At 64.0% G+C, this 56,562-nt stretch carries 57 protein-coding genes and 1 pseudogene (2 of these 58 only partly in view); 31 read left to right on the plus strand and 27 right to left on the minus strand.

From position 1 onward, the window contains the following. The 4 genes and pseudogenes from ACE37B_RS06715 to ACE37B_RS06730 all read left to right on the plus strand — a co-directional run. Positions 1-38: the end of a M23 family metallopeptidase gene (locus ACE37B_RS06715; protein ID WP_409922504.1), read on the plus strand. The gene continues 544 nt to the left of window position 1, outside the view; the window shows 38 of its 582 coding nt (coding positions 545-582); its start codon lies off the left edge, out of view; its stop codon occupies positions 36-38. Positions 39-750: 712 nt separating this feature from the next. Beyond that, a complete protein-coding gene (locus ACE37B_RS06720) occupies positions 751-1,380 on the plus strand; it encodes a L,D-transpeptidase family protein (RefSeq protein ID WP_409922505.1) in 630 nt (209 codons plus the stop codon). 37 nt (positions 1,381-1,417) lie between these two features. Beyond that, positions 1,418-2,047 (plus strand): annotated as a pseudogene (locus ACE37B_RS06725) (FAD:protein FMN transferase); the annotation flags it as partial. Positions 2,048-2,106: 59 nt separating this feature from the next. Continuing rightward, positions 2,107-2,400 (plus strand): FAD:protein FMN transferase, encoded by a 294-nt coding sequence (locus ACE37B_RS06730; protein WP_409922506.1) that lies wholly within the window; start codon positions 2,107-2,109, stop codon positions 2,398-2,400. Between the two features lie 199 nt (positions 2,401-2,599). Here ACE37B_RS06730 and ACE37B_RS06735 read toward each other — a convergent pair whose 3' ends face one another. Both ACE37B_RS06735 and ACE37B_RS06740 read right to left on the minus strand, forming a co-directional pair. Further along, on the minus strand, positions 2,600-3,508 hold the full coding sequence (locus tag ACE37B_RS06735; protein ID WP_409922507.1) for an alpha/beta fold hydrolase: 909 nt from the start codon (positions 3,506-3,508) through the stop codon (positions 2,600-2,602). Positions 3,509-3,550: 42 nt separating this feature from the next. Further along, entirely contained in the window at positions 3,551-5,194 is a 1,644-nt protein-coding gene (locus ACE37B_RS06740) for a copper resistance CopC/CopD family protein (protein WP_409922508.1), read from the minus strand. Between the two features lie 231 nt (positions 5,195-5,425). Here ACE37B_RS06740 and ACE37B_RS06745 point away from each other — a divergent pair, with 231 nt between their 5' ends. Further along, entirely contained in the window at positions 5,426-5,698 is a 273-nt protein-coding gene (locus ACE37B_RS06745; protein ID WP_409922509.1) for a rhodanese-like domain-containing protein, read from the plus strand. A 164-nt stretch (positions 5,699-5,862) separates the two neighbouring features. Next, complete coding sequence (locus tag ACE37B_RS06750; RefSeq protein WP_409922510.1) at positions 5,863-7,179, plus strand: sortase; 1,317 nt, start codon at positions 5,863-5,865, stop codon at positions 7,177-7,179. A gap of 55 nt (positions 7,180-7,234) precedes the next feature. Here ACE37B_RS06750 and ACE37B_RS06755 read toward each other — a convergent pair whose 3' ends face one another. The 5 genes from ACE37B_RS06755 to ACE37B_RS06775 are packed head-to-tail and all read right to left on the minus strand — an operon-like array spanning position 7,235 to position 11,095. Next, complete coding sequence (locus tag ACE37B_RS06755; RefSeq protein WP_409922511.1) at positions 7,235-7,435, minus strand: hypothetical protein; 201 nt, start codon at positions 7,433-7,435, stop codon at positions 7,235-7,237. Between the two features lie 41 nt (positions 7,436-7,476). Then, complete coding sequence (locus tag ACE37B_RS06760) at positions 7,477-7,986, minus strand: cytochrome c-type biogenesis protein CcmH (protein ID WP_409922512.1); 510 nt, start codon at positions 7,984-7,986, stop codon at positions 7,477-7,479. Position 7,987: 1 nt separating this feature from the next. Then, a complete protein-coding gene (locus ACE37B_RS06765; protein ID WP_409922513.1) occupies positions 7,988-8,581 on the minus strand; it encodes a TlpA family protein disulfide reductase in 594 nt (197 codons plus the stop codon). Further along, positions 8,578-10,629: a heme lyase CcmF/NrfE family subunit gene (locus ACE37B_RS06770; RefSeq protein WP_409922514.1), complete on the minus strand. Its 2,052-nt coding sequence runs from the start codon at positions 10,627-10,629 to the stop codon at positions 8,578-8,580. Before ACE37B_RS06770 ends, ACE37B_RS06765 begins: the two co-directional genes overlap by 4 nt. 34 nt (positions 10,630-10,663) lie before the next feature. Then, complete coding sequence (locus tag ACE37B_RS06775) at positions 10,664-11,095, minus strand: c-type cytochrome (RefSeq protein ID WP_409922515.1); 432 nt, start codon at positions 11,093-11,095, stop codon at positions 10,664-10,666. 168 nt (positions 11,096-11,263) lie between these two features. Between ACE37B_RS06775 and ACE37B_RS06780 the strand changes: the two genes are divergently transcribed. The 4 genes from ACE37B_RS06780 to ACE37B_RS06795 are packed head-to-tail and all read left to right on the plus strand — an operon-like array spanning position 11,264 to position 14,033. Next, positions 11,264-12,151 (plus strand): cytochrome c biogenesis CcdA family protein, encoded by an 888-nt coding sequence (locus ACE37B_RS06780; RefSeq protein ID WP_409922516.1) that lies wholly within the window; start codon positions 11,264-11,266, stop codon positions 12,149-12,151. A gap of 41 nt (positions 12,152-12,192) precedes the next feature. After that, positions 12,193-12,546, plus strand: coding sequence for a BlaI/MecI/CopY family transcriptional regulator (locus ACE37B_RS06785; RefSeq protein ID WP_409922517.1), 354 nt, complete (start codon positions 12,193-12,195; stop codon positions 12,544-12,546). Continuing rightward, positions 12,543-13,412, plus strand: a complete 870-nt coding sequence (locus tag ACE37B_RS06790) for a M56 family metallopeptidase (protein WP_409922518.1) — start codon at positions 12,543-12,545, stop codon at positions 13,410-13,412. Before ACE37B_RS06785 ends, ACE37B_RS06790 begins: the two co-directional genes overlap by 4 nt. 36 nt (positions 13,413-13,448) lie before the next feature. After that, complete coding sequence (locus ACE37B_RS06795; RefSeq protein ID WP_409922519.1) at positions 13,449-14,033, plus strand: hypothetical protein; 585 nt, start codon at positions 13,449-13,451, stop codon at positions 14,031-14,033. Here ACE37B_RS06795 and ACE37B_RS06800 read toward each other — a convergent pair. Both ACE37B_RS06800 and lgt read right to left on the minus strand, forming a co-directional pair. Beyond that, positions 14,025-14,567 (minus strand): DUF305 domain-containing protein, encoded by a 543-nt coding sequence (locus tag ACE37B_RS06800; RefSeq protein ID WP_409922520.1) that lies wholly within the window; start codon positions 14,565-14,567, stop codon positions 14,025-14,027. The two genes, ACE37B_RS06795 and ACE37B_RS06800, sit on opposite strands and share 9 nt — an antisense overlap. Continuing rightward, entirely contained in the window at positions 14,528-15,403 is an 876-nt protein-coding gene (gene lgt, locus ACE37B_RS06805) for a prolipoprotein diacylglyceryl transferase (protein ID WP_409922521.1), read from the minus strand. Before lgt ends, ACE37B_RS06800 begins: the two co-directional genes overlap by 40 nt. 96 nt (positions 15,404-15,499) lie before the next feature. Here lgt and ACE37B_RS06810 point away from each other — a divergent pair, with 96 nt between their 5' ends. Continuing rightward, positions 15,500-16,762: a M23 family metallopeptidase gene (locus tag ACE37B_RS06810; RefSeq protein WP_409922522.1), complete on the plus strand. Its 1,263-nt coding sequence runs from the start codon at positions 15,500-15,502 to the stop codon at positions 16,760-16,762. Continuing rightward, positions 16,762-17,961: a L,D-transpeptidase gene (locus ACE37B_RS06815; RefSeq protein WP_409922523.1), complete on the plus strand. Its 1,200-nt coding sequence runs from the start codon at positions 16,762-16,764 to the stop codon at positions 17,959-17,961. Before ACE37B_RS06810 ends, ACE37B_RS06815 begins: the two co-directional genes overlap by 1 nt. A gap of 35 nt (positions 17,962-17,996) precedes the next feature. Here ACE37B_RS06815 and ACE37B_RS06820 read toward each other — a convergent pair whose 3' ends face one another. Then, positions 17,997-18,224 carry a hypothetical protein gene (locus ACE37B_RS06820; RefSeq protein WP_409922524.1) on the minus strand — a complete coding sequence of 76 codons (228 nt, stop codon included), beginning with the start codon at positions 18,222-18,224 and terminating at the stop codon, positions 17,997-17,999. A 75-nt stretch (positions 18,225-18,299) separates the two neighbouring features. Then, positions 18,300-18,545: a hypothetical protein gene (locus tag ACE37B_RS06825; RefSeq protein ID WP_409922525.1), complete on the minus strand. Its 246-nt coding sequence runs from the start codon at positions 18,543-18,545 to the stop codon at positions 18,300-18,302. A gap of 66 nt (positions 18,546-18,611) precedes the next feature. Here ACE37B_RS06825 and ACE37B_RS06830 point away from each other — a divergent pair, with 66 nt between their 5' ends. The 3 genes from ACE37B_RS06830 (at position 18,612) to ACE37B_RS06840 (ending at position 21,399) form a co-directional block, all read left to right on the plus strand. Then, positions 18,612-19,781: a L,D-transpeptidase family protein gene (locus ACE37B_RS06830; RefSeq protein ID WP_409922526.1), complete on the plus strand. Its 1,170-nt coding sequence runs from the start codon at positions 18,612-18,614 to the stop codon at positions 19,779-19,781. Positions 19,782-19,888: 107 nt separating this feature from the next. Continuing rightward, entirely contained in the window at positions 19,889-20,656 is a 768-nt protein-coding gene (locus ACE37B_RS06835; protein WP_409922527.1) for a glutaredoxin, read from the plus strand. A gap of 218 nt (positions 20,657-20,874) precedes the next feature. Then, the gene (locus ACE37B_RS06840; RefSeq protein WP_409922903.1) at positions 20,875-21,399 is read left to right on the plus strand and encodes a DUF305 domain-containing protein; all 525 of its coding nucleotides are present in this window, start codon (positions 20,875-20,877) and stop codon (positions 21,397-21,399) included. Between the two features lie 23 nt (positions 21,400-21,422). Here the strand turns inward: ACE37B_RS06840 and ACE37B_RS06845 are convergent, their stop codons facing one another. Beyond that, the gene (locus ACE37B_RS06845; RefSeq protein ID WP_409922528.1) at positions 21,423-22,883 is read right to left on the minus strand and encodes a multicopper oxidase family protein; all 1,461 of its coding nucleotides are present in this window, start codon (positions 22,881-22,883) and stop codon (positions 21,423-21,425) included. A 105-nt stretch (positions 22,884-22,988) separates the two neighbouring features. On the opposite strand from ACE37B_RS06845, the gene ACE37B_RS06850 reads away from it, so the two are divergent. Both ACE37B_RS06850 and ACE37B_RS06855 read left to right on the plus strand, forming a co-directional pair. Then, positions 22,989-23,123, plus strand: coding sequence for a multicopper oxidase domain-containing protein (locus ACE37B_RS06850; protein WP_409922529.1), 135 nt, complete (start codon positions 22,989-22,991; stop codon positions 23,121-23,123). A gap of 50 nt (positions 23,124-23,173) precedes the next feature. Beyond that, positions 23,174-24,946 (plus strand): copper resistance CopC/CopD family protein, encoded by a 1,773-nt coding sequence (locus ACE37B_RS06855; RefSeq protein WP_409922530.1) that lies wholly within the window; start codon positions 23,174-23,176, stop codon positions 24,944-24,946. 253 nt (positions 24,947-25,199) lie between these two features. Here the strand turns inward: ACE37B_RS06855 and ACE37B_RS06860 are convergent, their stop codons facing one another. Both ACE37B_RS06860 and ACE37B_RS06865 read right to left on the minus strand, forming a co-directional pair. Next, the gene (locus tag ACE37B_RS06860; RefSeq protein ID WP_409922531.1) at positions 25,200-25,475 is read right to left on the minus strand and encodes an SHOCT domain-containing protein; all 276 of its coding nucleotides are present in this window, start codon (positions 25,473-25,475) and stop codon (positions 25,200-25,202) included. A gap of 171 nt (positions 25,476-25,646) precedes the next feature. Then, the gene (locus ACE37B_RS06865) at positions 25,647-25,808 is read right to left on the minus strand and encodes a MerR family transcriptional regulator (RefSeq protein WP_409922532.1); all 162 of its coding nucleotides are present in this window, start codon (positions 25,806-25,808) and stop codon (positions 25,647-25,649) included. Between the two features lie 134 nt (positions 25,809-25,942). Here ACE37B_RS06865 and ACE37B_RS06870 point away from each other — a divergent pair, with 134 nt between their 5' ends. Then, entirely contained in the window at positions 25,943-27,985 is a 2,043-nt protein-coding gene (locus tag ACE37B_RS06870; protein ID WP_409922533.1) for a copper-translocating P-type ATPase, read from the plus strand. Continuing rightward, on the plus strand, positions 27,975-28,391 hold the full coding sequence (locus ACE37B_RS06875) for a hypothetical protein (protein WP_409922534.1): 417 nt from the start codon (positions 27,975-27,977) through the stop codon (positions 28,389-28,391). The genes ACE37B_RS06870 and ACE37B_RS06875 overlap by 11 nt, the downstream gene beginning before the upstream one ends. An 87-nt stretch (positions 28,392-28,478) precedes the next feature. Here ACE37B_RS06875 and ACE37B_RS06880 read toward each other — a convergent pair whose 3' ends face one another. Continuing rightward, positions 28,479-29,696: a hypothetical protein gene (locus tag ACE37B_RS06880; RefSeq protein ID WP_409922535.1), complete on the minus strand. Its 1,218-nt coding sequence runs from the start codon at positions 29,694-29,696 to the stop codon at positions 28,479-28,481. Between the two features lie 243 nt (positions 29,697-29,939). On the opposite strand from ACE37B_RS06880, the gene ACE37B_RS06885 reads away from it, so the two are divergent. Continuing rightward, a complete protein-coding gene (locus ACE37B_RS06885) occupies positions 29,940-31,100 on the plus strand; it encodes a DUF4238 domain-containing protein (RefSeq protein ID WP_409922536.1) in 1,161 nt (386 codons plus the stop codon). 253 nt (positions 31,101-31,353) lie between these two features. On the opposite strand, the gene ACE37B_RS06890 is transcribed toward ACE37B_RS06885, so the two are convergent. After that, on the minus strand, positions 31,354-31,551 hold the full coding sequence (locus ACE37B_RS06890) for a hypothetical protein (RefSeq protein ID WP_409922537.1): 198 nt from the start codon (positions 31,549-31,551) through the stop codon (positions 31,354-31,356). Between the two features lie 639 nt (positions 31,552-32,190). Between ACE37B_RS06890 and mobF the strand changes: the two genes are divergently transcribed. From mobF to ACE37B_RS06915, 5 genes are all read left to right on the plus strand, one after another. Then, entirely contained in the window at positions 32,191-36,489 is a 4,299-nt protein-coding gene (gene mobF, locus ACE37B_RS06895; protein WP_409922538.1) for a MobF family relaxase, read from the plus strand. 174 nt (positions 36,490-36,663) lie between these two features. Then, positions 36,664-36,918, plus strand: coding sequence for a type II toxin-antitoxin system Phd/YefM family antitoxin (locus ACE37B_RS06900; RefSeq protein ID WP_409922539.1), 255 nt, complete (start codon positions 36,664-36,666; stop codon positions 36,916-36,918). Then, complete coding sequence (locus ACE37B_RS06905; RefSeq protein WP_409922540.1) at positions 36,911-37,321, plus strand: type II toxin-antitoxin system VapC family toxin; 411 nt, start codon at positions 36,911-36,913, stop codon at positions 37,319-37,321. Before ACE37B_RS06900 ends, ACE37B_RS06905 begins: the two co-directional genes overlap by 8 nt. Continuing rightward, a complete protein-coding gene (locus tag ACE37B_RS06910; RefSeq protein WP_409922541.1) occupies positions 37,275-37,703 on the plus strand; it encodes a hypothetical protein in 429 nt (142 codons plus the stop codon). The genes ACE37B_RS06905 and ACE37B_RS06910 overlap by 47 nt, the downstream gene beginning before the upstream one ends. Positions 37,704-37,865: 162 nt before the next feature. Beyond that, positions 37,866-38,561, plus strand: coding sequence for a DUF2293 domain-containing protein (locus ACE37B_RS06915; protein WP_409922542.1), 696 nt, complete (start codon positions 37,866-37,868; stop codon positions 38,559-38,561). A gap of 866 nt (positions 38,562-39,427) precedes the next feature. On the opposite strand, the gene ACE37B_RS06920 is transcribed toward ACE37B_RS06915, so the two are convergent. The 6 genes from ACE37B_RS06920 to ACE37B_RS06945 all read right to left on the minus strand — a co-directional run bounded on the left by ACE37B_RS06920 (position 39,428) and on the right by ACE37B_RS06945 (position 45,125). Continuing rightward, positions 39,428-40,309 carry a PIN domain-containing protein gene (locus ACE37B_RS06920; protein ID WP_409922543.1) on the minus strand — a complete coding sequence of 294 codons (882 nt, stop codon included), beginning with the start codon at positions 40,307-40,309 and terminating at the stop codon, positions 39,428-39,430. 316 nt (positions 40,310-40,625) lie between these two features. Then, entirely contained in the window at positions 40,626-41,720 is a 1,095-nt protein-coding gene (locus ACE37B_RS06925) for an IS5 family transposase (protein ID WP_409922866.1), read from the minus strand. 108 nt (positions 41,721-41,828) lie between these two features. Further along, entirely contained in the window at positions 41,829-42,095 is a 267-nt protein-coding gene (locus ACE37B_RS06930) for a hypothetical protein (RefSeq protein WP_409922544.1), read from the minus strand. A gap of 141 nt (positions 42,096-42,236) precedes the next feature. Continuing rightward, complete coding sequence (locus tag ACE37B_RS06935; RefSeq protein WP_409922545.1) at positions 42,237-42,914, minus strand: hypothetical protein; 678 nt, start codon at positions 42,912-42,914, stop codon at positions 42,237-42,239. A 229-nt stretch (positions 42,915-43,143) separates the two neighbouring features. Then, positions 43,144-43,914 carry a helix-turn-helix domain-containing protein gene (locus tag ACE37B_RS06940; RefSeq protein ID WP_409922546.1) on the minus strand — a complete coding sequence of 257 codons (771 nt, stop codon included), beginning with the start codon at positions 43,912-43,914 and terminating at the stop codon, positions 43,144-43,146. Between the two features lie 116 nt (positions 43,915-44,030). Further along, on the minus strand, positions 44,031-45,125 hold the full coding sequence (locus tag ACE37B_RS06945; protein WP_409922866.1) for an IS5 family transposase: 1,095 nt from the start codon (positions 45,123-45,125) through the stop codon (positions 44,031-44,033). 313 nt (positions 45,126-45,438) lie between these two features. Here ACE37B_RS06945 and ACE37B_RS06950 point away from each other — a divergent pair, with 313 nt between their 5' ends. Then, entirely contained in the window at positions 45,439-46,092 is a 654-nt protein-coding gene (locus ACE37B_RS06950) for a TIGR03086 family metal-binding protein (protein ID WP_409922547.1), read from the plus strand. A 167-nt stretch (positions 46,093-46,259) separates the two neighbouring features. Here ACE37B_RS06950 and ACE37B_RS06955 read toward each other — a convergent pair whose 3' ends face one another. From ACE37B_RS06955 to ACE37B_RS06970, 4 genes are all read right to left on the minus strand, one after another. Next, positions 46,260-47,561 (minus strand): tyrosine-type recombinase/integrase, encoded by a 1,302-nt coding sequence (locus ACE37B_RS06955; RefSeq protein WP_409922548.1) that lies wholly within the window; start codon positions 47,559-47,561, stop codon positions 46,260-46,262. Next, complete coding sequence (locus ACE37B_RS06960) at positions 47,561-48,601, minus strand: tyrosine-type recombinase/integrase (RefSeq protein ID WP_409922549.1); 1,041 nt, start codon at positions 48,599-48,601, stop codon at positions 47,561-47,563. The genes ACE37B_RS06955 and ACE37B_RS06960 overlap by 1 nt, the downstream gene beginning before the upstream one ends. Before the next feature lie 109 nt (positions 48,602-48,710). Next, the gene (locus ACE37B_RS06965) at positions 48,711-49,985 is read right to left on the minus strand and encodes an ISL3 family transposase (RefSeq protein WP_409922550.1); all 1,275 of its coding nucleotides are present in this window, start codon (positions 49,983-49,985) and stop codon (positions 48,711-48,713) included. 620 nt (positions 49,986-50,605) lie between these two features. Further along, positions 50,606-51,514 carry an alpha/beta fold hydrolase gene (locus ACE37B_RS06970; protein WP_409922551.1) on the minus strand — a complete coding sequence of 303 codons (909 nt, stop codon included), beginning with the start codon at positions 51,512-51,514 and terminating at the stop codon, positions 50,606-50,608. A gap of 105 nt (positions 51,515-51,619) precedes the next feature. On the opposite strand from ACE37B_RS06970, the gene sigJ reads away from it, so the two are divergent. Genes sigJ through ACE37B_RS06990 form a run of 4 tightly spaced genes read left to right on the plus strand, consistent with a single transcriptional unit; the run spans position 51,620 to position 54,987 of the window. Then, positions 51,620-52,570: an RNA polymerase sigma factor SigJ gene (gene sigJ, locus ACE37B_RS06975; RefSeq protein WP_409922552.1), complete on the plus strand. Its 951-nt coding sequence runs from the start codon at positions 51,620-51,622 to the stop codon at positions 52,568-52,570. 52 nt (positions 52,571-52,622) lie between these two features. After that, positions 52,623-53,321: a helix-turn-helix domain-containing protein gene (locus tag ACE37B_RS06980; protein ID WP_409922553.1), complete on the plus strand. Its 699-nt coding sequence runs from the start codon at positions 52,623-52,625 to the stop codon at positions 53,319-53,321. After that, positions 53,318-53,980: a class I SAM-dependent methyltransferase gene (locus ACE37B_RS06985; protein WP_409922554.1), complete on the plus strand. Its 663-nt coding sequence runs from the start codon at positions 53,318-53,320 to the stop codon at positions 53,978-53,980. The genes ACE37B_RS06980 and ACE37B_RS06985 overlap by 4 nt, the downstream gene beginning before the upstream one ends. Next, positions 53,977-54,987, plus strand: coding sequence for a phosphotransferase family protein (locus ACE37B_RS06990; protein WP_409922555.1), 1,011 nt, complete (start codon positions 53,977-53,979; stop codon positions 54,985-54,987). Before ACE37B_RS06985 ends, ACE37B_RS06990 begins: the two co-directional genes overlap by 4 nt. A gap of 37 nt (positions 54,988-55,024) precedes the next feature. On the opposite strand, the gene ACE37B_RS06995 is transcribed toward ACE37B_RS06990, so the two are convergent. Continuing rightward, positions 55,025-55,696, minus strand: a complete 672-nt coding sequence (locus ACE37B_RS06995; protein ID WP_409922556.1) for an ArsR/SmtB family transcription factor — start codon at positions 55,694-55,696, stop codon at positions 55,025-55,027. A 94-nt stretch (positions 55,697-55,790) separates the two neighbouring features. Here ACE37B_RS06995 and ACE37B_RS07000 point away from each other — a divergent pair, with 94 nt between their 5' ends. Further along, positions 55,791-56,562 carry the 5' portion of an MBL fold metallo-hydrolase gene (locus tag ACE37B_RS07000; RefSeq protein WP_409922557.1) on the plus strand. 572 nt of this gene lie beyond the right edge of the window, so the window shows 772 of its 1,344 coding nt (coding positions 1-772); it begins with the start codon at positions 55,791-55,793; the stop codon falls past the right edge of the window.

Genomic DNA, 56,562 nt, shown 5'->3' on the forward strand with positions numbered 1-56,562 from the left:
GCACGACGCCACCGCAGGCGTGGGCACGTCGGTTGTGAAACACTCCACACCGAACGCAACTCAATGAATGGACGGCCGGCAGGACCTCAGGCCGCCAGGTAATGCTCGAATCGGCAAGCGAACCAATTCTCGCACAGCCGCCACCGAACTTCGACTGGATCCGGATGCCGTTCTCGCTCGCCGGTTTCGGCGTCCTCGCGTTGCATGCCCTCGCCTTCGCTCTGCACAGGCCGAGCTCGTGCGCCGTGAACCCGATCGGCTTGCAATAGGGACGATCCCGAGCCCTTCTGGCGGAACCGCGATCACCTGATGGAAATCTGCCGGACCGACACGTCGACTACTACACAACGTCGTAGTATTGCGGAGATGAGCTCCAGTCGTATCTCCGCCCTGGACCGGCACGTGCGGCGCAGCGCTTCCCTCCTCGCCTTCGGAGTGCTCGGTCTCAGCGCCTGCGCGACGACGATGCCGTCCAATGCCGTCGGCACATCCGAACGCGATGCGACCTCGTCCGTCCGTGCGGATGTGGAGATGTCCTCGCAGCCAACTGAATCGGCCCCACCAGTCGACGATGATGCCGCGCCCCCGACGACCACAGGCGCGCCCGCTTCATCGACATCCACGACGATCGCCGCTGCACCGACGAGTCCACCCGAGCCGGCCGAACCAATCGCCGCGACGCCAGTGGCGTTGACATACGTTCCACCAACGCCTGTCTCGGTTCCGGCGCTCGAAACCCCGCTCGTCGCCGTGAACACATCGGACGGCGTCGAGACGGCTCGCGTCCAAGAGCGGCTTCTCGAACTCGGCTTCTGGCTCCAACGCAGCGACGGGGACTACGGCCTCACCACCACGCAGGCCGTCATGGCCTTCCAGAAGTACCACGGGCTGGCAACCTCTGCGTCGGTCGACGAAGCGACCGCAGCGCTGCTGTCCGCCGAAGGGACACGAGCAACTGGATTGGCCGACGCCGGGACGCTCGTCGAGATCGACAAGTCGCGTCAACTGGTCATCATCGTCCAGGACGGTCTTGCCGCGTGGGTCCTCAACGGATCGACGGGCTCGGAGATCCCATACGAGGCGGTCAATGACAAGGACCCGACGAAGATCGAGCGCGGCGATGCAGTGACCCCGGTGGGCCTCTACCACACCGAACGGGAACGTCCCGATGGATGGTGGGCAGGGGACCTCGGCGAGATCTACCGTCCCAAGTACTTCGTCGGTGGAATCGCCGTCCACGGATCGAACAGCATCCCCAACTACCCCGCCTCCCACGGATGTGTGCGAGTCAGCGTGCCCGCCATGGACTTCATCTGGGAATCCGACCTCATGCCACTGGGCATCAACGTCTGGGTGCACGGCGAGATCCCCTCGGCCTGAATGCCGCCGACACGCAGAGTGGAATGAGAACAGCCCGGTGATCCGTTCCAAACACGCGCACGCTCGCATCGCCGATCTTCACGACCGGGCTGATCCCCCCACGAGCGCTGACGAGCAGCCAGGAGGCGATGGTGTCGCATTCCGCGTCGACGCTGCCGCCGACAATCTGGCCGACGCGCGTCGAGCCGAGACAATCGTAAACGACGAGATCGTTCGCCTCGGTGCGATCTTCGATCGCGAGAACGAGACGAGTCTGTTGAATCGCTGGATTGCCGGCGATACAGCGACGACGACGGGCGAGTTCGACGAACTGCTGTGGACAGCGCTGGAGTGGCAACGCTGCAGCCACGGTGTCTTCAACGTCAGCATGAGAAGACTTCAGCGCTTGTGGCACCGAGCTGCCCTCGACGGGTGCCAACCCAGCCTCGGCGAACTCCACGACATCGCAAACGACATCGCTGCCGCTCCGTATCGCTTCGACGGACACCTCCTGCGCCAGACCCAGAGCTGTCACGATCTCGATCTCGCCGCCATCGTCGATGGGTTCATCGTGGACCTGGCCACCGAGACGGCCTGGCGCACGTGTGACCTCCGCAGCCTGATCGTCAGTGCACACGGCAAGGTCGTACACCGCGGTGACGGTGACTTCGATGTCGCGATCGACTGGACGTGTGATCTGGCGGAAACGACTCCGGCAGCGACCTTGCGCAATACGGCCCTCGCAACATGGCGACCGGATGGGCAGAACCGCCGGCCGATCGGTCGCTCGACCCGCGCACAGGTCAGCGCCTCGACACCCGGTTCTCCGTCACCGTCGTTGCACCGAACGCCACCACCGCAGATGCCGTCGCGACGATTGTCAGCGTCATGACTCCCGATCAGGGACTCGCGTTCGTTCAGGCCCTCAATACGCCGAGCCCGGTCTTGCATCCCGCTGAATCGTTCACGGGAATCGTCAACGGTTCGATCGAATGCTGGATCTTCGACAGCGTCAGCGAGGCCCGCCATACCGGGCCATGACAGAAGGAATTCGCCGTGATCGCTGCCTGCGGAGCGCAGTCTTGGCAACTGCCGTCGTGGCGGTCCCAAAGTGCTCGGCGCGGTCGCCGGGGTCAGTCGACTGTGCCGCGAGACAATCGTGGATGCTCCACGAGACACCTGCTCGGAGCTTGCTGCATTGCGGCGACTTGGAATCTAGATAGATGTTTTTGAAACTCGATCAATGATGTGGCCGGTCATCTGCGTCGAGCGCATCGAAGAGAAGCCCAGGTTGCTCGAGCGCGACATGATGGTCAGCGCCGGGCACGTTGACGACCACCGCTCCCCCGGCAACCTTCGCGATGTATGCAGGATCGCCAATGCCGTCATGTGTGCCGCGAAAGATCGTGACGGGGACGCTCGCTGGCAGCACGCCTGCCCAGTCGAAGTCGAGAATCAGCGAGCGCAACGACCCGTGATACGCCTCCCAAGTGTGACGGCTCGCAGCGCTGCTGATCGCTGCTGGCCAGCGGGGTGCGACAAGTGCCATCATGCGCCCGCTGAGTTGTCGGTGCGCGCAGTTGATGCGGCAGGCTCGCTCTGCCCATTTCGTGTTGAGCGCGAAGAGCCGGCCCATCAGTCCGTACTCCTTGCCGATGGCCCGTTCGGCGGCGTCGACGGGGTAGATCGGCGGTGCCCAGAGGAAGACCTTGCGGGTTCGATGCCGGTTGCGATCAGCCCATGTCAGTGCGACTGCCGACGACATCGAGTGTGCAGCGACGACGACGTTCGATTCGTGCAGCGCGAGTGCTTCGAGTGCGTGATCGATGGCATCCACGTGGGCGTCGACGCCGAAGTCGTTTCTGTGTTCATCGAGCGAGTGTCCGAATCCGAGGAGGTCGAAGATCAACACTCGACGCCGGCGACTGAGTCCGTCGTAGAAGGCTCCGAAGTAGTCGCCTGTGGCGGCGAGGCCGTGGAGCAGTATGACGACTTCTTCGTTTGGCCGACCGGTGGGCCCGCTGTCGCGAATGCTGAGCGAACCTGCGGTGTGGCGCGGGAACGACGAGGGACTCCAGCGTCGAACGAGCGTCGACGTGCGGTGCGCGAACTGCCAGAGCGCGACAGACGCAACCATGAGAGCCGCCATCGACAGGACCATGGATTGCGATGCTCGAGGGAGTCCAGTGGGTCAGGACGCTGCTGCGACGAGCCAGGCCGTCACGCAGACGACGAAGACGAGCATGATTGCTTCAGCAGTCACCGTCGAGCGCAGTTCAGCAAGCAGTTCGGGCGATTCCGGATCCGCTTCGAGGGCGGGAAGGAGGCGGAAGTGGTTGTATGCGCCACCGAGCATCGCCAGCCCGACCGCCGCGGTCTTGAGCAGGAGGATCTTCCCCCAGGGCGTGCCGGTCAACTCCCCGAGGTTGTCGAGGACGAGGAAGGCCATCACGCCGCCGGCGACCACGACAGATGCGAGCGCGATCGTTGCGATCTTCGAGAAGCGGACGACGAGCTCGACGACTCGCATCGGCTGGCCCGATCGGTAGCGAGACCAGATGATGGCGGCCATCATGACGACTCCCCCGACCCAGACAGCACCGGCTACAACGTGGATGCTGTTGGCGAGATCGTGAAGTGGACGAAAGCCCTTGCTGACCGTGTGCCCGTCGAACCAGAACGACACGATGATCAGTACCACCCCGGTGAGCGCAGGCCACGATCGTGCGTCTGGTGTCCAACGCACGATCGGGCCGTCGTCAAGGGTGGGAGCTGCCGGCGTGATGATGTCGTCGAGGACTGCCGATGACAGCGATCGAGCAACGGATGGGCGCCGGATGAGCCGTTGCACCTGACCACGCAAGATCGCTCCAGCGAGTCCAGCAGCGAGCCCGATGCCACCGACGAAGCGCAGCACCGTGGCGAGTCCGGGGTTGGTCGACCAACCCGAAGCCAAGGAACCGGCGGCAATCCGAGTGACCCCGACGTACTCAATCGCAGCGCCGACAGCGATCACAGCACCGAGAACACGCACGGCCGTCAGTGCCTGGCGGACCTCCTCGCGCCGTCCGCGAAGAGCGGTGGCGACGAATGCGAATGCACCGAGGCCGAGCGCAACGCCGAGAAAGCCGATCACCCGACCGACCGTCGCCGTGGTCTCACCCGGCGTCGATACATCGACGGCGAGGAACTCGTCGAGCGACTGCGCCGCTGGCGCAGCTGCGGCGCCGGCATCCACGCCGTCGGCATCGGTAGCCGTTGCGTCGGCTTGCTCAGCCGAGGGCGCGGCTTCCTCGACGGGCGCTGCAGTGACGGTGCCAGCCGACGCTGCCGATGTTGCTTCGGCTGCGGTCTGTTCGACTGCGGGTGCCACGGTCGCCGCGGGCGCTGTTGTCGCAGGTGCTGCGGTCGTCGGAACGGGTGCGTCGACAGTGAAGGCGAACGCCCCCTCGATGGGGTGAGCATCGGCAGCTTGCACGTTCCAGCGGATTCCTACCTGCCCGCCGGCGAGCGGTGGGTCGAACCGCATCGAGAAGACCTTGTCGTCGATGGACTCAACATTGATCGGGGCCTGCAGAACACCGGCAGGCGTCAGTGCAATGAATTCCTCACCGACTGGAGTTGCTGCGCCGGTGAATACGATTGTCACCAGGTCGACCGGTTCGCTGATCGCCGCCCCCTCACCGGGCGTCGACGACTCGAACCCGGTGTGGGCGCTCGCTGTTGCGGGGTTGATGACGGTGCCCGCCACAGCGATCAACAATCCGATCACCACGGCGATTCGGCGAAGGAAATCGGGGCGCGTCTGCGCGAACGATGGTGCGTGTTCAGACATGACCCGGTACTTTACGACGCAATGTCGTACTTCGCACGTCTCCGGCCATCCCGCAAGCACCCGATCATCATCGCAGTCACGATTGCGCTGATGGCGACGGCATGTGGGAGCTCAGCGGATTCGAACGACTCGACCCCCGCAGCAGCCACTATCACTGCTCCGCCCGAGGCGGCCCCCGTCCAGTTGCTCCAGCCGGACGGACTCAGCGACGCGCTCGCTGCAAGTCCGGAGATGCCGCTGATCAACGTCCATATTCCCTACGAGGATCACATCGAGGGCACGGACGCCTTCATCGCCTTCGACTCGATTCTCGACTCCCCCGATCTTCCGACCGACAAGACCGCACCGCTCGCCCTGTACTGCCGGTCAGGAAACATGTCCGCCCAGGCATCCGCGACGCTGGTCGACGCGGGCTACACGAACATCATCGACCTGGACGGCGGAATGAATGCATGGGAGCAAAGCGGCAAGCCCCTCCTCGACGACCCGACCGCCGCCGACTGACATTGCCCTTCGCTGCGGCGTGAACGCCCAGATCAGAACAAACGCAGAACGACAGGCGAATCAACGGAGTCGTTCGCTACCTTCTACACGATGTCGTACTTCTTGCAGGCTGGACGCAACCTCGCCATATCCACACCATGGTGAGACGGTCAGCAACAACCGATGTGGAGTTCAGGATCGGCCGCGACTGGCGGTGGTTCGTCGGCGGTACGGGAAAGATCCTGATCGCGCTCGGTGTCCTGACGTTCGGATTCGTCGGATACCAACTCTGGGGAACGGGCATCGAGACCGCACTCGCGCAACAACGCCTCGAAGACGACTTCAACGACCTCCTGGCCGCTGCCGACCAACCCACCGATGCATCGATTCGAGCCGGCACGTTCGAGAAGTCGACAGCGCCAACGATCATCACTCCTGATTCAGGAGAAGCCACTCCAACCACGTCCACCATCGACACGAACAGCTCACGCAACGATGGGCTCGATCCGGAAGTCGAGCCCGACGACATCGAAAGCAACGGCATCGAAACCAACGAGGTCGAAACCGTTGATTCCCAACCGAGTGATTCCACGAACGTCCCCGTGCCCGTCGCTGAGCAACGCCTTCCAGAACTGACCGACGGTTCGGCGCTCGCCCGGCTGGAGATCCCCGCCATCGGCATCGACAACATCGTGGTTGCCGGCATCGGAGTGTCAGACCTCAAGGCTGGCCCCGGACACTTCCCCGACACCCCGCTTCCCGGACAGCTCGGCAACTCCGCAATCGCCGGCCACCGAACCACGTACGGCGCTCCGTTCTTCGACGTCGACCAACTTGTTGCAGGCGATGAGATGATCGTGACCACGCTCGAGGGACGATTCGTCTATCAGGTCTCGGACCAGCAGATCGTCAAGCCGAGTGCGTATGAAGTGGTGGCGACATCTGACCCGACTCGGGCATCGCTGACGCTGGTCTCGTGCGATCCGAAATGGACTGCCCGCAATCGGATCATCGTCACAGGAGTACTCAGCCCTGACCGCTCAGCATCAGTTGGCGAACCGCTGCTCAACTACGGAAGGCCGGCCGTGCCGAGCTCTGCCAACACCGGAGTTGGAGGCGAGGTCCGTACCGAATCAGACGTGGTGACCGTCGATCGAGAAGGGAACGAGCCGACCATCGACGTTCAGACCGAGATCAATGGAAGCAGCAACACGTCCGGATCGCTCGCCGATCTGCCGCAGCCCGTGCCAGCACTTTCCGACAGCGGATCAACGTCCGCGCTCGCTGAAGCTTTCGAGCAGGGTTGGTTCAGCGACCCAGGAGCGAACCGTCACGTCGCTGCATGGGGCGCTCTGCTCGCAGCGATCTCCCTGGCTGCATGGCAGCTGTCACGTAGGACTGGCCGAAACCTCGTCGGAGGAACAGTCGGGCTCGTTCCGTTCATCGTGACGTTGTTCTTCTTCTATCAGAACGTCAACCGCCTGCTGCCACCCGGTCTGTGACTCGACACCGACGACGAGACGCTGCTGTCGACACGCTCGTTCACCTCGAGTGAAATCAAGATTTGTGGGCCTTGATGTCGCGCACGATCCGTTCGAAGTCGCCGTCCATCTGTCCGTGCCCAGATCGCTCGGTTGCCAAGTCGGCCGCCGCGGACTCGGTCCGTCGCGCCGGCCGAAGGATCGACCAGAAAAACAACAGCAGAAAGATCGAGAACGCGATCATCGAGATCACCATCCAGGCGGAGCCGCCGTTCATGTGAGCAGCATCAGTGCCTTCATGTGCGAGCAACGAGAGCATCACGGCTCAGCAATCGTCGCAGCGTGCGATGAGTCGACCCGAGCTGCTTCGACGAGTCGCCGGTCCGCCTCGGTCGGACGACCACCCTGGCGCGCCAAGCGACGCCATCGGGCGAACGCCGCAACGAGGCCTACCGCTGCCGCAAGGAAGGCGACAATCGGCGCAATCCAAGCAACCGCATCCAGGCCTGACGACTCGGGAACGAGCATGACCTCGCGGCCATAGGCGTTCTCGATACGGGCGAGGATCTGCTCGTCGCTCAATTCGTTGCTCCGGACGAGTGCATCGACTTCGTTGCGGATCGCCCGCGACGCAGAGTTGCGTGATTCGAACACGCTCTCTCCGTCGCAGATCGGACATGCGACCTGGGACGTGATCGCGTCGACTCGGTCCTCCTGGGTCTGCGGGCCGGGGCTCTGTGCGGATCCGAAGACGACGAGGCCGACGAACATGGCGATCACGAACGTCCAGCCGAGTGGACTCCGAGCAAAACGTGTCACTGCGTTCATTTCAGGACGCTCCTTCCCGCAGTTGCTGGATGGTCACACTGAGGCTCTCTGCTGTGACCTTGCCGACGTATCTGACGCGAACGATTCCGTCCGCGTCGATGATCCACGTTTCAGGAACGGCAGCGACGCCGAACGCAACGGACAGGCTGTCATTGTCGGAATAGACGACTGGCCAGTCGCCTCCGCGGGCGGCAAAGAACTCCTCGACGTCTTCCCGTGTGTCATCGACGACCACCGAGTAGAACTCCACACGATTGCGGTCCTGTGACCGCTGTTGGTCGACGAACGAGATCAGTTCCGGATGCTCCTCGATGCAGGGGACGCAGTCTGCGCGAAAGAAGTTGAGGACAACCCAGGACCCCTTTCGACGAGACAGGTCAAACACCGTGCCGTCGTCGAGTTCACCGACTGCCGCAGGCGCAGGTCTTCCGAGCAACGGCGATTCGGCGGCTGCACCGTTGTCGGGCGATGCCATGACGAGCATCACGAAGAACGCCGCCAGTACGGCCAACACCGCTCCGGCGATCCACGGCGCGACTCGTCGTCGTGCCGGGACGAGCGGCGAGCCAGCACTCAGCTCGAGTTCGTCGATCATGAGCTGACCTCGAGTTCCGGCTGCGCTTCGACAAGCTCAGAACCTGCGTTGACCGCGATTGCGGCGGATGTCGGCGCGGTCGGCCGACGATGGCGTCTCCCCGGGAAAGCTGCCAGGAGCGTTCCGATCGCCATGACGAAGCCGCCGATCCAGAGCCACAGGATCATGGGTTTGATGAACACCCGGATCGTTGCGGTGTCATCGCCGGCGAGCACACCGGGTTCGAGGGTGAGGTATACGTCTTTGGCAAAGCCAGTGCGCACCGACGGAGTGCCGATGGATTGGCCGATGCTGAGGTAGGTCGTGATTGCGGGTCGGTAGGTCTTCGTGCCGTCGAGTTCGACGTTCGCTGCGAGCACACTCTCACTCATCGCCGCATTGGTGTCCTCTGTGATCGATTCGAGTTCGAATGTGTGGCCTCCCCACTCGACGACATCGCCCTGTGCGAGTTCGAGGGTCGCCGAGTGCGTGAAGCTGTTCGACGCGGCGAGTGCTACAGCGATCATGATGACGCCGAGGTGCACGACCATCCCGCCGTTGGCTCGCCCAACCAACCCTCGAACACCTTGGTTGCGAGTGGCGATGGCGAGTTGGCGGATTGCTGCGCCGGACGCAAAGCCAGCCAACCCGAACGCTACGAGCGGCGCCCAACCGGTGGCTCCGACGACGATTGAGAAGCCGACGGCGCCGACGGCAAACCATCCTGGCCAAACCAAGCGGTGCCGGAGCAGTTCGGTCGACGCCTGACGCCAGGGCAGCACCGGAGCCACCGCCATCAAGAACAGTAGGACGAGCCCGATCGGCATCGAGAGCCGGTCGAAATACGGTGCTCCGACAGCAGTTCGCCGATTCTGGAGAGCTTCGACGAGGAGCGGAAAAACCGTACCGAGCAGCACGACGAACGCGAAGACAGCAAAGAGGACGTTGTTGGCGAGGAATGCACCTTCACGGCTGAGCGGTGAGTCGATCGTGCCCGGAGAGCGAAGACGGTCGCCTCTCCACCCGATGAGGCTGACCGAGATGACGACGATGAATCCGAAGAAGCCGAGAAGCCACGGCCCGACGGGTCCGTCTCCGAAGGCGTGGACGGAATTGATGACCCCGGATCGAGTGAGGAACGTTCCGAGAATCGTGAGCGCGAACGTCGCGATCAACAGGCTGAGATTCCAGACTCGCAGCAGCCCGCGTCGCTCCTGGACAAGCACCGAGTGCACGTAAGCGGTGCCCGTCAGCCATGGAAGCAGGGATGCGTTCTCCACCGGGTCCCATGCCCAGACACCCGACCAGCCGAGCACTTCGTAGCTCCACCAACCACCGAGCAGGATGCCGATCGACAGAAACGCCCAGGAGAAAAGTGCCCACCTTCGGGTCTCCATCAGCCAACTCTCACCGAGCCGGCCAGTGACGAGCGCTGCGATCGCAAAGGCGAATGGCACCGTGAAGCCGACGTACCCCAAATACAGGATCGGCGGATGGAACAGCACCAAGATGTGGTTCTGCAGCAGCGGGTTCGGTCCCGGTCCAGACTGAATCCCGGGGAGACCAGTCGCGAACGGATCAGCGGGCCAAAACGACAGCAAGGCAAAGAACGCAGTCACGACGAACATCACCACGAGCGCCCAGCCGACCAGGGCGTCATCGGCTCGTGAGCGGAACCGCCAGGCGACGGCCGCAGTGAACCCGGCGAGGATCAGGGCCCACAGCAAGATCGATCCCTCCAGGGCAGACCACATCGCAGCGACGTTGTACAGCGCCGGCGTATCGGCTGAGCCGACCTGTTGGACATAGGCCATGGAAAAGTCGCGAGTGATGAGCGCTCGCTGCATCATCACGACTGCAACGACCGCACCGCCGAAGGACAACCAGGCGTAGCGCATCGACTGACGCTGCAACAGTTGGTTCCTGGTGCGTATCCCGTACAGCACCGCAATCACCCCGAACACTGCTCCGCCGAGCATCAACATCAGCCCGGCGCGGCCGATCGCGGCATTCACGCCAGCAGCGAGCATCAGCGGCGCCTCGTCCGAACAGTCCGCACGGGATGACACAGCATCACGTCGTCGTGACGCGTGGCGGACCTTCTCACTGCTCGAACCCTTGGCGTTCCTGCTCCGAACGGATGTAGGCGATGACGTCGTCGATCTCGTCATCATCGAGCCCTGGAATCGCAGCCATGTCTCCGAAGTTCCAGTGGTGTTGTTGCGCTCCGTTCAGGATCGCCGAACGGAACGCGTCGTCGCCGTGATGGTTGGGCTCGTACACGATCGACAGATGAGACGGTCCCTGTTCGGTGCCACGCAGATCGGCACCGTGACACGACGCACAGTTCGCCTGATACAGCTCTGCCCCGGTCACTCCCGCCGCACCGCTGCCGGGCGCAGCTGGCGCTGTGTCAGCGGTGGCGCTCCCACATGACGCAGCGAAGATTGCGAGAGCAGCCGTGACCGCGGCGGCCAGCGTCGTGTGACGCCGCCACCACGGCCCGGCCTGCCCATCGACGCCGTCCAGAAACATCGTACGTTTCGATTGCCTTGGCGAAGTCGAATTCTGGTCGTCTGAGTGCAAGAACGCGATCACGACTCCTAAGCTACGACACGTTGTAGATATTCAAACGTCGAACCGCAAACCAATTCGCCGATGCGACACGTCGGCCCGGGCAGTGCAAAGAGCAGGAGGTGACCAGTGATCGACGCCCCACTCGCTCTCGCATTCACCGCCGGCATGATCGCCACGATCAACCCGTGCGGCTTCGCACTCCTGCCTGCATACATCGGAGCCTTCGTCGCTGGCGACGACCTCGCGATGCGGGCAGATCGTCGAGTTGCCAGAGCAATCGGTGTCTCGGCAGCAGTCTCGCTCGGATTCGCCGCCATGTTCATCATCGTCGGCGTCGTGTTCAGCACCGCATCGACTGCCCTTCGCCAACAGATGCCATGGGTGACGATCGCTGTCGGCGTCGTGATGGTGTCGATGGGAGTGGCGACCATCGCCGGTTGGAAGCCACGCCTACCGCTCCAGCAACGCGCGACGACGCAACGCCAAGATGTCATCGGAATGGTGACGTTCGGGTTCGCCTTCGCCCTCGTGTCGTTGTCCTGCACGCTTGGGCCGTTCCTGTCGGTCTCGACGTTCGCAATGCAACGCTCATTCCTCGGCGGCATCGTGACCTATGTCGTCTACGCAGCCGGGATGGGCGCCATCATCTTGGCGCTCAGCGTGTCCGCAGCACTCGCTCACGACTCCTTCGTGGGCACGCTGCGCAACGCCTCGAAGTACGCCCCACGCCTCGCAGGCGTCTTGCTGCTCATTTCCGGTGGCTACGCGATCTGGTACGGCCGATACGAACTCGCCATCTACAACGGCGACCTCCCCAACGATTCCCTCATCGACGCCGGAACGAACCTCCAAATCAACTTCGTCGTCCTCGTGCAATCCGTCGGAGCAGACCGAATCGGCCTGACCATCGTCGCTGTCACGGCAGCCAGTTACCTCGGGTTCCGACTGCGGAACCGGGACATCGCTAGCCTCGGGCGAACGACGCACAACAGGACCACCGACGAAACCACCTGACCAATCACACCGATGTACTCACGAGAAACCACACCATCACCATGACACGACGAGCCGACGGCGAACTCGAAACCGATGTTCTGCGAGCCCTCTGGGCCCTCGACCGACCCGCATCACCCGGCGATGTCATCGAAGAGATGGGCACCGACCTCGCCTACACCAGCATCGCGACCATCCTCGGCCGACTGTGCGACAAGGGCCTCGCCCATCGCGAGCGTGCCGGCCGGGCCTACGAATACGCCGCAGCAAGCAGCGAAGCCGACCTCACCGCACGACGGCTCCGCAGCATCTTGGACGCAACGTCGGACCGCCAATCCGCACTCGCCGGGTTCGCCGAAGCACTCGACCCCGTCGAGGCCTCGCAGCTCTTGGCGCTGCTCACCAACACGCCATGATCAACTTCGTCGCCCTCCCCCTCCTCGTGACCCTCGGCGTCGCCGCAGTCGGCAGCCGCCGCCTCGACCGCCTCCACCCCGCAACAGCGGCCCGCTGCAGCGCCGTACTCCTCGCTGCTGTCGCCATTGCGACCGTGCCCACGCTGTGGTTGATCGGTCTCAGCGGCCTCGCTCACATGGGCTGGCACAACCCGGTGTTCGACTGGTCCCAACATCTCATGCCCGACTACCAGCCGTTCGGCGCAGTCGTCGGCATCTCATCGCTGATCGCAGCGCTCGCCGGCACAGCTCGCGCAGTGCGCGTGCTGACCCACCACCGTCGCCTCCGTTGCACTGACACGTGCCCCGTTGAGTTCATCGACACCGACGAGGTCTACGCCTACACCCTGCCGGGCCCAGCACGAACGATCGCCATCTCCGACGGACTCCGCAAAGCGCTCGACGACAACGAATTCGACGTCGTCCTCGCCCACGAACAGGCCCATGCACGGCATCGGCACGACCGGTTCAAACTGCTCGCGCTTCTCACCACGGCGTTCATCCCGATGATCATCCCGATTAAGACACGGCTCGACTTCTACCTCGAGCGCTGGGCCGACGAAGAGGCCCTCGAACACACCGGCGCCGAGCGCCGCCTCGCCGCGCGCACGATTGCCAAGGTCGCACTCGCGAGTCCCAGCCCGCGACCGGCCCTCGGAATCGCCGACCACGGCGTAGCAGCACGGGCCGCCGCGCTCCTCGAACCGATCGAGCTGCCCGACACCGTCACCAGGCTCCAGACGTCGATGATCATCGCCACAACGCTGCTGCTCACCGCCTACCAGGTCCACCACAGCGTGATGTTCGCCGGCGATCTGGTGCGCTGAGCCCGCTCCCGTCACGACCGAGGTCGCACTCGACCAGTGATCACGCCATCCCACGCCGTGATCAATGCGTTCGCGGCACGTCACACTGGTGTACAGGCCCGACTGACCCTACGGGAACGACGCACTTTCATCGTCGGCGGGGTCGCCCCCGACGTCGCGCTCTACGTGCTCAACCTCGCAGCAATCGTGTACTACCCCATTGTGGATGGCCTGAGTTTGAGCCAGACGCATCAACGTGCGATGGATGATCTGTACTTCAATTCGCCATGGTGGATCGTGGGCCACAATGTGCTGCATGCGCCGCTCCTCCTCGTTGCTGCGTTTGCCGCGGCGTCGCTGATCACTCCGCCCTGGAGGCGTCGCGTTCGTTGCTTTGCCGCTGGTGCGCTCTTGCACGCCCTGATCGACATCGCTGTTCATCACGACGACGGGCCATTGGTGTTCTTTCCCGTTTCGTGGTCGATCCGTTTCGCGAGTCCGGTGAGCTACTGGGATCCCGAACACTTCGGCTGGTTCATGCGCCCACTCGATCTGGCGATCACGGCGACGGGTGTCGTGTGGTTGGGGCGGTGGTGGCGGACACGCTCGACAACACGGTCCGAGCTGACGAAGTCAGTCTGAGTCGAGTGTGGACATCTCGAACCCGAGGTCCACCAACATCCCGCTCGCCAGGTTGTTGACGGAGCGGCTCGATCCCTCTCGCTGCACGATCTCCGCGAGGGCAACGGCCTGGGTGTGATGCTCGATCATCAGGGCCGTCCACCGTTCGTCGAACTCGACACCGGTCAGGCCGTCCAACTCGTCCCACGTTTCGAGTGCTGTCGACTCGGCCGCCGGCTCGCCCCAGCTGTCGAGCATCTCCGACATCACGAGAAGCCGCTTGCGATCTTGGTCCTCGATGCGTCGAGCGATTGCCGCGACGTCACCGTCGCTGTTGGAGTCGAATGCGACCTTGGCCAATTCTCGGCCACGCTGCACGTGCGAGATCATCTCCGTCGCGAATTCGACGTCTGCGTCGTTGACGTCAGCAGGACGTTGTGGGAGCTGCTCCGAGGTCGGGGTCGAATCGAACGGGTCGATCTCGCTGCAGGCCGACAATGCGGCAGCGCTGATAACTACTGCGAAGACGGCGATGCTTCGGCGAGCGGCGAGCATGCTGCACCTCCTGTCGACTCGTCTCGATCGGAATCGTCATCACGGTGGCGGTGCGCATCGACCGCCAGGTAGCCCAACGCAGTGACGACCACAGCGAGGGCCACCCACTGATTGAGACGAAGTGCGCCGATGGTGTGGGAGGGATCAATGCGGAGACCTTCGATCCAAAAACGCCCGGCAAAGTATCCGGCCAGGTACACGGCGAAGAGCCGACCTGGACGCAACGGCCGATAGCGGTCGACGGCGAGCAGCGCAGCGCACAAGCCCAGGCTCCAGAGAGATTCGTAGAGGAACGTCGGGTGGAAGAGAACTGCGTCGCTGAATCCCGAGGGGGTCTTGTCGGCAGAGATCTCCAGTCCCCATGGCAATGTCGTCGGCCGACCGAAGAGTTCCTGGTTCCACCAATTTCCCCACCTGCCGATCGCTTGAGCTAACGGGATGGCGGGCGCCACTGCGGTGAGCACCGCGGGTAGCGAGAGGTTCAGGCGCCGTACGACGAAGCCGCCTGCGGCGACGCCGCCGAGGAGGCCACCGGGAATTCCGAGGCCGCCCTTCCAGACCATCGGGATTCGCCACAAATCGTCTTCGAACAGCTCCCACGCCGTCACCACGTGATAGAGCCGGGCCCCGATCAAGCCGCCGAACACCGACCACATGGCCACGCTCTGCATCTCATCCGACGTGCCCGCTCCGATCCGTTCGAGTCGACGCGAGGCCAACATGGTCGCCGCAATCACTCCGAGCGCGATCATCAACCCATACGCAGACAGCTGCACTGGACCGATCGACAACTTCCCGATGGATGGGCTGGGGAGGCTCTGCACCAATGACAACATCCCGACAGGTTACTCCTACACAATGTCGTAACAAAGTGTCGACAAACACCCCTCCCTGAAGAGGACCGCGTCACGCAGCAGGTATTCTACGACGTCGTGTCGTACATATCTGCATCCAGAACAACGGCTCCCCGCCTTCGTCGCCGCAGCCTCGTCGTCGCGTCCGTCCTCATCGCCAGCTCCTTGACCATGCTGCCGTCGTCCGCCAACGCTGACCACGGAACCGATGCTGCCAAGCAGGCCGCTGCGGAGATCCAGGCCGCCCGCAATCGGGCGAACGCGGCGTCGCAGGCGATGTTCGACCTCGAGTCCGACATCGACGGTCTCGACATCGACATCAGCGCTGCCGAACGTGACCTGGCGGCACTGGAAGCGAAGACCGCCAAGATGCAGGAGGGTCTGGAAGAGCAAGCGGTGCGTAGCTTCGTCGGCGCAGGTTCAGGCAACGCCTTTCCGCTCCTGATCGACTTCGACGAGATCAATGACAGCTTCACCGCTGACGTGATGTCCGCGGTCACGCGTGAGAACGTGCACGTCGATCTCGACGAGTACGACGCACTGATGGACGACGTCGGCGAAGCACGCGACGCCCTGGAGCAGGATCGACAAGCCTCGGAACAAGCCAAGCTCGACTTCGCAGATCTGAAGTCCAACGCCGAAGCCGAGATCGAGGCGCTCGCAGAGATCGAGGCCGAGCGGCTCGTTTCCGAAGAAGTCGAACACGAACTCGAACGCCAGCGACAGCGCGAAGCGGCCGAAGCTGCTGCCCGAGCCGCACAAGAAGCGGAACGGGCCGCACAACAGCAAGCCGCAACAAGGGCAGCGAATGCGGCATCGACGCCGGCTCCTGCCCAGACACCAGCTCCCTCACGCACGACGGCGCAACCGGGAGCGACACCGGCAACCCCTCAGGCCCCGGCCCCCGCTCCGGCCCCCGCTCCGGCCCCCGCTCCGGCTCCGGCTCCGGCTCCGACCAGTGGCATCGCCTGCCCGGTCAACGGGCCCCGAGCATTCGCCGACACCTGGGGCGCCCCGCGCTCCGGCGGACGCAGCCACGAAGGCGTCGACATGATGTCGCCGCGCGGCACCCCCCTCGTCGCCGTCGAATCGGGCCGAGCCAACTTCTCGACGAACCGACTCGGTGGCAACGCCATCTGGCTCACCGGGAGCAGCGGAACCAAGTACTACTACGCACACCTCAGCGCATGGGAGGGCTCGAGTCGATCCGTCGCCAAGGGGGAAGTGATCGGCTACGTCGGAGCGACCGGCAACACGAGTGCGAATCACCTTCACTTCGAAGTGCACCCTGGCGGCGGTCGCGCCGTCAACCCGTATCCCTACGTTCGGGCGGTCTGCTGATGCAGTCACGGATCCGACCCACCCGACGACACGCAGCGCTGGCGCTCGCCGCCTCGGTGACGTTCGCAGCGTGCACATCGACCGTGGCAACGGAGACATTGCCGGATCAGGCCGCGCCCGCCGACCCGGCGACGTCGATCGTCGAACAACCTCCGACCACGATTGCACCGACACCGAGCACCACGACCGTGCCGACACCACCGTCGACTGCGGCCGAGGTGGCCACCACGGCACCCACCACCAGCACCAGCTCCACGACCACCACGAGCACGGTGGCACCACTGCCCCTGGACGTCTTCGATCCCGAGTGCGTGGTCCGCGCCGACAGCGACTCATCGCTCGAAGCAATCGCAGCTGCCAATGCACTGGCCGACCCGGTGTCGCTGTGGCTCGAGAACGGCCAAATCGACAGCGTCGCCAGCGGCGATCTTGTCGACATCTGCCCGGGCAACAACGTCAATGACCTGAACGGCGAACCAGTCCCAGCTTTCAAGAACGATGTCGTCCAAGGCGCCCTGGCAGCCAACGTCGAACGGCAGCAGACCAAGCTGAACGAACTCTTCGCCGGATTCGGCATCGACGACCTCGCCGTCGACGGCGTGTCAGGACCTCGCACCGGCCAACGCCTGTGCGCTGCGCGCCTCTCCCTCGGTCTCGACACGACGATCGAGGACATGACACCCGGATCGAACGAACAGGCCGCCCTGTTCGCAGCCACCACACTGCCGACGCCGACCTCGACTGCCACCGAATCAGAGCGCTGGGTACTGATCGATCGGACCTGCCAGATCATGTTCATCGGCGCCGGCGCCGACACCACCTTCGTCTTCCCGACATCGACGGGTTCGGAAGGCTTCGAGACCAGGGAGCAGGACCGGTCCGAAGCCTTCCGCTTCAACCCTGCGCTCGACAACGGCGGCTGGCACGACAGCAGCGAGTTCCCGGTCGGCGTCGACAACCCACTGAACGGAAACCTGTACAAGCCGCTCTACTTCGACCTCGGCCAAGCCATCCATGGCGCCAACAACGTGCCACCGACGCCGCAGAGCAAAGGATGCGCGCGCCTGCGGGTCGCCGATCAAAACACCTTCGTCGCCTGGCTCGGACTCGATTCGGCCACCGGCGAGACGTGGCGCAAAGCCGAGATGAACGTGACCGTGAACGTGCAGGGCGACTTCGTCGCCCGCCAGAACAGCTGAACGCTCCATCTACGCTCGCTGCGCTGAAGACCGGCTCAGTTGCTCGTCAACGTGTCGAGCCGTTCCGACAGACCGTCCACCCCGAGCGCGCCAAAGTAGGAGGTCGACTCGCCATTGGCATCGAGGAAGATGAACGACGGCTGTGAGACGATCTGATAGTTCTCCCAGATCTCGCCCGTCCCGTCGACGACGTGCTCGAACGCATCCACGTCGTAGTCGTCGATGAATCCGTTGATCTGCTCGAGGGTATCCCGGCCGGCCACGCCCACGAAGACGACATCGGCACCGTAAGTTTCCTGGACCTCTGCGACCGCAGGGGCTTCACGTTGACACAGCGTTCACCACGGCGCCCAGAACCACAGCAGCACATCTTGGCCTTGCAGAGAGTTGAAGTCGAGGTCCTCGCCACGAGCGGTCGGCACGAGGGCCGCCTCGACGACTTGCGCCGTTTCAGTGTCGGTCGAGGCACCCGGCGGCGACGCCGACTCCAAGCCCGCATCCCCACCACCGCCGCATGCAGCAGCAACGAGCGCCACGGCCCCCGAGATCGCGAGCAGTGATCTGGTCGAACGTGCACGGATCATCGAAACCTCACGAAAACTCGGATTGGTGACGTCGGGAGAACATACGACAGACCGTAGTATTCTTCTGTGGACATTCCTCAGCAGGGCGCCCGATCTCACTTCGATGATGAGCCGCGCCCGCCCGCCACCTTCACACGTCGCCACCTGCTGTTTGCCGGTCTCGCTGCAACTGCGACGGTCGGCTACGCGTCCTACTCGAACGGTCAGTCCACCGACGGCATCACGGACGGCGCTTCCGGCGGCACGATCGATTCGACCCCGACGACGCCGCGAGCAACGCTCCCCCCGCCGAACCCTGCAGCAGCGCTTGCACCGGCGACGACGTCGACGACAGTTCCCGCTCTGGACCACGACCTCCGACAAGGCATGGTGGAACCGAAGGTCGAGATGATGCAGGCAGCACTCGCCGCACTCAACTTCGACCCCGGCCCGATCGACGGCATCTTCGGCGGCGCAACAGTTCGTGCCGTGTGGGCCTTCGAGAAGATCGTGCTCGGAACACCACGCACCGAGATGCAGGGTGTCGTCACCCCCGACATCTGGACCCAGATGCACAGCGACGTGCGCATCGCGCCCCGCCGAACGCCCGGGGGCACCCACATGGAGGTCTATCTCCCCGAACAGGTCTCCGTCCTCTTCAACGACGGCGAGGCACGCGTGATCAGCCACGTGTCGTCGGGTGAGAACGTCGAGTGGTGCGACGTCGTCGAGATCGACCTCGACGACGGCACCACCGAGGAGAAGGGAATCTGCGGGATCTCCAAGACGCCCGGGGGCGTCTACCACTTCGAACGCAAGATCGACGGATGGCGCAACGCCAAACTCGGACGCCTCTACCAACCCGTCTACTTCAACTACGGCATCGCCATCCACGGTGCGGGCAACGTGCCCGAGTACCCGGCCTCGCGCGGTTGTGTCCGTCACCCGATGCACATCGCCGAATACCTTCCCGACCTCATCGAGATCGGCGACATGATCTACGTGTTCGATGGCGTCGAAGAACCCGAGACCTACGGCGCAGCACCGATGATCTTCGACTACCCGGACCCCGATTGGGTCCCGCCGACCACATCGACGACCACGACATCGACCACGTCGACGACCACCACAACGACCACCGTCCCAGCGCCGGCCACCACGCGGCCGCCCACGACCACCAAACCAACGACGACCAAACCAACGACCACGTCATCGTCGACCACGTCACCAACAACTACTCCTGCGCCGCCGACCTGAACGGCACCGACGCACGGACCCGAGCCACCTACGACATGATGTAGGTTTGACCACCGCGGCCGTCGGGTATCGGCCTTCCAGACCACCTCCCTGGAAGGAACACCGACGTGAGTGCCGAGACTGCGCCGCAGACATCCACGAAGACCGCCACCATCTACCGAATGGTGATGCCGGGCCACACGTGCCCCTACGGCATCAAGACCCTCGACCTCCTCGAACGAGAGGGCTTCGACGTCACCGACGTCCACCTCGAAACCGACGAGGAAACGACGGCATTCCGCGAGAAATGGAACGTCGAGACCACCCCGCAGACATTCGTCGACGGTGAACTCGTCGGGACCCTCGACGACGTACGCGAGTTCGTCGGCCGCACGCGCAAAGACGGCGGCGGCACCAGCTACTGGCCCGTACTCACGCTCTTCGCGATCACCTTCCTGATGGCCGCCGGTGCCGCCTACATCGCCGAGGACCAGTGGGTCAGCGTGCGGACCTTCGAATGGTTCATCGCCTTCTCGATGTGCGGCCTCGGCTACCTCAAGATCCGAGACGTCGAGAGCTTCTCGACCATGTTCCTGAACTACGACCTGCTCGCCATGCGATGGGTGCCGTACAGCTACATCTACCCCTATGCCGAAACCGGAGCCGGCATCTTGATGATCGCCGCCGTCGCCAACTGGATCTCGGTCCCCGTCGCACTGATCATCGGCACCATCGGTGCAGCATCAGTCGTCAAAGCCGTCTACATCGACAAGCGCGAACTCAAGTGCGCATGCGTCGGCGGGAGCAGCAACGTCCCGCTCGGCTTCGTGTCGTTCACCGAGAACATCGCCATGGTCTCCATGGCCATCTGGATGGGCGTCAAACACCTCCTTTGATCCACCACCACTGAGGCACACCCACCCCGACCAACACACACGACAGGAGCAGACACATGACCCACGACCCGAACCCCAACGCATCACCAACTCTCGATCAGCACCGAGCCACCACCGTCGACACGACCGACGATGTCGACGTGAACGACGATTCCCACGCCTCCGACCACGGCGACGGGAGCGGCGAGGAAAGCGGCAACGGCTCGGGTGGGATCCACATGAGCTACGGACGTTTCGGCGCCATGATCGCCACCTCCACAATCGTGATGTTCGGACTCATGTACATCAACAGCTACGCCTGGGACCACGTCCGCTGGAGCGAAACTCGTTTCTACATGGCCTTACTGATGGGCGGCACGATGGCAATCATCATGCTCGGATTCATGCTCAGCATGTACCGCAGCACAAAGATCAACATCGGAATCTTCGTACTCGCCGTCGCCGTGTTCGCCGGCTCACTCGCCCTCGTCCGCAGCCAGGCGACCGTGCAGGACAGTTCGTGGATGCGTGCAATGATCCCGCACCACTCGATCGCGATCCTCACCAGCGAACGAGCCGAGATCGACGACGCCCGAGTCTGCGAACTCGCAAAGAGCATCATCGAAGCCCAGCAGCGCGAGATCGACGAGATGGACTGGCTGATCAACGACATCGCCGAGAACGGCAAGGCCACAACAGCCGCCGAAGCCGCCGAGCGGCCAGTCCCCGAATTCGTCGGCGCCGCCATTCGCAGCTGCCCCTGAGGTCCTGGTCTCCGCAACTGGGTTCAGGCGGGCTGCACGTCGACAACACCCATCATGCCGAGATCCTCGTGATCGAGGATGTGACAGTGATAGACCGTCCGTCCCGTCCGACCGACGAACGGAATCCTGATCACGACCTCGCCGCTGCCCGGAACGTTAACAGTGTCCTTCCAGCCGGGCCAGGCATCGTCCCCCACGACCGAGAACGGCCAGGCGTGCAGATGGAACGGATGGTCCATCCCGGTGGCGTTGACGATCCGCCACTCTTCGACCGTGCCCGCCTCGACGGTGATGTCCGTGCGTTGCGGGTCGAAGGCGATGCCGTCGATGGTGAACTCGAGACCGCTGTCGCCGTACATCATCGAGCCCATTCCCATGTCGACTCCGAGAGTGAGGGTCCGCTCCCGAACCACGAGTTCAGCGCCGACCGACACTGACTCGCCGAGCCCGTCGGGCACCTCGAGTGTTCCCCCCGTCGTAGGCAATTCGGTCGACTGACCGACCGTCGGTGCCAGCACCGCCAACGGCTGGCCTGCCCCGTCACTGCCGATCGCGAGTTCTTCCACCGCCGAGGGGATCTCCACGATCACCTCGGCTCGCTCACCGGGAACGAGGACGAGTCCATCGAGTGAACGAGTGCTGCTGAGTCGGCCGCCGTCGGAGGCAATGAGGTGCAGCACAACGCCAGGAACCGACACCGAAAGCGGCCGCGTCGCGCTGGCGTTGACGACTCGCCAACGTTCGAGACCGCCGGCGACGCTGGCGATCACCGGTTGAACAACACCGTTGACACGTACTGCTTCACCGGTCCGCCCGTGCATCCCGTCCATCGGCGAGGCCTCGCGGCCGATGCCGATCGGATCGTTGAGCACGAAGAGACGTTCGGTCATCGCTGCCATGTCAGCGCGGTCATCGACCTCGTCCTCGACGATGATGGCACCGAACAGCCCCGCTGCGACTTGAGCCGCAACAGAGCCATGGAGGTGTGGGTGGTACCAGAAGGTCCCACTGGGGTGATCGGCAGGCACGTCGTACACATATGAGCGTTCCTCGCCAGCGCCGATGGTCGCGAACACGTCGTCGCCCTGCCCAACCGGCGAGACATTGAGGCCATGCGTGTGCAGGTTGGTCGGTGCGTCCAAGTCGTTGCGGAGCGTCACGCCGAGGCGATCGCCGGGACGAATCAGAAGCGTCGGCCCGACGGGTGCGCCGTTGTAGGCCAGTGCCCCTCCGATGGCCCCCTGAAATGTTCCCGGCGCAGCGGTCAGTGTGACGTCGAGGCGACCGTTCTCGCTCCGGAGGACCTCTGGCTGTCGAAACTGCGCCGCCCCCTGTCCGGCGGTGTTGGTCTCAGGCTCTGCCCGGTTGTTGGGCGCCGTGTCGGCGCAGGCTCCGAGGAGAACGCTGCCGGCCACCGCCGTGAGGAAATGTCGCCTGCTCAGTGAGTTCGAAGCTGATGCGAACCGACCCGGATGTGCTGCCATTGCCCCATTCTACGACGCCTTGTAGTAATCGAGTCGGCGGGACGGCGTGACCGGTGGCATCACCTGAGCAACTGTTCCGAAGCTGCGACTTTCTGCGATCACGCGATGCACCAAGGGCACTGTGAACACATTGCCTTCCAAGTCGATCGAAGGAACAATCCGGGCGAGTGGATGATCCGCTGTCACAACGCCTACCACCCGGAAGCCGGCATGGCCACCGTGCTGCCCCGATCGACATGAGAGTGACACCGGAGTTAGATCTTCGACGGTGTGTAGTATATTACGGTTCGATGACGAAGCTTCATGATCTCCCCCGGCGTGCTCCGAGTTCGCTGCGACCGCTGCTCGCTGTGCTCGTCGCGATACTGGTCATCCTGGTCCCCGTCGGTGTCGCGTCGGCGCACACGAGCTTTGAGGAGTCGTCGCCGGCGAACGGCGAAACGGTCGCGGAACCCGTCAGCACCATCACGCTCCAGTTCTCCGGAGCATCCGAATACCGTGATGACGCGTTCACCGCGCTCACGTCCGACGGTGTCGTCCGTGCTCCGACCAGCGTGTCGTCGTCGGCCGATCAGAAGATGGTCGAGTTGACCTTCGACCCGCCCCTCGCAGGCGGCCAGATCGGAGTGCGCTGGGCCGTCAACGCTCCCGACCTCCACACGATCAACGGAACCTTCTCGTTCAGCGTGACCGCACCCGGCGACGCAGGTGCCATGGTGATGGACGACGAGTCCACCATGGTCACCGACGACGGCTCCACGATGGTGATGGACGACGGTTCCACTATGGACATGTCCGCGTCCGCACCGTCGTTCGACGAGTTCATGACTGTGGAGACCGCGCGCGCTGGCGAAGGAACTGCACGCTGGGGTCGATTGATCGGATTCGCTGCGATCACTCTGCTCATCGGCGGCGGCGCATTCGCCGCAACCACCCTGCGCGGGCGAAAAGACGAAATCGAACGAGCAATCGCGATCCTGCGGATCCTCGGCGCGACCCTTGCCGTCGGCGCACTGCTGGAATACGTCGGAATCACCAGAATCGCCGAGGCCTCGATCGTGAGCTACTGGTCATCACAGCCCGGACTGGCCACACTGCTACGCGGAGTCGGTGGCCTCGCCATCGCGGCGGGCCTTGCCGCAGTCACCATGCCGGTGCGCACACCCCGGCTCGCACACTCCCTGTCAGCGGCCGTGAATCCGACCGTGGAGTACGAACGCGAAGAGCGAGCCTTCTGGTCGGACGACCCCGAAAAGCCCAGGGGGCAACGCCTCCATCGTCGCACAGTCGATCGCACCGAGCGGGTGCCGTCAAGAGGAACCGCAACCATCGACCCACTACTCCGCCGGCACTCGCAGAGCCCTGCGCACGCACCGGCCCTAAGCGGTCCACACCGCAGCGTCACCATCTCGACCTCACCACCACCACGAGAGCCCCGGCCGGTTGGCATCAGCGAGGAACCAAGAGCACGCGTCTCCGAAAAGCTAGACGCCGAGTCGCCGATCATCCGACAGTGGGTCCCCGATCGCTCGTCCAGCGCCGCGTACATCGGTGTGGCCAATGCGGTCGTTTCGTTCTGGTTCGACGGCCACACCGTGTCGAAAGGCATTCGACCGTTGCACGCAATCGTCAACTCCATCCACGTCGTCGCCGGTTCCGTCTGGCTCGGCGGCGTCGTGGCGATGGCCGCCGTACTGTGGTCGCGTCACCGCTCCTCCGTCGCTCCGCGAGCACTCGAGATGGTCGTCCGCTTCTCCGGAATCGCCACCATCGCGCTCGGCGCCGTCATCGCAGCAGGAGGAATCATGGCGATCCTGGTCCTCGACTCGGTCGGCGAACTCTTCTCCACGCAATGGGGCCAGATCCTCATCCTGAAGAGCGCTGCTGCGGCGTTGGCGATGGTCGGCGGGGCATACAACCACTTCCGATTGCTTCCCGCACTCGAAGCAGACCCCGACGATCCCCGACTCGTCGAACACCTCCGGTCCGCCGTCACCTCCGAAGCCATCCTGCTCGGTTTCGTGATCGTCGTCACCGCATCGCTCGTGGCCGCGGCCTCCTAACAATCGGCTCAGCGAGTCGGTGGCGCGGCGACACCTGCTTGCTGGTAAGGGTGCGGCCGTCGCTGCGCAGTAGCTCGATCGAGGTCCCCCGACCTGAGCCGTTCGCGACACCAGGATGGAACTGCAGCTAGCCGTCGAGCGTCCGACGCCCCACCCCGAGCAGGTGAACTGGCTCGGCAACAAGATCGCAGAGCGATGCGTCTACATCGCCGGGTGGCGGCGCCCTGATCGCTCTTGCGCTGATCTGTCGTGTTCACTGTAATTCGCTGACGCGTTCCCGATACTCCTCGGGAGACAGTTCACCCTTCGCTAGTCGTTCGCCCAGGATCTCGCGCGCCCGGTCGTGTGGATCGCGGCGAGGAGCGTCGAGCACGCCGGTGGAGCGCGTGCCTGCGGTGCGGATGAGCCACACGACGAGAATGACGAACAGGGTCATCATCGCAACGCCCCACAACCACATCCAACCGCCGCCCCAACCGTTCATGTGGTCCCAGTTGTCGGTTTGGGAGAGAATCTTGTTGCCGAGCACTTGGTCCTCCTTGGACTTCGTTTCAACTGGACCGTTGTCCTTGTCGTTGTCGTCCTTGCACTTCAGTGTGCGCCTCGGCCGTGATATCGCTCAGGGCCATAGGTCCCTGCCCCGATCCCGTTTGCAGACCTCAGGCTCTTCGTGGATGAAGCCGTTCACCAGAACCTGCGCCTACTTAAGGAAGTCGAGACGCTCGATGGCCGTCGGGCTGTACGAGCGTTGTCTGGATTCGGCGCACGCCGATTCGTCAAGCACGCCCACGGATTCGCAGTAGCGGATGGTATTCGTCGTGACACCGGCCGTCTTCGCAAGTTCCCCGATCTGCACGACCATCACCGTATCGTGACCCACGTCACTCAAGCTTGCCCTCGACTGGAATCCTTAGGTTGGTGTGTGGGCATCGAACAACCACCGGGAGAGCCATGACGAACCACAGCAATCACACGCCACCAGCCGACCACAGCGCCATGAATCATGACGCCCGCTCCCGCGACCCCAGAACGACGGACGGCCATGACGAACACGCCGGGCACGGTGGCGGCGGCCACGAAGGCCACGCCGAGATGTTTCGTCTCCTGTTCTGGCGCAACCTCGCACTGGCCATCCCCGTCCTCGCCTTCTCCGAACAGGTCCAGGAATGGCTGAACTACAACTGGTCGTTTCCTGGGTCGCAATGGATCGCGCCCGTGTTGGGCACTGTCGTTTACTTCTACGGCGGCAGGCCGTTCCTGACCGGAGGCATCGACGAAGCCCGCACACGCCGGCCCGGCATGATGCTCCTGATCTCCCTTGCGATCACGGTCGCTTTCGTGTCGTCGCTCGTGTCATTGACCGACCTGCTCGACCTTGAGTTCTGGTGGGAACTCGCTTCGCTGATCGTCATCATGCTCCTCGGCCACTGGCAGGAGATGAAGGCCATCGGACAGGCGAGCGGTGCCCTCGCAGCGCTCGCTGAGCTGATCCCTGACGAAGCCGAACGCATCACCGATGCCGGTGACGTTGAGACCGTCTCGGTCGCTGCACTCGCTGTGGGCGACCGTCTTCTCGTCCGGTCGGGAAGCCGCATCCCAGCCGACGGCATGATCATCGACGGCTCCGTCGAAGTCGACGAATCAATGCTCACCGGCGAATCAAACCCCGTCGCGAAAGCCGAAGGCGACCCCGTCGTCGCCGGCTCGGTCGCGACCGACAACTCAATCCGGGTCGAAGTCACCGCGATCGGCGACGACACAGCGCTCGGAGGCATCCAACGACTCGTTGCCGAAGCACAAGACTCAAACTCTCGAGCCCAGGCGCTCGCCGATCGCGCCGCGGCGATCTTGTTCTACGTCGCCATCGCCGCAGCGGTCATCACCGCAACAGCGTGGCTGCTCCTCGGGCGCTCCGACGACGCGCTGATCCGCACGGTCACCGTCCTCATCATTGCCTGCCCGCACGCGCTTGGCCTCGCAATCCCGCTCGTCATCTCGCTGTCGACCGCCAAAGCGGCACAAAGCGGGATTCTGGTCAAGGACCGGCTCGCCCTGGAGCGGATGCGCACCATCGACACCATCCTCTTCGACAAGACCGGCACGCTGACAGCCGGCGAACACGTGGTCGCTGACCTCGCCGCACTCGATGGCGACACCGACCGCATGCTCGCACTCGCAGCCGGCGTCGAGGGCGACTCCGAACACCCACTCGCCCGCGCCATCGTCCGCAAAGCAATCGACGCCGGAATCGACGCCGCCGAGGCAACCGACTTCCAATCACTGACCGGTCGCGGCGTGTCGGCCACCGTCGACGGCCAGCGCGTCGCCATTGGCGGGCCATCGCTGCTCCGCGAACTCGACCTCACACCACCAGCCGAACTCGGCGACAAGATCCAGCGGTGGGAAGCGCGCGGCGCAGCCGTGCTGCACCTCGTTGTCGACGACGCCATCGTTGGAACGTTCGCACTCGAAGACGGCATCCGACCCGAATCGCGTCGAGCGGTGGACGTACTGCACGAGCGCGGAATCCGCGTGGTGATGATCACCGGAGACTCCCAAGCGGTCGCCGACAGCGTCGCCGCCGAACTCGGTATCGACGACGTGTATGCCGAAGTGCTGCCTGACGACAAGGACGCAGCCGTCAAGGATCTGCAGAGCCAGGGACGCGTGGTCGCCATGGTCGGCGACGGCGTCAACGACGCGCCGGCGCTGGCACGGGCTGACGTCGGCCTTGCGATCGGTGCCGGAACTGATGTTGCGATCGAGTCGGCCGGCGTCGTGCTCGCATCGTCAGACCCGCGGGCTGTGCTCGGCGTCATCACGCTCTCCCATGCCAGCTATCGCAAGATGATCCAGAACCTCGTCTGGGCCGCCGGCTACAACATCGCCGCAATCCCCCTCGCAGCCGGCATTCTCGCCCCCATCGGATTTGTGCTCCCGCCCGCGATCGGCGCTGCACTCATGAGCCTGTCCACGATCGTCGTCGCAGCAAACGCCCAACTCCTTCGTCGACTGGATCTCAGCCCCGATGCCCACTGACACCTCCACGGAGGTCCGCATCCCGCGCCCGGCGCTCGTCGGGATCGCCTCTGGACTCGCTGTCAGCCTGACCATCACGTGGCTCGACATTCTGCCTACCTCAGAAGGCCACGCCGTGCTCGTCGCAGCCATCGCCACGCCGTACCTCGTGTTCGCGCTTCTTGACGGATCGGTTCGATCTTTCGTCGCCGAAATCGCCGTGATGATCGCTTTCGTCACCACTGCGTTCTTGATCTTCGACTCGCCAGCCTGGGTGATTGCAGCGGTGCTGGCAGCACATGGACTCTGGGATCTCGCACACCTCAGCGGCCGGATCACATCACACGTCGGCGACTACCCCATCTGGTGCGGCACCCTCGATATCACCGCAGCCATTGCCCTCCTCATCACGGGTCGGGTGGTGTAGCTCAATGTCGGATCGCCGTGGCGCCACGACGGTGCGAGGAATGTCGGTGCATCCCGTCGAACGATGAAGTGCCTGCGTCGTCGCCACTCAACCGGCATCCGCTTGGCCCTCCGAATCCGACCGTTTCGACCCCGGGCCAACCGACAAATCGCCCACAAGGTCGAGAATCGTTGGCAGTGCATCCTGGAGCCGCCGGAAGGCACGAAGTGATCGTCGCAGTCGTTGCGCTCCCCCGTTGAGCTGACCAACGAGCTGACGTTCCCCGACGACGACGTCGGCGTATCCGGCCCCACAGCTGAGGTACATGAGATCGGTGAGATCGTTCTGCGTCCATGTCGTCGTTGATGTTGCGAGCTTCTGGCGCATCGCCTCCCGGAACAGACCCAACATTGGTGATCTGTCAACGTCCTCGCCATGGTGATGCAGGTTCCAATCATGGAGGTCATCGATCGACAGGCGCAGAGCGTGTGCCTCCTCGGCAATCGTTGTCGACATGTCCGCGAGGAAAGCGAGATCCGTTCGGGCAATGCGAAGGGGCTGTTCGGTCTGTTCGGTTGCCAGCCAATCGGTGAAGCGTTGCATGGACTCAGCCCAGCCCGTGGACTGAGCCGGTTCGATTGGGTCATCGTCAAGAAGTGTCGCCGCGATACCGACCACGCTCGTCCAACGCACGAATTGCGCTTGCTCGATCCGCCCGAAGTCGGTTGGCGCAGTAGGTGCTGTCGGAGCTCTTTCAGCGGCAAACAGGCGGCTCCAGTCGTGCCCGAACGGTGTGAACTTCGGCGGAGTCGCGCCGTGATAGCGCTGTCCGAGCGCCGCTGAGATCTCAACACGGCGCACTGCGAGCGGATCGTCCATGATCCAGCCGCCACCGAGCTGCAGCAGTGTGAGCGCGAGCCGATAGCGATCGAGATCCGCTGTCCATTTCGTGGTCTCGTACATGTGGCCGGCAGACATCGGCAACGCAACATGTCCTCGAAGTGCGAGCCTGGCGATTGCAAGTGCAGCGGCACACTCCCCCGGAGCCTTCACTCGTTCCGGAGCGTGAATCGCCTTCGAGATCGTGCTCCAGTGATTTTGATCGAGATAGACAACCGGTTTCACGACATCCGGTCGTCGGTCCTCACCGCGCAGAACGACGTCATCGCCGGCCGTTGTTCGAATGAGAATGTCGGTACTCGATGTACCGAACCACGCCTCACGGATCGATCCTGTGCCGGCCCCGTCTGAATCGAGCGGAAAGGTCGCTTGTTTACCGTCGACGCGCTCGAAGGTCGCAGTGCGCCGTACGTAATCAATGCCCATGGCCACAATGCGCGTCGGTTCCCCGAACGATGGACCACTACCGCTCATCCGAATCGACCTCCTGCCCGCATCTACTCGCCGATGCCACGCTGCCGATGCCTGGAGAGCGGCTGCATCCGATCGGTCACAGGATCAAGTATGCAACCAGGCGCCGAGCGCTTCGCCGCAGATTTGGACTCGAACTGATGCGCACCGTGTGATACCTCGCCGGCGCCCGGCCCCGCTGTTCGTAAACTCGCATGCATGCCGGCCCCGAACGTCGACTGGGACGAATGGGAGGGGTTCGACCCGCTGAACACGAACATCCCGCTCTCCGAAACTGAGCAAGCCCGCGTCGACCGTCTGATGGCCTCGATCCATCGCCCAATCGCTGCTGGAGACCCGCGGCGGCACCACTACTACCCGCAGTCGTTTCTGAAGCGCTTCGGCAACGACAACGCCATTGGAAGAGTCCCGATCGCCGAGCCGCACAGTCACGCAGTACTACGAGTGTCAGACGCTGCGGTGATGAAGGACCTCTACACAACAATCGACAAGACCGTCGGCGAAACCGTTGCTGTCGAGAAGGTTCTTGCTGAGGTCGATGGTGCTGCTGTACAGCCGTTGGACCGACTTGCGCACGGTGTGCTCTTTCCTCCCCAGCAACGCGATCGCGAGGCGCTTGCAATCTGGCTCGGGATGCTGCACGTTCGCACGCCAGCGCAGCGGCGTCATATGGAAGCCATGGCCGACCAGGCAATCAAGCTTCAACTGTCGCTCGTCCAGGACGAAGCCTCGGCGCACCGGTTCCTCGAGGATTGGCACGGCCAGACTGCGACCGATTCCGAAGCTCGCGAGTTGCTCGATTCGATGGACAAGCTCGAGGGCACCGAACTGGTTCCCCACCAGAACGAGTTCGTCATGCAGATGCTCGACTTGGGTTTACGGGCTTCAACGCTCTTCATAGCTCGCCACTGGGCCGTCGTGAAGTGTCCCGCAAACGGTCCTGGTCTTGCGCTCTCCGATTCTCCATTTCGACTGATCGAGCACCCTGAGAATCACCGCCCGCTGATGGGAGTCGGCTTGGCAACCGCTGATGAGATCTGGATCCCACTCGACCGTCACACGCTGCTCATCATGCACTCGAACCCGGGAACCGGCGATCGCGTGATCCATCTTGACTCAGACGACGACATCTCGGCGCTCAACCAGACGATTGTCGACACCGCCCGGGTCGAGGTCTTCTGCCACCCCGACGACTCGGACAACGTTGCGACACTCACGTTCCAAGATCCCGATCGCCCTTTCGGGCGGGTATCGGCCGGTTGGCCGATCGCATCCACAGATGGAATGAACGGCACCGTCAATCGTCAACGCCACCATCGCTATCGGCGAGAAGCTCCGCCCGACCCGGCTGAGTCCTGAAGCCGACTTGTCAAGGCATCCGACCCAACCGTTCCCTGCGGCGCACCGGTGGATCGCCGAATCGACATCGCCTGCTCGCTATCCACGTATGGGACGAAGTCGACGACGGTGCGCGACCTCTCACAGGCATGAGTCGGAACCGCGCCAGTGCCGACTCGCACTATGAAGTGGGCACAGCTCGGACAAATCCACGGCCGATGCTCGTCGCCTCTCGACTGCTTGGTCTCCCCAATGACAGCCGATCCCTGTTCGCTCATCGCTTCACCGCCGTCGGCGAACTCCGAGCGACCGTCCGAAGATCATCACCGAGCCGACGCAGCAGGCTCCGCTGCTGCAGCAACTCCTCCAACGCCTCGATCAACACCTCACGATCGACAGCCACCTTCGACGCCGGTGGCGCCATCGCAGCCGACCGAATGTGGGCCGTGATCTCGTGATCAGGAACTGACATGAATTGAAAGCTACACGAACGTACGTTCGTAGCAACCCGACGAACCCGTCTCGCACACATCATGTCGGTTCACCGGACGCCGATGCGGCCGTCGACACCGCTGTTCGTATCGGCCTCTCGACCCGCGCCGACGCCTCCCGGACTTTCGACTGCGGCCATCCCAACACCTCCGATGCGTGGGCGACACTCGTCGCTGCAACCAGCCGCCGCACCGCATCAGCCTGCTCAAGTTCGAGCGCCGCGATGTCCGTCCTCATCGTCTCGATCCGGCGTTCCCGACTGAAGAAGTCGTTCACCGCTGTCATCTGCGCATCGAAAGCCGCCTTGACTCGTTCCCGAGCCGCTCGTTCCGCTTCCGTCTCTCTCCGTCGAGCCATCTCGACATCTCCGATCGTCATCGATAGCCGCCTCGAACGGCGACCGCCTCTACAAACAACAGCCCCCAGAATCGACGGATCGCTACATCGACCCGGCCGATCAGCGCCAATACGCACGACGCAAGTCAGCCGCCGGCCGACCCGAAACGCCTCAATCACTCGAAATCAGGTCCGCACAGATGCACCAAGGTGCTGCACCGGCGCCCGGGACGCCGCACTTCGTTGTAACGAACCAGTCCGGCTGGGGGCTGTTACCAGTGGAATGTTGTCGCTGTGGAAGCTCCGTGTCGGCGCCGAGGAGTACTACCTCGGCCAAGTCGCCGCCGGCATCGACGACTACTACTCCGGTGCCGGCGAGACCCGGGGCCAGTGGATCGGAGCAGCATCGTCGGCGCTCGGCCTGGCCGATGGCGTGACCGGCGACGAGCTGCGCGCTGTCCTCGCCGGGCTCTCCCCCGGCACCGGATCGACCCCGAACGGCGACCAAGTCCGGACGTGGAAGAACCGTGTTCCCGGCTTCGACCTGACGTTCTCAGCACCCAAGTCGGTGAGCGTTCTGTACGCGCTCGGCGACCCACTCGTGCGCGCCGAGGTCGTTGAAGCAACCAACACCGCCGTCGAGGAGGCGATCGCATGGCTCGAACGAGAAGCGTGCTTCGTGCGCAGGGGGTCGAACAATCGGGCCTCGAAGCCGGCACCGTTCGAGCAGTTCGGCACCCGCCGACTGCGCGGCGCAGGCTTCATCGCCGCAGGGTTCCGGCATCGAACGAGTCGCGCCGGCGACCCCCATCTGCACACCCATGTCCTCGTCGCGAACATCGCTCGCGGCCCCGATGGCAAGTGGTCCGCACTCGACGGTCAAGCCCTCTACCGCTCCAAGTTGGCAGCCGGCGCGCTGTACCAGTCGGTGCTCCGCAACGAACTCGCCCGCCGTCTCGGCGTCGAGTGGAACACGGTCCACAACAACGTCGCCGACATCGCCGGCATCCCCCGAAGGGTCCTCAAGCACTTCTCGAAACGCCGCGCCGAGATCGAAGACGAACTCGAACGACTCGGCCTCAACGGACCCGATGCCGCCCGCGAAGCGATGCTCGCGACGCGTCGGAAGAAGGCCGACATCGACCACGAGACCCTCGACCACCAGTGGGAAGCCGACGCTGCCACCGTCGACTACGGACCCGACGACATCACCGAACTCCTCGCCTCCGCAAGCGTCATCGATGGACACCAAGACCTCTCAGACCCGGCGCACGTCACCGTCCACGTCGCCGACCATCACACCGGTGAACGCATTGAGCAGCTGGTCTCGATCGCCGACTTCGTCGCACAAGTCGCTGTCCGACTGCCCGACACCGACTCCACCGTCACCCGCCACGAGGTACAGAACACCGTCGCCGCAACCCTCACCCGCAACGGCAACAGCAACCTCGTCGAGCGACTGACCGACGCCGTGCTCGCATCACCCGAACTCGTCCCGTTGCCGACCGAGGACGGCGCCAACGCCGGCTTCGAGCAGCGATGGACCACACGACGACTGCTCGACATCGAGGCCGACCTGCTCACGATGTTCAGCGCTCCCAGTGCCAACCATCACTGTGTCGATGAGGCATTCGTCGAGGAACAGATCGCGGCAGCCGGCGGAACGCTCGGCAGCGATCAGCTCGACACCGTCCGCCGTGTCTGCACCCAGGGACGTACGGTCGAAGTCGTCGTCGGACGCGCTGGCACCGGCAAGACGTACACGATGAACACGGTTCGACGAGTACTCGAATCCTCCGGACGACACCTCATCGGGGTCGGCCCATCGGCCCGTGCTGCACGCGAGCTGGGCGAAGGCGCCGGCATCGACTCCTACACGGTCCCACGGTTCCTCCAGGTCGCCGAACAACTCACCTCGGCACACGTAGTCGTGGTCGACGAAGCCGCGATGACCGGCACCATCGACCTGTGGAACGTCTGTCGCACCGCCCGTTCCGCCGGCGCGAAGGTGATTCTCGTTGGCGACCACCACCAGCTCCCCGAGGTCAACGCCGGCGGCGGTTTCGCCGCCGCACTCGACGCCGCAGGCGACCAGGCAGCGCACCTCACCGTCAACCGTCGGCAACGTGAACCGTGGGAGCACACTGCACTCGACCACCTTCGCAACGGCGACGTCGCACAAGCCTGGGAGCAGTACCTCGCACACAACCGAGTCGTCCTGGCCGACACCGTCGGATGCATTCACGATCGTGCCGTCACCGATTGGTGGAACAGCTACCTCGCCGGATCGAACGCTCAGCTCCTCGCCGGCACCCGCAACGAAGCGCGAGCCCTCAACGCACTCGCACGGCTCCAACTCGCCGAATCAGGCCAACTCGGCAACGACACTCTGACCGTCAACGATCGCGAGTTCCGCACCGGCGACCGCATCGTGCTCCTCCAGAACGCACCCGGCCAACTCGACCTCGACACCAGGCGTGCCTGTCGAGTCGACAACGGCATGATCGCCACCGTCACCGCCATCAACCCGACGACATCGGAGATCGACATCGCGCTCGGCAACGGTCGCCGGCTCAGGCTCACAGGCGCATACGTCAACGCCGGGAACATCGACCACGGATACGCGACAACCATCCACAAAGCGCAGGGAATGACCTGCGATGACATCTACGTCGTCGGCCCCACCGGCCTCTACCGAGAAGCCGGCTACGTCGCGCTCTCCCGGGCCCGTAACACCGCGCACCTCTACGCCACCACCAAGGACGCAGCCCTCGTCGGGGAACGCCCCCATACGACCGACGGCATTCCGCTGCCATCGGAGCGTGTCGGCGACCCGGGCGGCGACATGCTCGACATGCTCGAACGCTCCCAAGCCAAAGCGTTCGCATCCAGCCTCGCACCGAACCTCGCGACGGTCGCCAACATCGCAAACTCCCATCGACTCGACGCACTCCGAAACCGCCAAACCGCCATCACCACCGCAACCCGAGAACTCCAAGCCGCAGGCCTCACCGACCCAACCCAGGCAGCACGCGCTCTTCACCGAGCGCTCTCCCACCGAAGCCGAATGGAGCCCGGCCGACGCGTCAACGCACTCGACTGGGACAACGTCGGCACCATCACCTACCTCCACGACAGCATCGGCGCAGCAACCGTCCAGTTCACCACCAGCGACGGCAAACACACTCGCACCAAGACACTCCCGTGGAGCGAGATCAAGCCGATCGACCAACCCGACACCGTCGAACTCACCAACACCGCCGGCCGCTACTTCGACGACGCCCACAGCGAACTCGAACGACACCTCGACGAATGGAACACCGCACTCGGCACCTACGACATCGCACCCGACGAACCCGCCACCATCCCGGCAGCCATCGAACACCGCACCCGACAACTCACCCACCAGCTCCGCGCCGCACCGCCACCCTCGCTCCGAGCCTGGTACGGCAACCGACCCGCCGACGCCGTCGGGGCCGCCGTCTACGACGATGAATTCGCCAGCCTCGCCGCATGGCGCGACACCCACCACCTCGACGAACACACACCCGGATACGGACCCCAACCCACCAACACCGCCAGCCTCGCCGAATGGCGACAACACCTCGACCGAGCCCTCGACACCCGCATCTGGCTCCTCCAACACCGACCCCAACTCGACCCGCAGCAACTTCCCGAAATCGGACTGCGCGCAGCCCGAGAGCGCATCGCTGAACTCGAACAGCTCTTCGCCACGGCACCACCCGACCAACGCAAGATCGTCGACGACATCCTCGCCAGCGACCTCTCGATCAACGACAAGGCCGAAGCGCTCCGCCTCGCCCACCACAGCCAAAGCGAACGACGCGACTGGATCCTCGAACACTGGCCCCACATTGTCGAGCACCAAGAACTCGCCGCTCTCACCGACGACGCCGACGCGCTCGCCCACTGGCCGCCCCCGCTCCCCCATCAGGCCCAAGCCGCCGTCGACACTGTCCGAGCCACGATGGCCGACACGCCAGAGGACTCAACACTTATCGAGATCGACGCCGCCATCGAACGCCACAACCCGCACCACCAACTCCGTCACCTCACCGAACAACGAGCCCCATTGCTCGACCAGCTCGCCGCGCTCACCGACACCCTCTCGGACCCCGCCATGCCCCACGACCTGCTCCAGACGCACATCGACCGACTCCGCCAACGCATCGACGACCTCGACAAGCGCATCGACGGCACCCGCACCGACACGACCCTCTGGGAATGGGGCCAACGCACTGACCCTGATCTCGCCGCTGCCCTCAACCGACGAACCAACCACCTCGCATACCGAGCCCTGGAATCATCCGCTGAGTGGATCGACCAACTCGCCGAGAACTGGGCGGTTGAAAACGACGAGTGCGACCCCAACGACCTACGCCGTCTCATCCACGAAGTCGCCGCATACCGAGAGCGGACGAGGCATACCGGTCCAGATCCGCTCGGGCCAGCGCCGCTTCGAACTGATTTTCATGCGGACCAGTGGGAACGGCTCGCATCTCAGGTCGCAAGCGAGCACCGCCTCGACGCAGCCGAGCACGTGGCTCCTCCAAGTTTGTGATTCCTCACGGAGGCCGAGGTGCCTGCCCGCTCCCGGCTCGTCGCCCCTGAGTTCTCTGCCGGCGTCGATATGTGCGGACACCCGGCGATCGCAATGCCGGGTCCAGAGCGGGTCGTTGGAGTGCCGCGATGATTATTCTTGAGCGGGTGTAGCACGTAGTGCTACGATGGAGGGATGAGTCAGGTCGTCACCCAACGAGAACTGCGCAACGGCAGCGGAGAGATCATGCGTCGCCTCGACGAGGGCGAGTCCTTCGTGGTCACGCGCAACGGCGTGCCGGTGGGTGAACTCACCCCGCTGCGGCGACTTCGTTTCGTGACGGCGGATTCCATCGCGCAGCTCTTCCAGGCAGCTCCGGCCATCGACGGCGAACAGTTCCGACGAGACCTCGACGCTGTCACCGATCAGAGCATCGAACCTCGTGGCTGATCAACGGTTCGAGCGTGGCGTACTCGACACGTCGGTCGTCATCGACCTCGACACCATCGACGTAAGCATGCTTCCATCCGAGGTCGCTGTAACTGCGCTCACAATGGCCGAACTCGCGGCGGGTCCGCATGCGGCCAATGATCCAGCGGAGCGCGCGCGTCGCCAAGACCGGTTACAAAGGACCGAGGCTGCGTTCTCTCCGTTGCCGTTCGATGCCGACGCAGCACGCGCGTATGGGCGGATCTACGCAGCAGTGACAGCAGCAGGTCGCAAAGCGCGAGGCGCACGCGCGGTCGATCTCATGATCGCAGCCATTGCGTGCTCTGCCGAACTGCCGCTCTACACGCGGAACCCGAGTGACTTCGCTGCTCTGGACGACTTGGTCAACGTCATCGCCATCTGAGATCCCGCGCCTGATCACTCTCGCTTCCGAACTCGTCGAGCTGATCGTGATCGGCACGTGCGACCTGTCGGATCAGTCGAGAGTGCACAAACCTATTGGCGGGCTTGCAGTCCGTCGGCTCGGCGTGCACTCTGGACAAGTGAAGCAACGAAACGTTCGTCCGTTGGGACTTGAAGAGCTTAACGCTCTGACGACGAAGCGTTTGCTCGCGTACCGCTCACGTCTCCTCAGCCTCCAGGAATCGGCGGCCGAATCGGACATGGACGAATCCCAGGTAGCCGAACTCGATCCAGCCTTGCTTCACTTCAAGGATCAGGCGCTTTGGCTCGACACCTACGCGCAACTCAAGACGATTCTGGCTCGTCGCGAGCACGTTGACTGACCTCGCCCCGCTCAGATCGCCGGGCTACCTGCAGCATCAAAAGTGCTCGTGATCGGCACTTCGGATTGGTCAAGCCCGCTCAGGAACGCGCCTTGCCACGACTGCCTCAACTGTGTTCGGGCACCGCTGCGCGCCCACGCCGAGTCGCGCGACAATTGGCGGATGGTTGCGCAGGAGGACCCGGCATCGGAGAACCTCGACGTCTACGACACGAAGGCCGGATGGTGGAACCCGGACCTCGGTGAACTCGTCGTGCCCGACGGTTGGGAGTTCTTGGCATCTGGTGATGCGTTCGTCACCAGGCGGGTGAAGGCAGCCGGCGTTTACTGGAATGCATGGAAACCGAAGAACCGGCGAGGCGGTCATCGACGACGCCTCGGCCTGCTCGCACCCACCGCAGGAATCGACGCAGCCCGCAACGCCGCCATCGAGACAGCCAACCAGCGTGCTCGGTCTCGCGTCGCCGGTGCCCGTCATCGAGAGCGCCTCGAGGCCGACTACCAAGGGGAGCTGCGCGACACGGTTGTGCGGTGGCTCGACTTCGTGCCCGAACACCACGACCTCGCAGTTGACATCGCCATCGGCACCGCTGCGCAAGCCACCGTCGTCGGCAGCGGCCGGGTCGGCCGCACCAGAACGCTCAGCGTTGACGAACGCGCTGTGCTTGCCGCCCGCGCCTACATCCGCCACCACCACACCGACTACCACGATCGACTCGACAACGCGAACGTCGAACTCGGCGACGACATCGACGATGACGACTACCGCGAGATCAAACGCGCTGCTCACGACGAAGTCGAAGCATTCCTCGACGCTCACCGGCAACACCACTCCGGCGGAGGCGCCACGGTCGGATGACTCTCCGGTTGGAGCCGAAGTCGTCGAGTCAACTCGGCCGCGTGGGCGCGGAACGACTACTTGTCTGGCTGTGCGACACCTTTGTTTCAGCTACTCGCTTCGACGCACTCGTCGCAGCAGTCGACGCTGACGGTGGCCCATCGGGGACTGCCGCCCGTCACCACAACCGACCACCCGTCGACAAACCGCTCGTAGCAGCACGTACGCGATCGGCAAGGTGCGCGAGAATGAGTATGTGCCGACGGACCTGATCGACGAACCAATGCTGTTGGTTCGGGCGGAAAGTACCGACAGCGGGATCTCGGTTGCGTGGACTCACCATGCCGACGGAGAGCGGCGCGCCTTGGCCATTCGCAGGCTCAAGGATTTTCTTGCTCGGATCACCGACGTTCCTGTTGTCTTGTCGCGACGCCGCACCGATTCGGTAGTCGGAGTGCCCGACCCCGTCGGATCGCTCCATATCGAGGTCGACGATGTCCGATTCGAGAAGGGGTTCATCGAGCCCAGTGCCGCTCAGCGGGAGCAGGGTTCATCAATCGGGTTCGACGGAACAGACTGGCGATTGCCGACCGTGATGCGATGTGAGTACGGTCCCAAGTCGCCGAGCGGTCCCGCGACGACGTGGGCGCACCTCGTCGACGCAGTTCGGCGCGATATCCAACGCCAGGGGTAGCGAGGCACGGCGAGCGACCTGTCGGCAGGCCTGCCAAAGAAGCTTTCAAGGTGCGCATATCACCGCTGTGGCAACATCTCGCAGTGTGCGCCAGATCGGCACGTCGGCGAGCGACCGACCGCCCGGAAACGCGCGGATGCCGGCCTCGACGCCGAACTTTCGTCGGCGTGCCAGTTCTCTCACGTCAAGCGGTCTACGGCTCGTCGATGTTGGGGATGCCGTTGAACTCCGCCTTGGTAGCGAGCCCGAGGTCGTTCGTGATCAATACGACCACCCTGTCGGGCTGCGATGCCTGAATGGTGAGCGTCGAGGCCAGCACTCGATCGTCGGGGGTGTTCGGGTCAAGCCAGGTCGGAAGCCTGGCGAAATCAGGTTCCACCGGCTCGATCCGTGCCGTCAGATTGCCTTCGACGGTCACGCCTGCCAAGAGAGATCCGCGGTCGCGAAGCCCCTTGATCCGCTTTCCGGCCTTGGCGGCCGCAGCGCGAACCTCCGGCGACCGGCCGCGGTCCTTCAAGTCATCGAGCTCTCGAATGACCGCCGGCACGAAGACCAGCTCGACCGGAACGCGGACGAAGGGTTTGGAGAATCGGGCGAGGTCCGGGTCCCGGAGCAGACAGTTCGTGTCGATGATCGCGACCACGCCGCGTGCGCGGTCGGGAGCCGCCTGCTCGATGAGGTCGTCGATGGCCGTCGTGCCGCTTCTCGCCTTGTCGATCGCCTCGGCGATTGTCGTCGGGAGCGACCAGTCATTGCCGTTCGATCGGTCGAGCCAGCCCCGCACAAGTTCATCGACGTCGCCGATGCGGCCATCGATCTCGGGAAGGGATGCCACGAACAGGAGTCTGAACCGCACGAGCCACTGGTCGTAGCGCACGAGCAGGTCGTGTCGGCGCTGCACAGCTGCTGGGGTGTCGTCGCTCCAGCGTTGATCTGCGAACCCGATGAAGCCGACGGGCCAATCGACTCGCTCGATACTCGAGCTCTCAACCACGGCAACGAATGCCTCTCGTATCTCGTTCCACTCGTTGCTGAGCAGGTCTGCGTATGACCGCAAGTTCGAGGCATCGCTCATGGATCAAGTCTCCCCCAAAGGCCCCCGCCGTCACGGCAATTGACCCCTCCACTCGGCGAGCTGCTCGACCCGCTCTATATCACCGACGACCACGCCCCCGGACACGCCGCTCATCGCGGCACATCCGATCTAGCAGGGTGCTGAAATTCGGGGTCTGAGGGCGGGACGCCCGGATCGAGGGCGGCCCGCCTCGTTGTCATTGCGCTGGCTTGGTCTTCGATGTCAGTTTTCGGGGATCTCCGTTGTCGGTTTCGGGTGATCGCTCACTGATCCCCGACTCCGGAGGCGGCCGGTGGCGACCTTGCCGAGGTGATCTTCATCCGGTTGCGGCGTCGAGGGCCGTGATCCGGATCAGGTTGTAGACGGCGGCTTCCATCTTGAACCAGGCCCGGTTCCGGTCGTTGCCGATGTAGCGGACCTTGCGGCCCTGGCCGACTGTCTTGATCCAGCCGAACGGTTCCTCCACCCGCTTTCGGATCCGCTGCGACACGGTGTAGCCGGCGTGGCGGGTCGTTCTGGCGTCGATCGCCGATCTTCGGTTGGTGTTGTTCTGCGCGACGTGCGGCGTGAACCCGGCGGCGCGAACGTCTTTCACGAAGTTCTTCGTGTCGTAGTTCTTGTCGCCCGCCACCGTTCTTCGCCGACCACTCTTCGGCAGTCGTTTCAACATGTCGATCGCGCAGTCACGTTCTGCGAACCCGGTCGCCGCTGTCACCTCGGCATCGGCGATCAACGCCGAGCGGTGCTCGATCAAGAGGTGACCGGCGTAGCAGAGCTGGGCGGCGGTGTTGTTCGACTTGCGATACAAGCGTGCGTCCGGATCGGTCGTCGACGCGTGCGTGTCGTTCGAGCGTTTCTGGCCGTGCCACTGCACCTCGGAGTTGCGGCCCTTTGGGCCCTCGTTGTTGTCGCTGCCCGAGTCGTCTTTGGGCTTGAACGACTTGTGCGACGCCCACGCCTGCAACAAGGTGCCGTCGACGGAGAAATGATCCGACGACATGTACCGGCGCAGCTTCGCCTGGCGGACCACGGCGGCGAAGAACTCGTCGGCGATGTCAGCGTCGAGGAGGCGTTGGCGGTTCTTGGAGAACGTCGAAGCGTCGAACGAAGCTGCATCGATCGGGAGGTCGAGGAACCACTTGAACAACATGTCGTAGTTGAGGCGTTCGCAGAACGCCCGCTCGGAACGCATCGAGTACATCGCCATCAACACCGACGCCTTCAACAACTGCTCCGGCGGCACCGACGGACGTCCCGACGTCGCATACATCGCCTCGAACGAAGTGTCCATCGAGGCAAGCACGGTGTCGACCACCACACGGATCCTCCGGATCGGGTGCTCGGCCGGGATCAGGTCCTCGGTGCTCAACGACGACAACAGAGCAAGCTGACGATCAGGCGTTCCACGCATGACCCCATTCTTTTCCATCCAGACACAGAACGCGAGCACCAATCCGGGTTTTTCAGCACCCTGCTAGCGGCCCCAATCAGAATAAGCGGTCGGCCAGCGCATACGTCGTCAGACCTCTCGCGTGACTTCTCGTTCGCAAGGGTCGCCCCAATGGCTTGCGTCTTCTGACTGGACGAGATGATTCGGTTCTTCTCGGAGCCGATCAAGAACAGTCTTCCGGCGGCCATGCAGCCACTCCGGAACTGCGCCGTCCCAAGTTGCCTCGTCCGGCACGATCGTGATTGGAAACCGACCGCCCCACGCACCATCGAAGACGAAGCCCTGGCGGCCGTCCCAGAGGATGACCTCTTCCTTCCACCGGAACTGAACATCCATTCGAACAAACTGTTGCACAGGTGATTCGCTCCGGCATCCGTCAGCTCAGAACAACGGCCCCATTTGATGATCGAGGCAGCGAAAGAACGGCACGACTGCGGGCGGGCGGCCGCTCCAGAACTGCGGCACGTCGGATCGGGGTCATACCCTGCGGCGGGCGATCAGGACTGCCAGAAGGAGGACACTGAGAGTGGCGACGCCAACGATGACGAGCGTCGTGGTCGTGTTCGAATCCTGATCGGGCTGGCCTCCATCGCCCGAGAGCGGGTCCGGCGCATCGGTGGCCGCCGTGGCGGTCGAGGATGGTGCACTCGTCGGGGCGGCTGTTGAAGTCGTGGTTGAATCGGCCGTCGTTGTCGTCGCGGATTCGAAGGTCGCAACCGTGGGCTCATCCGAAACCAGTGGCGAAGCATCGGTCACCACGATCTGTGGATTCTCGCTGTAGGCAATGCGGTTAGCCGCCCATCGTGCTTGCACGATGGCAGTGCCCGCAGTCAGTTCGGCTGGGATGACGATGGTGACGTCGAACGAATACTCGTCATCGGCCGCTCCAGTAGCGACGAGGAACTCCTCGGTCCCTTGCACCACGTAGACGTCGATCCCGCCGATTGGAACACCCAGGACGCCCTCTCCATCCGGGGGCGCACCCGTGTCGTAGCAGTTGTCACCCCAGGCATACCCCGTGACCACGAGTTGCGCCCCGCGGACAACCTCACGCTGCTCAATCTCGATCGTCGGGCCCGAACAGTCCGCAGCCGCTGGGCTGCCTGTCGTGATCAAGAGCCCGAATACAACTGACACGAACGCGAGGATCCTCACCGGTGTCTGACGACGCAGGTCACCGAGAAGTTCCCGAAGCCTTTCGTCAGCGCCGTAGTCGACGAGGCTTCGCCAGACGCAGCACTTCAGGACCGCTCGGAAATGTTCTGAGATGCATCGCGTCGCACCCGCTCTGTATCGGCACATCTTCCGGGTCAGACCTGCGCAAATAACGCTCGGAGGACAACGCCCACTTCGCCAACTCGTCACAGGTTGGTCGCCCTGCGGTTCAGGCGGTGGAGCTGGTGGCTTGCGCAAGGTACGCGGCGGGTGATGTTCCGAGGTGGCGGCGGAAGTCACGGGTGAGGTGGGCTTGGTCGGCGTAGCCCAGTTCGGCGGCGACCGTCGCCCATCCGCTCCATCCTCCGCCTTCAGCGAGGGCTTGTTGTGCTGCTTCGGCGGCTTCGATGATTCGCCATCGTCGAATGACGAACGATGGGCTGACCCCGACGTGGTAGTCGAACATCCGCTGGAGCGTTCGCACGCTGATGCCAGCCAAGGTGGCGAGTTGTTCGACTCGGCGCACTGTGCGGTCGTGCTCTGCTGCCGTTGCGACCTCGGTGACCTCTCGGGCTTCGGCGATCAGTGAGGGATCGCGACGCGCCACCATAGTGTTCAGCTCTTGTCGGAGGTCGTGGACACGCTCCTCGTTGGAGTGCTCCGCACGGACACGGCCAAGGAGGCGTTGGGCGTCGAGTCCGGGGAGGGCGCCGTCGAGGCTCAGCTCGGTGTCGACCACAGTTTTGGCCGGCGCGTTGAGGAGGATCCCGAGTCCTCCAACCGATGTGCGCGCTGCAACGGTCCACCCGGTCGAGGTGAGCCGGCGGTGGCTCATCTTGGTCATCACGCCGTAGACGCGCCCTTCAGCGGGATCGAGCGGCACTCCGGCATCGTCGAGGGTGCCGATGCTGATGTTGCCCGCTGGATGATTAACAGGGTGCTGAAATTCGGGGTCTGAGGGCGGGACGCCCGGATCGAGGGCGGCCCGCCTCGTTGTCATTGCGCTGGCTTGGTCTTCGATGTCAGTTTTCGGGGATCTCCGTTGTCGGTTTCGGGTGATCGCTCACTGATCCCCGACTCCGGAGGCGGCCGGTGGCGACCTTGCCGAGGTGATCTTCATCCGGTTGCGGCGTCGAGGGCCGTGATCCGGATCAGGTTGTAGACGGCGGCTTCCATCTTGAACCAGGCCCGGTTCCGGTCGTTGCCGATGTAGCGGACCTTGCGGCCCTGGCCGACTGTCTTGATCCAGCCGAACGGTTCCTCCACCCGCTTTCGGATCCGCTGCGACACGGTGTAGCCGGCGTGGCGGGTCGTTCTGGCGTCGATCGCCGATCTTCGGTTGGTGTTGTTCTGCGCGACGTGCGGCGTGAACCCGGCGGCGCGAACGTCTTTCACGAAGTTCTTCGTGTCGTAGTTCTTGTCGCCCGCCACCGTTCTTCGCCGACCACTCTTCGGCAGTCGTTTCAACATGTCGATCGCGCAGTCACGTTCTGCGAACCCGGTCGCCGCTGTCACCTCGGCATCGGCGATCAACGCCGAGCGGTGCTCGATCAAGAGGTGACCGGCGTAGCAGAGCTGGGCGGCGGTGTTGTTCGACTTGCGATACAAGCGTGCGTCCGGATCGGTCGTCGACGCGTGCGTGTCGTTCGAGCGTTTCTGGCCGTGCCACTGCACCTCGGAGTTGCGGCCCTTTGGGCCCTCGTTGTTGTCGCTGCCCGAGTCGTCTTTGGGCTTGAACGACTTGTGCGACGCCCACGCCTGCAACAAGGTGCCGTCGACGGAGAAATGATCCGACGACATGTACCGGCGCAGCTTCGCCTGGCGGACCACGGCGGCGAAGAACTCGTCGGCGATGTCAGCGTCGAGGAGGCGTTGGCGGTTCTTGGAGAACGTCGAAGCGTCGAACGAAGCTGCATCGATCGGGAGGTCGAGGAACCACTTGAACAACATGTCGTAGTTGAGGCGTTCGCAGAACGCCCGCTCGGAACGCATCGAGTACATCGCCATCAACACCGACGCCTTCAACAACTGCTCCGGCGGCACCGACGGACGTCCCGACGTCGCATACATCGCCTCGAACGAAGTGTCCATCGAGGCAAGCACGGTGTCGACCACCACACGGATCCTCCGGATCGGGTGCTCGGCCGGGATCAGGTCCTCGGTGCTCAACGACGACAACAGAGCAAGCTGACGATCAGGCGTTCCACGCATGACCCCATTCTTTTCCATCCAGACACAGAACGCGAGCACCAATCCGGGTTTTTCAGCACCCTGTTAAGCACCTGCTGATCGTGAACGAAGCCCTTGGGGAGCTCCCAAGCAACGGACCAGAACCATTCGATCAGCCCGTCGAGGGCGTCGCCTGCGGGAGAACGAACGAAGTCGACGTGTCGCATCATCTCGACTGGGTCGATGATCCCGCGGGTGTCGTCAGGGACCGGTCTCACGGGTGACAAGCTACTTCTCGAGGCGGTGGCGTGAATGTTCAAGACGCAGCGCAGAGCATGCGCGTACGGTCGGTTTCATGAGCAACACGAGCGATGAACTCCCAGTCTTTCCGACGTCGGCACCTGCCGTCTTCTGTGACCCCGACGCCACCCCCGGTCTCTTCACCACGGTCTTGGAACGATTGGCGGCGGTTGTCGACGTCGACGACGACCAGTTGGGTCTGGCGACGCCGTGCGTTGGGTTCACCGTCGGCGAACTCCGTAGCCACGTCCTTGGATGGCTCCAGTTCTTTGCAGCAGCGTTGTCCGACCCGGCCGCCGCGACGGCTCGCCCTGATCCCGAAACGTTCGCTCTCACAGACGGGACAGCAGCGAGTGAGATCGTGCGCAACGCACTTTCAGTGATCCATCAGGCCATCGCCGACGATGCCGCTGGACAGTTGGTGGTGATGTCCGGCTCACGTATGGCGGGCGACGCAGTTCTCGGAATGGCGCTCGGTGAGTACATCATCCACGCGTGGGATCTCGCCACGGCGACCGGTCAGCCCTACTCGGCTCCCGAGTCCGCGATTCGCCCCGCGCACGAGTTCCTCGAAGGAATGGTCGCTCCGGAATATCGAGGACCCGACTCCGGATTCTTTGACGCCGAGGTCTCAGTTCCTGATGACGCCTCGCCGCTCGACCAGCTCGTCGGCTTTGCAGGCCGCGATCCACAGTGGCAGGCCTCCTGACCCGATCGAGACGAAGAAACTGCTGCACGCTGACCCAAGAGCACTGCGATCAGAGCCGAAAACCCGCTCCATATCAATGCTCGCCTCGCACGTCGGAACGTGCGCGTGATCGGCACTTATGTGGGTAATCGGTGTCAAGGGCGGTCTGGGATTTGTGGTGGTTGAGGTCATGGGCTCTCGGTGCGGGTGCGGTCGAGGAGCATGTTGAAGAGGTCGACGCGGTGGTGTTGGTCGCGGTCGGCGGCGTGGTCGCGTTGGGCTTCGAGGACCGGGACGAACGTCTCGTTGGTGGAGAAGTGGGCGCAGTTCTCGCAGATCGATTCGAACTGGCAGTCGAGCTGGGCGGGTCGGGTGCAGTGGCCGTTGCCGAGGAGTTTGTTGTCGAACTCGTCGGCAAGGTGCGCCATTGCTGCGCTGCCGTCGGGCGCCGATCTGAGCCCGGTCGATTTGGTGTAGAGGGCGTCGACGTCGTTGGTGACGCGGTCATACGCGTCGGCGACGGTGCGGTCCGCGATGCGCGCGTAGACGAGCGTCATGCGCAGCGTCTTGTGGCCGAGCATCGCTGCGATCGCTTCGAGGCTCATGCCGCGGTTGATGGCTTGGGTCGCGAGGGTGTGGCGGAGTTGGTGTGGGTGGACGTGTCCGATCCCGGCGGCCTTCGCGACCCGCTTGACGATGCGCGCAACGATGTGTCGATCGAGGCGTCGACTGTTGAACACGATCAGTCGGTCGAGATCGTCGCAGCGGTCTCGTCGGTGTGCGTCGAGTTGCTCGACGAGTTGCGGGTGGAGTGGGACGTAGCGGTCGTTGTGGAGTTTGCCGATCGGAACGCGTAGCCAGTGGCGGTCGTTGATGAACACGACGGCATCGGCTTGGAGTTCGCAAAACTCGCCGACGCGGAGACCGGTGCGGGCGAGCATCTCGACGACGAGGCGTCGGGTCGGGTCTTGGTCGGCAGCGGCGCGCATCAGCTTGGCTGCGTCGGGGTCGGACAAGAATTTGGGGAGCGGATCGTCGGGTGTGGGGAGGTCGCCGTTGAAGATCAGGACGCGGGTGGGGGCGTCGGGGTAGTCCCATTCCGACACTCGTTCGAAGAACGTGCGCAGCGTTCCGAGAACGATCCGGATCCGCTGGGGCTTCAACGGTCGTCCGGTGTCGTTGCGGCTGAGTCGTGTGCCGAGCTGGCGTTTGAATGCTTCGACGTGGCGGCGCTCGACATCGACCAGGCCGCCGATGTCAGCGAACTCGGTCGTCAAGAAGCCGGCGAAGTCGCGCAGGATCCCGTTGGCTGCAGTCACGCTCGACGGGCGCAACGACAACGCGATCTGAGCCAGATATCGCTGCATCGTTGCTGCGAGAACGGGTGCATTCGTGGCGATCTGGGGCCAGTCGAAAACGCGCTCCCGCGGTTTGCCCCGCTGATCTGGAACCTCGACCGGACCGACTTCGATGGCGGGAACGGCGCTCATCAGCCGATCCCTTCGGCGGTCGCGAGGAACATGTCGGCATCGATCAGAGCGCTGGCTTTGTCGTATTCCTCGGCGAGCCAACCGTTGGCGAGGTGGACGTAGAGGCGCGTCGTGTCGAGCGATCGGTGACCGGCCTGAGCCTGCAGCGCTTCGAGTTCCATGCCGGCTTCGCGCAACCTCGTGAAACAGGTGTGGCGCAGTTCGTGGCACGTGATTCGCCGAACACCCGAACGATCGCGCACCGACTTAAACACCTGCTTCATGCCTTCGTCCGACAGCGGTCGGCCGCAGCGTTGTCCTTTCAACACGACGAACAACCGGTTCGTCGACGCGTCGGTCGGACGTTCTGTTCGCAGATAGTTGCCGACGGTCGAGAAGAAGCGCGACGAGATCGGGATCTGACGTTGGTGGCCGCCCTTGCCCTCGACAATGAACACCTGACGACGCGCGCCATCCAAGTCTTCGAGTCGTAGTCCGAGGACTTCGCAGCGGCGCAACCCGCCCAGCACCATGGCTTCGATCATCGCCCGATCCCGCCACCGGCGACACGCCGAAAGCAGGGCGTCGACCTCGGTCGGCTCAGCGACACGCGGCAACGTTCGTGGTGCTCGGATCAGCGGCACACTGCGCTGGCCACGATCGCGTGACCGGCGCGTCGACAGACCGCGCGGCACCGGGTTCTGGTCAACGTCACCGCGCACGATCAGGTAGGAGAACATCGACGACAACGACGACAGACGTCGTTGGATCGTGCGCGCCGACAACCCCGACTCACCATCAACCAGGCGCACGACCGTGTCGTCGGCCGAGGCGCGTTGGGCCGTGATGAACGCCAACACATCCGCCGTTGTCACCTGGGTCGGCTCGACCGGGACGAGCGTGAAGAAGACCTTCAGATCGAACCCGGCAGCCAGCACCGTGTTCGGCCGGCAGCGCGCTGCCAAGAACTCGAGATACCGATCCACGACCGGATGACCGAGCCGAACCTCGACCCCGCCTCCGGCGCGATCGGCGCGTTGAAATTCAGGTGACCAAGACATGGGAAGGGTTCCTTTCGAGCCCCGACGGGGCAGTCACCCAGAGTCCCTCACCGCCACCGAAAGCGGCGAGGATTACCCACATATCCCGCTCTCCTGCTGGATCTGTGGGTCAGGTTCGGCCTGGGAGGGCGGGTGGGTGGCTCCCGAGTGCGAGGAGGGCGAGGGCGATGAGGGGTTCGGGTCCGTGGAAGCCGAACGCGATGCGGGTGAGGAGTCGGATCTTGGTGTTGGTCGACTCGATGAGGGCGTTGGAGAGCCCGGAGTCGAGTGCGTGATCGATCGCCCCTCGGTGCTTCACGATCTTGCGGGCGAGTTCGATGAAGGCCGGCATGCGTGATCGGCGCGCCCACGACAGCCATCTGTCGAGGGCGTGCTTGCCGGCGTCGCCCTTGACGGCGAACACGAATCGCAGTCCTTCCTTGAGGAGGTAGGCGCGATGGAGGCGAGGGTCGATCTTGGCGATCCAGTCGAGCTGGGCGCGTTGGTTGTCGGTGAGATCACCAGGGTTCTTCCAGAGCGCGTAGCGGGCGCGTGCGATGCCGAGCGAGGTGCCTCGGGCTCGTCCTCGCTGGGACATGACGGTCGTGATCGCGTTTCGTCCCGATGCCTGGTTCCAGGCTCGGCGACGCTCGACGTCGAGTGCTTCGATCGCCCACGCGACGACGTGAAACGCATCGGCGCAGCGCACGGCGTTCGGGGCTCTCTTGGCAACGACGCGGGCGATCCAGCCCGCCATGTCCGCAGAGATGTGGGTCAACTCCGCAGCGCGTTCGTCGCCGAGTTCGTCGAAGAACACCTCCAAGTCGGCGTCGGTGCGGCCCGGGCCGACCCACACCAGATGCCCAGTGTCGTGATCGACCACGACGATCAGGTAGCGGTGCCCGCGCTTGTAGGAGATCTCATCGATCCCGATCCGTCGCAGCCCGTCGAGACGATCAACACGCGCCTCGACATCAGCATTGACCCGCGTGACAATCGCCCCGATGGTGCGCCACGCCACCCGCAACAACTCACACGTCGCGGACTTCGAGGTGCGCACCGCCAACCAGGCCGCCAGGTCGTCGAAGTCGCGGGTGTGGCCGACACCGTGACGAGCCCACGGCACCGCCGCCACCGTCGGGCCATGAGTTCGGCACCGGACCCGTGGTGCGTCGGCTTCGATGAACACCTTCGTCGTGCCGGCGTCCAACGCCCGCCACCGCCGACGACCATCACCACGGTCGTAGCGAGGCGAACGTCGATGGCAGTGACCGCAGCGGCCACGAGCCTTCGCATCAGGTCTCACCGACACCACGATCGAACCATCGCTGTCGTCAACGCAGACCCCTTCCACGACCGTGCGCGTCAACCCGCACGCCTTCTCCCATACCTTGGTGTTCAGCACCCCGTCTGCCGTCCTTTCAGTTTCGAGCCTTCGACAGCGCGAAACCTAGGAATCAGGCGGGGTGCACCCGCGGATAGGCCCTCAACTCACCCACGGACAGAGCAGAAGAGCGACATATCCTCACGTTCGATCGGCCGCACCCACTCGTAAACGAGCGTTCCAGCGACCTGACACGCGACCGGGCGGAAAGCGCTCTCCGCTGCCGGATCTGCTCGGTCGAAATGCCGTGGCGACCTAGTTGTTATAGCGCTGTCAACACGCGGTGAACACGAGGTCGCCCGAACTTTGGCTCCGGCGATTCGCGCGATCATGTTGAGTTTGACCGCGAAGCGGGCGGCGATCGGCCGATACCCCAGACCTTCAAAGTTGGGATCAGAAGGCCGGAGTTCGGATCGCGCCACCCCGACCGATCTCGTCGCATCCTCGCTCGCCGTCAATCACCGAGTGTCAGTCTTCGGTTTTGCGCTTCACTCCGACATGGTCGGGAAGGCAGCGGGATGTGCGACGTTCCGCAGCCGGATCGAGTCGCCGACGCGTACGCAGCGAAGGCCGCTGGCGTGCTTGGTGTTGGGGAACAGCCGTGCCTGTTTTTCGGCGTTGGTGCGCCCGGATGCCGGCGGTCACGTCGGTATCTCGGTGTGGTGCCAGTCGGTGATGTGGTGCGCAAAGCCGATGGGGTCGTCGCACATGGGGAAGTGGTTGCCGCCGGTGACGGTCCAGCCGTGGGCGGTCGGGAATAGTGTCTTCCAACGGTCGGCGAAGCCGAAGGGATCGTTCTTCTCTCCGAAGATTGTGAGAACGGGGAGTTGTGAAAGCGGGCCGGCAAGGGCTCGTTCGGCTTGCTCGAACGATTCTGGTGAGTGCCGTGCCGATCGCATGACACGGTGAAAGTTGCGGCTTGCGGTTCGTTGTTGATACGGGCCGAAGAACGCGGCTCGTCCGTTGTTGTCGAGGTGGCGTCCGACACCCATGCGGGTGCGGGTGGAGCGCGGGATCACGCGGAACGTGCCGAGCACAACGGTGGTCGGGCGGCTACTGACAAATCGGAACATCGCGCGCAACGCCAACCCGTCGGCGACCCAACTGAAACTGTTTGCTGCGACGAGCCCCGTGATGCGTCCGGGTCGCCGGGCGGCAGCCAAGACACCGACGACGCCTCCCAGGTCGTGAACAACGAAGGTCGCTCGCTCGACGCCGCGCTCGTCGAGGACTGCGTTGAGGATCGCTGGGTAGGTGTCGATGTCGATGTCGTGCCGGTCGCCTCCGCTGAGTCCGGTGCCGGGGAAGTCGAGTGTGATGCAACGGAAGCCGGCGCTGAGCGTCGTGATTGCGTCGCGCCAGATGTAACTCCACATTCCTGCGTGGACAAAGACGAGTGTCGGTCCGTCGCCTTCGTCGGTGTAGTGAATGTCGACCAGTTCTCCGCGTTCGTTTCGATGCGCATGCCGTCGGATTGCGAACGGCCACTGGTCGGTGGGCAGCCATCGGGGTCGGGCGAGCTCGTCGCGGGTTTGACTGATTGTGGTCATGGTTCGCTCCTGTCGTTGGGTGTGGAAATTGGACGATCCGCTCGTCTCGAATGTGACATTGCGTCGGAGATGTCACACTTGGGGCCGGTTGATCGTCTTGATGTCATGAGTTCCAACAGACCCCATTCAGCGGACGGCGCCGATGACGTCGAAGCGCTGTGGCAGTCGCACCGCCGCCGCATGCTCGACATCGGGTACCGCATGTTGGGCAGCGTGACCGATGCCGAAGACGTCGCAGCAGAGGCGTACGCCCGACTGATCGCCGCAGACCGCGACGACATCGACGAGCCGGTCGGATGGCTGGTAGCGGTGACCGCCCGGCTCTGCGTCGATCGACTCCGATCAGCTGAGATCCGCAAACGCGCCTACGTGGGGCCGTGGTTGCCTGAACCACTCGTCGAGACCGCAGCGTCGCCGATGATCGACCCGGCAGACCGCGTCACGCTCGACGACTCCGTGCGGATGGCACTGCTGGTCGTACTCGAGCAACTGTCGCCCGCCGAGCGGACGTCGTTCGTGCTCCACGATCTCTTCGCGATCTCTTTCGACGAGATCGCCGACATCGTCGGACGGTCGCCTGCAGCGTGCAGGCAACTCGCCAGCCGTGCACGACGGCGCATCCAGTCCGATCCCGATCGCCCACGAACCGCTGTTTCAGCCGATGAGGCCGAGGCAATCGCTCAGCGTTTCGCCCAAGCGTGTTCGAGGGGTGAACTCGAACCGTTGATCGAACTACTCGATCCAGCGGCGATCGGCGATTTCGACTCAGGCGGCACGATTCCGGGCGCCCCACGCCAGGCAATCGACGGGGCCGAACACATCGCCAGGGTCCTCGTCCGATCCTTCTCGGGACGGGACTTCTCGTTCTCGGTGACCAACGTCAATGGCGAGCCTGGCGTCGTTGTCAATCTCGATACGCAGGTCATGGCTGTCATCGCGATCGGCGTTCGGGCCGGCCGCATCGACCTCATTCACGCGATCGGCAACCCGGCCAAACTCCTGCACGTCGGCACCACCGGCCCACGTCGGACACGGATCGACGAGCACCACAGATGATCGGGTCGGGAGACTGGTTGACAATACTGACTCAGTCAGTCATGATCGAATCATGCCACGAGCAACACCTTCAGATCGACTTCCGAAGCTCCTCGATGCCGCGGCGGGCGCCTTTGTCGAGCACGGCTTCCATCGCACTCAGATGGACGACATCGCCGAGCGTCTCGGTGTCTCGAAGGGGACCGTGTATCGGGCCGTCGACTCCAAGGAGGCGCTGTTCGCCGCCGTCATCGAATGGGCCGACGACCCGGACGGCATTCCGGCAACCGGCATTGATGCGTCCAGCGATGTGGCGTTGGTCGCCGGCAGGGTTGCGGGCGACTTGGCTACAGCCGTCGCTGCGCTCGAGCTGACCTCGATCGTCGGCGGCCGCAAACGCTTGGGTGCGGTGGATGGCTTCGGCGTCGAGGTCGAGCGCATCACGTCCGGTCTGTTCGGTGTGATGCGGAACCGACGCACTTCGGTGATGGTGCTCGACCGGTGCGCGGGCGAGATCCCCGAACTCGGTGCCGTGTGGTTCGGTGATGGCCGCTACGCGCTCGTCGATCTCTGGCACGGCTACCTCGAACTTCGCTCGAAGCAGATGGCCGCCAAGGTGGATCATTCGATCCTGGCCCGCACGATCGTCGAGATCATTACGATTTGGGCCGTCAAGATGCCGTGGGACCCGGCCCCCCGCCCCTACCCAGACGACACATCCACGGCCTGCGCCACGATGGTCCGCAATCTCGTGACCGGGGTGCCCCGATGAGCGCCACGACCCCCACACGACCAGGAGCAATCGGCCGTCTCCGCTCCCGCCAATCCGGCCTTCCCTCGGGCCTGCTCGGGCGCATCTTTGGCCGGGCGATGGTCGGCACGACTGCCGACCACAACGATCAAGCACTCGCCCTCCTCGACCACACCGAACCGCGAACCGTCCTCGACGTCGGCTTCGGACAAGGGCGCACAGTCGCGGTTCTTGTCGGACAGGGTCATCGTGTTCTTGGCGTCGACGCGTCGCCGACGATGCTCAAGCAGGCCTCCGCACGCAACCGCTCCGCATGTCGAGGTGGACGAGCAACGCTTCGGCATGGCGACGGCATCACGATTCCGTTTCCCGATGACAGCGCTGACGCTGCGATCACGGTGCACACCATCTACTTCATGGCTGATCCAGCGGCCACGTTCGTCGACATCGCCCGGGTCCTGCGACCCGGTGGAACCCTTGTCGTGGCTTGCCGAACCAGCGACACTGCGACACCGGCGTGGATGGACCCGAACGTTTACCGCGTCCCGACCGCCGATCACGTGAGGTCAATGCTGGGCAACGCCGGCTTCGTGCAGGTCGAACACCATCCCGGCCAGGCGACTGACCACGACCTGCACCTCTTCGCCGCCCGACTCGCCGACGACCAAGGAACGCTATGATCCCCAACGCCACCACCGACGCCACCACGACGACCGACAGCTTTCTGGCTGCCCTGCGCCACCACACCGGAACCGGTGACCTCGACTGGGCCCGGCCGCCGCTACCGCTGTCGGGTGGGTTCTGGGCCGAGATGTACGACGTCGAGTTCGTCGACCCCACTGAACGTTTGACCGGGCGGCTCGTCGCTCGGATCATGCCCGACCCGGCCACGGCCGCGTTCGAGACCACCGTTCAGCGCCATGTCCACCGATGCGGGCTGTCGGTTCCTGCAATCCGCGCCGCTGCCGGACCCGGCGAACATCTCGACCGTGCGTGGTCCCTGATGGACTATGCGTGTGGGCAACCTCTACTGAGCGGGCTCAGCGCCGCGAGTGCGTTCCGGCAAGTCCCCACGCTGCTCCGTCGCCTTCCTCTCGTCCTTGCCGAAGCCGCATCCAACGTTCACCGCTGCTCGACCGAGGGGCTCGAAGATGAACTCGCAAGCCACGACCGCCGGGCCGACGTCGACGACTTCTTGGAGCGTGTGGCTCATCAGGCTGTCTCGATCGACCGCCTGGACCTCGCAAGCAACGCTCGACAACTCGCGACCCAGTCGGCTTCGACGCGGGTCATCTGCCACGGTGATCTTCATCCGTTCAACCTCCTCGTCGACGACGAACAATGGACCCTCGTCGACTGGTCGGCCGCGGTGATCGCCGATCCGCATTACGACCTGGCGTTCACGACTCTGATGCTCGCCAAACCGCCTCTCGGTGGACCAGCCCCGGTCCGGGCCGTCGCACGGATCATCGGCAACTGGCTTGCGAATCGCTTCCTGCGCACCTACGAGCAACTCACCGCTCACCCCATCGACCCTGACCGACTTCACTGGGGGCGCCAAGTCCATGCCCTACGCGCGCTCGTCGAACTCCACACGTGGGACGCGCAAGGCACCACGAGCGCACACGCCGGCCACCCCTGGCTCGCCCTTCGTCCACACCTCGAAGCTCAACTGTCGACGCGCTGACCCACCTCGCCGGTCGGACCCGGTGCGACTGGGTCGGTCAGGATGCGAGTCCCGTCGCAGTGGGGTGTTGAGCGGCGCGCCATTCGGGGAATCCGTCTTGGAGGCGTCGAGCGTTGCGGCGGCGTCGGCGAAGGAGCCGGACGGCGTCGTCAGCGAACACGCAATACGGGCCTCGGCAGTACGCGACGACTTCAGCATCGGTCGGCAGGTCCCCGACAATGTCGGGGAGTTGATCGATGGGGATGGAGCGAGCGCCCCGAATGTGTCCGGCGGCGTACTCGGCCTCGGGGCGGACGTCGATGATGATCAGGTTGCCGTCGTCGAGGCGTTGGGCGAGTTCATCTTGGCCGATCTCTTCGAGACGGCTGCGGTTGCCGAGGTAGTCCGCGGCGAGATCATCGAGTTCGTCGAGATGTGCGCGAGCCACCGAACGCAGAACCGTCCACAGTTGTTCGACATCGTCGGACGCGAGTTGGTAGTTGATGCGGTTTCCGTCGCGGCGGGTGGTCACGAGTCCGGCGGCTGCGAGCACTTGCAGGTGGTGTGAGGTGTTGGCGACGCTCTGGCCGATCTCGCTGGCGAGTTCGTCGACGTGTCGCTCACCTTGTGCGAGGACGTCGACGAGTTCGACCCGTCGCCCGTTTCCGAGGGCTTTGGCCACGTCAGCGAATCCGTCGAACAGCGCGTTCTTGGCCTGGCGGTCTCCCATACAACAACAATCTCCTCAAACGTTCCTTTGAACTGTGAGTATAGTGGGGAGATCTATTCAAGAGACTGTTTGAGGAGTGGTGATGGTTCGGATTGTGGATTTCGTTGATGAGGGTCTTGGTCACTCGTCGTATCTGATCGATCTCGGTGATGGCTCGGCGGCTGTGATCGATCCGCCACGCTTCCCGACAGCCCACGAGACGTTGGCCAGTCGAGACGGACTTCGGTTGGCGTGGACGGCCGACACCCATTCCCATGCCGACTACGTGACCGGCAGCCCGGGCCTGACCGCACGGCTCGGTGCGACGTTCGTGGCACCGGCGGCGTCGCGGCTCGACAGTCCGCACGATGCGGTGACCGACGGACAACGCGTCGAACTCGGCAACGGATGCTGGCTGATTCCCGTTGCGACACCGGGCCACACCCTCGACCACCACTCGTATCTGCTGGAGTGCGACGGTGCGTTGATCGGGTTGTTCTCCGGTGGCTCGCTGATGGTCGGCGCAGTTGGGCGCACCGACCTCGCCGGACCCGACCTGGCCGAACCGTTGGCGCACCAGATGTTCCGTTCGCTGCGCCGCTTCGACGAGTTGCCCGATGACCTCGCCGTGTACCCGACACATGGTGCCGGTTCGTTCTGCTCGGCGCCCGGCTCGACGGAGCGGACCACGACGATGGGTCGCGAGCGGGCAACGAACCCATTGCTGTCGATCGCCAGCGAGGATGAGTTCGTCGATCGGCTGCTCGGCGGGTTCGGCACGTTCCCGTCGTACTTTCTGCGTCTGCCGGAACTGAACCGTCGCGGCCCCACCGTGTTCGACGCGGTACCGACACTGGACCGGTTGAGCGTCGACACGGTTGCCGAAC

Source organism: Ilumatobacter sp., assembly GCF_046290335.1.
GTDB lineage: Bacteria > Actinomycetota > Acidimicrobiia > Acidimicrobiales > Ilumatobacteraceae > Ilumatobacter_A.

Coding starts and splice junctions, on each gene's coding strand:
- ACE37B_RS06730 (WP_409922506.1), top strand. CDS start 2,107: ATGGCGACCGGATGGGCAGAACCGCCGGCCGATCGGTCGCTCGACCCG.
- ACE37B_RS06735 (WP_409922507.1), bottom strand. CDS start 3,508: ATGGCGGCTCTCATGGTTGCGTCTGTCGCGCTCTGGCAGTTCGCGCAC.
- ACE37B_RS06740 (WP_409922508.1), bottom strand. CDS start 5,194: ATGTCTGAACACGCACCATCGTTCGCGCAGACGCGCCCCGATTTCCTT.
- ACE37B_RS06745 (WP_409922509.1), top strand. CDS start 5,426: ATGCCGCTGATCAACGTCCATATTCCCTACGAGGATCACATCGAGGGC.
- ACE37B_RS06755 (WP_409922511.1), bottom strand. CDS start 7,435: ATGAACGGCGGCTCCGCCTGGATGGTGATCTCGATGATCGCGTTCTCG.
- ACE37B_RS06760 (WP_409922512.1), bottom strand. CDS start 7,986: ATGAACGCAGTGACACGTTTTGCTCGGAGTCCACTCGGCTGGACGTTC.
- ACE37B_RS06765 (WP_409922513.1), bottom strand. CDS start 8,581: ATGATCGACGAACTCGAGCTGAGTGCTGGCTCGCCGCTCGTCCCGGCA.
- ACE37B_RS06775 (WP_409922515.1), bottom strand. CDS start 11,095: ATGTTTCTGGACGGCGTCGATGGGCAGGCCGGGCCGTGGTGGCGGCGT.
- ACE37B_RS06785 (WP_409922517.1), top strand. CDS start 12,193: ATGACACGACGAGCCGACGGCGAACTCGAAACCGATGTTCTGCGAGCC.
- ACE37B_RS06790 (WP_409922518.1), top strand. CDS start 12,543: ATGATCAACTTCGTCGCCCTCCCCCTCCTCGTGACCCTCGGCGTCGCC.
- ACE37B_RS06800 (WP_409922520.1), bottom strand. CDS start 14,567: ATGCTCGCCGCTCGCCGAAGCATCGCCGTCTTCGCAGTAGTTATCAGC.
- lgt (WP_409922521.1), bottom strand. CDS start 15,403: ATGTTGTCATTGGTGCAGAGCCTCCCCAGCCCATCCATCGGGAAGTTG.
- ACE37B_RS06815 (WP_409922523.1), top strand. CDS start 16,762: ATGCAGTCACGGATCCGACCCACCCGACGACACGCAGCGCTGGCGCTC.
- ACE37B_RS06825 (WP_409922525.1), bottom strand. CDS start 18,545: ATGATCCGTGCACGTTCGACCAGATCACTGCTCGCGATCTCGGGGGCC.
- ACE37B_RS06840 (WP_409922903.1), top strand. CDS start 20,875: ATGAGCTACGGACGTTTCGGCGCCATGATCGCCACCTCCACAATCGTG.
- ACE37B_RS06845 (WP_409922528.1), bottom strand. CDS start 22,883: ATGGCAGCACATCCGGGTCGGTTCGCATCAGCTTCGAACTCACTGAGC.
- ACE37B_RS06850 (WP_409922529.1), top strand. CDS start 22,989: ATGCACCAAGGGCACTGTGAACACATTGCCTTCCAAGTCGATCGAAGG.
- ACE37B_RS06855 (WP_409922530.1), top strand. CDS start 23,174: ATGACGAAGCTTCATGATCTCCCCCGGCGTGCTCCGAGTTCGCTGCGA.
- ACE37B_RS06865 (WP_409922532.1), bottom strand. CDS start 25,808: ATGGTCGTGCAGATCGGGGAACTTGCGAAGACGGCCGGTGTCACGACG.
- ACE37B_RS06870 (WP_409922533.1), top strand. CDS start 25,943: ATGAATCATGACGCCCGCTCCCGCGACCCCAGAACGACGGACGGCCAT.
- ACE37B_RS06875 (WP_409922534.1), top strand. CDS start 27,975: ATGCCCACTGACACCTCCACGGAGGTCCGCATCCCGCGCCCGGCGCTC.
- ACE37B_RS06880 (WP_409922535.1), bottom strand. CDS start 29,696: ATGGGCATTGATTACGTACGGCGCACTGCGACCTTCGAGCGCGTCGAC.
- ACE37B_RS06885 (WP_409922536.1), top strand. CDS start 29,940: ATGCCGGCCCCGAACGTCGACTGGGACGAATGGGAGGGGTTCGACCCG.
- ACE37B_RS06890 (WP_409922537.1), bottom strand. CDS start 31,551: ATGTCAGTTCCTGATCACGAGATCACGGCCCACATTCGGTCGGCTGCG.
- mobF (WP_409922538.1), top strand. CDS start 32,191: ATGTTGTCGCTGTGGAAGCTCCGTGTCGGCGCCGAGGAGTACTACCTC.
- ACE37B_RS06900 (WP_409922539.1), top strand. CDS start 36,664: ATGAGTCAGGTCGTCACCCAACGAGAACTGCGCAACGGCAGCGGAGAG.
- ACE37B_RS06915 (WP_409922542.1), top strand. CDS start 37,866: ATGGTTGCGCAGGAGGACCCGGCATCGGAGAACCTCGACGTCTACGAC.
- ACE37B_RS06920 (WP_409922543.1), bottom strand. CDS start 40,309: ATGAGCGATGCCTCGAACTTGCGGTCATACGCAGACCTGCTCAGCAAC.
- ACE37B_RS06925 (WP_409922866.1), bottom strand. CDS start 41,720: ATGCGTGGAACGCCTGATCGTCAGCTTGCTCTGTTGTCGTCGTTGAGC.
- ACE37B_RS06930 (WP_409922544.1), bottom strand. CDS start 42,095: ATGGATGTTCAGTTCCGGTGGAAGGAAGAGGTCATCCTCTGGGACGGC.
- ACE37B_RS06940 (WP_409922546.1), bottom strand. CDS start 43,914: ATGACAACGAGGCGGGCCGCCCTCGATCCGGGCGTCCCGCCCTCAGAC.
- ACE37B_RS06945 (WP_409922866.1), bottom strand. CDS start 45,125: ATGCGTGGAACGCCTGATCGTCAGCTTGCTCTGTTGTCGTCGTTGAGC.
- ACE37B_RS06950 (WP_409922547.1), top strand. CDS start 45,439: ATGAGCAACACGAGCGATGAACTCCCAGTCTTTCCGACGTCGGCACCT.
- ACE37B_RS06955 (WP_409922548.1), bottom strand. CDS start 47,561: ATGAGCGCCGTTCCCGCCATCGAAGTCGGTCCGGTCGAGGTTCCAGAT.
- ACE37B_RS06960 (WP_409922549.1), bottom strand. CDS start 48,601: ATGTCTTGGTCACCTGAATTTCAACGCGCCGATCGCGCCGGAGGCGGG.
- ACE37B_RS06970 (WP_409922551.1), bottom strand. CDS start 51,514: ATGACCACAATCAGTCAAACCCGCGACGAGCTCGCCCGACCCCGATGG.
- sigJ (WP_409922552.1), top strand. CDS start 51,620: ATGAGTTCCAACAGACCCCATTCAGCGGACGGCGCCGATGACGTCGAA.
- ACE37B_RS06980 (WP_409922553.1), top strand. CDS start 52,623: ATGCCACGAGCAACACCTTCAGATCGACTTCCGAAGCTCCTCGATGCC.
- ACE37B_RS06985 (WP_409922554.1), top strand. CDS start 53,318: ATGAGCGCCACGACCCCCACACGACCAGGAGCAATCGGCCGTCTCCGC.
- ACE37B_RS06990 (WP_409922555.1), top strand. CDS start 53,977: ATGATCCCCAACGCCACCACCGACGCCACCACGACGACCGACAGCTTT.
- ACE37B_RS06995 (WP_409922556.1), bottom strand. CDS start 55,696: ATGGGAGACCGCCAGGCCAAGAACGCGCTGTTCGACGGATTCGCTGAC.